This is a genomic window from Streptomyces sp. NPDC049040, from assembly GCF_043197715.1.
In the GTDB taxonomy this organism is placed as follows: domain Bacteria; phylum Actinomycetota; class Actinomycetes; order Streptomycetales; family Streptomycetaceae; genus Actinacidiphila.
In genome coordinates this window covers 113,751-170,254 of sequence record NZ_JBICTO010000008.1, presented here as the reverse complement: position 1 = coordinate 170,254, position 56,504 = coordinate 113,751, and the positions used below count along the sequence as shown (strand labels likewise).

Genomic DNA, 56,504 nt, shown 5'->3' with positions numbered 1-56,504 from the left:
CCGAAACCCGACGCCCGCGCCCGCCATGGGAAGGGATCGCCTGATCATCCTAGCCACGCCGTAGGCACCACAAGAGCCTTATGGTGAGGGAGTTGTGACATGTGGTCAGACGGACGTGCCACCGCGTCCGGCCGGCCGGCGCGGCGCTCACCCCCGGCGGATGGTGCGTCAGAAGCGGGCGAGGAGTCCTTCGAGCAGCGCGCGCAGGCCGTCCGGGTAGGTGTCCTGCGCCGTCAGCGCCGCCCAGCGGTCCCCGGCGTGCGCGAGCCGCGGCAGCTCGACCGGGTCGAGCCCGGCGAAGACCTGCTCCCGGTAGGTCGGGCGGTCGTCGGCGGCGGGGCGGCGGGGCGGCGGGCACCCGACGACCGGATCAGGATCTCGCCCGCGGTGTGGCACCAGATCGAGCGGTAGCCGCGCACCGACGCGTCCGGGGTCAGACCGCACTCGACCAGCCGTCGACGATCCGCTCGACGAACCACAGCGCCGCCTCGGACATCAGGTCGTCAGCGACCGGCACGTCCACGATCCAGGGGCAGGCGGCGAGCCTTCCCGCCCTTCACCGCGGGCGTGGTCGCGGGCAGCCTCGCCGCCACCCGTGTCACCGTGGCCCGCTCGCCCCGCGCATCCTTGCTGCCCGGCGGGCTGCTCGCCGCGGCGGGGCCGGCCTGGTTCTCCCGCATCAGCGCCGACGGCGGCTTCCTCGCCGACGCGCTCGGCCCTTCCCTGGTCACCAGCGTGGGTGTCGGCCTCGTCCTCGCCCCGGTCGCCGCGGCCGGCACCACGGACATCGTGCCCGGCGAGGCGGGCATGGCCTCGGGCCTGCTCAACAGCTCACGCAAGCTCGGCGGCTGCGTCGGCCTCGCCGTCCTTGCGACCGTCGCCGCCCACCGCACGCGCTCGGGCCTTCCCTGGTCACCAGCGTGGGTGTCGGCCTCGTCCTCGCCCCGGTCGCCCCGGTCGCCGCGGCCGGCACCACGGGCATCGTGCCCGGCGAGGCGGGCATGGCCTCCGGCCTGCTCAACAGCTCACGCCAGCTCGGCGGCTGCGTCGGCCTCGCCGTCCTTGCGACCGTCGCCGCCCACCGCACGGGGACACCCGGCACCCCGGCGGCACTCGACTCGGGCTACGCCCTGAGCCTGTCCGTCGCCGCGGGCCTGTTCCTGCTCGCGGCGGTCGTCGCGGCCGCCGTACTCCCCCGCGGCACCGCTCCCGCGGGGCCGAGGGCCGGGGCCGGGGCTACGGCTGCGGCTGCGGCTGGGGGCACGGGGGCGGCCGCGGGGGCGCCGAGTGCGGCCACTGCGGAGGCGTACGCGTCCGAGCGGCCGCCGGTGTAGGAGGTCGGGATTTCGGGAGGTCGGGGGCGGAGGGAACCCCCGGGACCGGCCCGCGGGAGGGCGGGCTCGGGGCGGGCTGAGCGCCCCGGCGGTTCGGGGCTGGGCGGCGGGGTGCGGGGGGGGCGGGTAGGTAGGTGGGTGGCGGGGTGCGGGGGCGGCCAGGCGGGTGGGGGGTTACGCGCCGGCCTGCGCCTCGGCGTCGACCGCGTCCGCGAAGCCGGGGTTGCTGAGCAGGATCCCGCCGTCCACCGGCAGCGTCACCCCGGTGATCCAGGCCGCGTCGGCCGACGCGAGGAAGGTCACGGCGGCCGCGATGTCGGCGGGCTCACCGAGCCGGCCCAGCGGGTAGAGCGGTTCCGCCGCGGCCAGCGTGGCCTCCCGGCCTTCCCACACCGGCGTGCGGATGGTGCCGGGGGCGACGAGGTTGACCCGCACCCCGATGGGCGCGGCGTGCACGGCCAGCGTGCGGGTCAGCGACATCAGGCCCGCCTTGGCCGCGCTGTAGGAGTGGTTGCCGAAGTAGGAGATGCCGTTGACCGAGCCGATGTTGACCACCGCGCCCCGCCGCCCGGGAGCGGCGGCCAGGTGCGGCAGCGCGGCCCGGGTGCAGCGCACCGCCCCGATCAGGCTGACGTCGAGGTCGAGCCGCCACTCGTCGTCGTCCTCGTCGGCGAAGTCTGGCCGGTGGTCGCCGCACCGGTAGGCGTTGTTGACCAGCACGTCGAGCGTCCCGAAGGTGTCCACCGCCCGCGCCACGGCGGCGTCCACCGACCTACGGTCGGCGACGTCGCACACGCATGCCTCGGCCCTGCCACCCGCCTCGCGGATCGACCCGGCGGTCCTCTCGGCCCCTTCCGGGTCGATGTCGGCGATCAGCACCCCGGCACCCTCGGCGGCGAACCGCCGTGCGGTGGCCTCCCCGATACCGCGCGCAGAACCCGTGACGATCACACCGAAGTCTCCGAAGCGTCCTCGCATCGGGTCAGCGTATGCACTCCCTGAGCGCCCTGACCAGGGCCTGGGCACGGGGATCCGCGGTGACGTTGCGCTGCATGCCGTTGGTGACATAGCCGAACCCGGTGGCCGTGCCGGGATCGGCGAAGGCCAGGCTGCCGCCGCGGCCCGGGTGCCCGAACGAGCCAGGGGCCAGCAGTGGCGAGGCCGGGCCGTGCAGCATGTATCCGAGACCGAAGAGGGTGTTGACCACCAGCACCCGGTCGGGCCCGTCGGACTCCTTCGTCCTTGCGGCGGTCACCGTGGCCGGCGCGAACAGCCGCGGGCCGCCCTCCGGCTCGCCGACCAGCGCCGCGTAGAAGCGCGCGAGCGACCGGGCGGTGGCGATACCGCCGGACGCCGCCAACTGCCCCGCCCGGTACGCCGGGTCGTTCTCGTCCGGCAGCGGGGTGATCGCGGCGAAGGCCCGCCGGGTGAGCGATTGCGGGTCTGCGTAGGCGTCGTGGACCGACTGCTTGGCGCGGGTGCGCAGGCCGCCGGACACCCCGGGCTCGGGGACGGTGGTCTCGCCGATCCTGCCGACCTGTCCCACCCGGTCGGCGGGCAGTCCTATCCACAGGTCGAGGCCGAGCGGCCGGGTGATCTCCTCGGCCACGAAGCGCCCTATCGTCCGCCCCGAGGCGCGCAGCACCAGCTCACCGGCCATCCAGCCGAAGGTGTGCGCGTGATAGCCGTGCGCCGAGCCCGGTGGGAAGAAGGGCTGCTGCGCTGCCACCGCCCGCGGCCCGCTCACCCCGTCGAGTGCCTGCTCCGGGCTGAGCGGCACGTCCAGCGCGGGCACCCCGGCCCGGTGGGCGAGCACGTCGCGTACCGTCACCCGCTCCTTGCCGCCTGCCTTGAACTCCGGCCAGTACGCCCCCACCGGGGCGTCCAGGTCCAGTTGGCCGCGCTGGTGGAGCAGCAGCAGGCAGGCCGCCGCCACCCCCTTCGTCGCCGACCGCACGGTCTGCGCGGTGTCCTCGAGCCACGGGCCGCCCCCGTCCGGCGCCGCCGTACCGCCCCACAGGTCGACGACCTTCCGCCCGTGCCGGTAGACCGCGACCGCCGCGCCCCGGTCCCCGCGCCGCGCGAAATTCCCCTCGAAGGCGGCGCGGACCGGCTCGTACCCCGGCTCCACCGCCCCGTGCACTGCGGTGACGTCCATGAACCCCCGCCCCCTTCCCTTCGTCCCGGCCCCGTGACCTTTCCACCCCAATGGTGCACGAAGGGTCCGACAGCCGGACACGCGCCCGCACCCACGCCCGGTTGGGGGCGCGGGTGCGGGAGTGCGGTCGGCGTGCGGCGGGCCCGTGACGGGACCGCGGTCCTGGTCGAGGTGACCCAGGCGCGGCCCCGTACGGGCCCGGTGGGGGGATCCGCTATCGAGGTGCTACGAAAGCGGCGGGTATGCGTTGGCGATCAGCTGGTGGAACTGGGCCGAGAACCAGGTACCTGCCAGCGGCGAGTCCGGCAGGGCGCCGGTCGGGTTGTTGCCGTTGCGTGCGTTGCCCGCGTAGTTCGGGTCGCACATCCCGTCGAAGCCCTTGCCCTGGTCGTTGGCGATCGCCTTGCTCGAACCGTCGGACTCACCCGGCGGCTTGACCCAGACGTAGGCGTCGATGTTGGTCGCAGGCGCTGCGGTCGGCCGTGCACCGATACCGGCACCCGACTGGTTGCACCAGTTGCCCGCGTGGATGCGGCGGTCGATACGCCCGCCGTTCACGTAGGTGTCCACGGTGCTCGTGGCACCGGGGCCGGTGGGACGCGAGGAGCCGCCCCAGCCGTTGCGGCTGGTGTCGATCAGCATGCCGAGGCTGGAGCTGAAGCCGAGCGAGACCAGCTTGTCCCGCAGGCCCTGCGCGTAGGACTGCTCGTCCACGTAGTAGTTCCAGTCGATCCACTTGGACTGGCGCACCGAGGTGCCGTTGACGTTGTCCGTGATCTTGACGTAGGGCTCGACGGTCGCACCGTAGTTCGCGGTGTTGACGATGAAGCCCTGGACGTCCGCGACGCTGGCACCGTTGGTCGTGGCGACCTTGTAGAACTCCGACGCCGCCGGGCCGAGGTTGGTGTCCCAGCCGAGCCAGGCGTGGTGGCCGGCGTCGATGTAGTTGTAGGTGTTGCCCAGCGCGCCCAGCTTCGCGAGTGCGTAGCTGACGCCCTTCTCGTAGTTGCCGTTGGCCTTCATCGTCGCGCACGCGTCGGTGGAACCGGCGGTGCCGCCCGCGTTGGTGGTGAGGTTGGGCAGCGAGTCGGGCTCGATGATGTTGACGATCCGCAGACCGGAGTAGGCGGAGCTGCCCTCGAGAGCGGCGATCGGGTCGATGTAGTCGGTCTGGTAGCGGCCGATCTCCGTCGGGCCGAGCTCACCGTTGGAGGCGAGGGCGGCGCAGTCGCGACCCGGCAGGTCGTAGATGACCAGTTCGATGGTCAGCGGCTGACCGGCCGCCTGCTGCACGGCTGCGTCCAGGTGGGCCTTGAGACCCATGCCGCCGTTCACGCCGTTGATCGCGGCGATCCGGTCCAGCCACACGGCGGTGGACTGGTTGGCGATCTTCTGGCCACCGTCACCCGAGGCCAGTGCGGACCACTCGGAGTTGACGTAGCCCTTCGCCCCGACGTACGGGTTGTCGACCTTCTGGCCGGGAGGCGGAGTGGTGCCGCCCGTCGAGCCACCGGTGGTGGAACCGCCGGTCGTCGAACCGCCCGTGGTCGAGCCACCCGTGGTCGAACCGCCGGTCGTGGAACCACCCGTGGTCGAGCCACCGGTCGTCGAACCGCCGGTCGTCGAACCACCCGTGGTCGAGCCACCCGTGGTCGAACCGCCGGTGGAGCCGGTGCCACCGCACGCGACACCGTTCAGGGTGAACGCCGTCGGCGAGGTGTTGGTGCCGCTGTACGACCCGTTGAAGCCGAAGGTCGCCGTCCCGCCGGTCGCCACCGCGCCGTTGTAGGACAGGTTGGCCGCGCTGACGGCCTTGCCCGACTGGGTGACGGTGGCATTCCAGCTCTGGGTGATCTGCTGGTTGCCGGCGAAGTTCCAGCCGAGCTTCCAGCTGGTGAGCGCCGGGCCGGTGTTGGTGATCGTCACCTGCGTGGTGAAGCCGGTGTCCCACTGGCTCACGTTGTAGGCGACCGAGCAGCCGGCCGTGGCCGCCGAGGCGGACGTGGTGGTGAGTGCAGCGGCCACGCCGCCTGACGCGACGACCATCAGACCTGCGGCCAGTGCCGCGGTTCTGCGTCGGACTATCGGGACTGCCATGTGCGAACAACCTCCATTGGGGGGATGGGCCTTCGAAAGGGCTTCGAGAGGTCATGGGAGGTGGTGCGGTGATTCATTGTTCGGTTACACGCTCTTAACGTGGGAGCGCTCCCATAGTGCGGAGCCGTCCTGCTCCTGTCAATGCTTGAAACACGACAAGGCATCGCGGCCCAGGGCCGGTTGCCCCGGGTCTGCGCCGTCCCCGCAGGTCACGCCCGTACGCCCGCCGCCGGGCGCTCCGGCCAACCGCCCCCTCCCCGCGCGGTGCCGCGCCCCGACTTCGCGCCCCGAAGAAGACCCGGGGCGTCCCGGGGCGCACCGGGGGGCCGCCGGGGCGGCGGCGGACCGGCCGGCGCCGCGCCGGCTACGCGGTGGCCGCCGCGGCGGCCCTGCCCGCCACCCGGCCGGAGAATATGCACCCGCCGAGGAACGTCCCTTCCAGCGACCGGTATCCGTGCATCCCGCCCCCGCCGAAGCCCGCCGCCTCACCGGCCGCATAGAGCCCGCCCAGCGGCTCGCCGCGCCCGGCCGCCGAGGCCGCACCGATGCCGTCCGCACCGGGCGCCGGCGGCGGCGCGAGGACCCGCCCGTCGAGATCCGTCTCCAGCCCGCCCAGCGACTTCCGGGTCAGAATGTTCAGCCTGACGGCGATCAGCGGTCCGGCCTTCGGGTCGAGCAGCCGGTGCGGAGACGCCGTACGGATCAGCTTGTCCCCGATATAGTTCCGTGCCCCGCGAATGGCGGTGACCTGGAGATCCTTCGTGTACGTATTCGCGATCTCCCGGTCCCTCGCCTCGATTTCCCGCCGCAGCGCGCCTTCTTCGATCAGATCCTCTCCGGTAAGCGCGTTCATGCCCCGCACGAGGGCGCCGAGTTCGCCCTCAACGACGAAGTCCACGCCGTTCCGCTTGAACGCCTCGACGGGGCCGGGGGCGCCCGGCAAAGCCCGTTTGAGTACCTCGCGCACGCTCCGCCCCGTCAGGTCGGGATTCTGCTCGGACCCGGAAAGGGCGAACTCCTTCTCGATGATCTTCTGGGTGAGGACGAACCATGTGTATTCATGCCCGGTGCGCATGATGTGTTCGAGCGTGCCAAGCGTGTCGAAGCCGGGAAAATACGGCACGGGCAGCCGCTTTCCCGTCGCGTCCAGCCACAGCGACGAGGGGCCTGGGAGAATACGGATTCCGTGCCTGGCCCAGATCGGGTTCCAGTTCTCGATGCCCTCGGTGTAGTGCCACATGCGGTCGCCGTTGATGCCGGAGGCGCCCGCCGATTCCGCGACGCCGAGCATCAGGCCGTCGACATGCGCGGGCACCCCGGAGAGCAGCTTCTTCGGCGGTGTCCCCAGCCGTTCCGGCCAGGCCGCGCGCACCAGGTCGTGATTGCCGCCGATGCCGCCGCTGGTGACGACGACGGCCTGCGCCCCGAGGGCGAATTCGCCCGAGACCTCCCGCGAACTGGCCGTGCCGCGCGCCGCGTCGCTGGCCACGAGCACCTCACCCGTCACCCCGTCGACAGCGCCCCCGGACATGCTCAGACCGGTCACCCGGTGCCGGAAGCGCAGCTCCACCTGCCCTCGGGCGACGGCCTCCCGCACCCGGCGTGCGAAGGGCTCGACCACACCGGGGCCCGTCCCCCAGGTGATGTGGAAGCGCGGCACGGAATTGCCAGGCCCGGTGGCCAGGAATCCGCCGCGCTCGGCCCAGCCGACCACGGGGAAGAGCCGCAGCCCCTGCTCGCGCAGCCACGCCCGCTTCTCGCCGGACGCGAAGTCGACATAGGCCTCCGCCCAGCGCCGCGGCCAGTGGTCCTCGGGCCGGTCGAAACCGGCTGTTCCCCACCAGTCCTGCAGTGCCAGCTCGGTACTGTCCTTGATCCGCATCCGGCGCTGCTCCGGCGAATCCACGAAGAACAGGCCGCCGAACGACCAGAACGCCTGCCCGCCGAGCGACGCCTCCGGTTCCTGCTCGACCAGGACCACCTTCCGCCCGGCATCCGCCAGCTCGGCGGTGGCCACGAGCCCCGCGAGACCCGCACCCACCACCACGACGTCCGCGTCCAGCGCCATCCGCCCGCCTCCAGCTCAACACGCCCACGTACCACGACCTACTCGGTGGTAATGCACGTTACGCGAGCCACCCCCACCAGGTCAGCGCCCCCGCACGACTCCTTCGCCGACTCCTTCGCCGACTCCTTCATCGGGTCCTCCGTCGGCTCCTTGGCCGACTCCTTCGCCGACTCGTGCATCGGGTCCTCAGCCGGCTCCTCGGCCGGCCCCGTGCGGGCGCGGGGCCCAGGACGTGCGGCTCACCCGGCGGTCAGCCGCCACCGGACCTCTCCGTCGTGCCACTCGTCCGTGGCGGCCAGGCCCGCCCCCGCGGCCACGGCGGCCGACGCCAGGTGGTCGGGATGGATGTGCGCGACCACCGTCGTCACCCCCCGGCTGCCGAGCAGGCCGACCAGTCCACGCGCGGCCTCGGTCGCGATCCCGCGCCCCTGCCACGCCGTCCCGACCACCCAGGCGATCTCCGCCTGCGCGCCGGCGACCGTGGCCTGCACCGTCCCGGTCAGACAATCCTCGGAACTCAGCCGCACCACCCAGTTGCACCACGACACCCCGGGCTGCCCCGACCCCGCGACCAGCCGCTCGTAGCGGGCACGCAGCCCCTCCGCGCTCTGCGGCGCGCCACCGATGAAGGCGTGCAGCCCAGGGTCGGCCAGCACCCCGGCCATCTCCTCGGCATGGTGCACGGCCAGCGGCTCCAGCGTCAGCCGCCGCGTCGTGATGACCTCCGCGTCCACTGCCCGCACCCCTGCCCTCCCGGTCGCGTCACGTCACCGCTCCCGACCCGACCGCATGCACTGCGCCGCCTGTACGGCCTCCATGGGACGGTACGCCCCGGTCGCCGCCGGCCGTGCGCCCCGGTCGTCCCGGCCGGGAGGCAGCCCACGGGCGACAGGGGTGCGCGGGTGGGGGGTGGCCGGGGTGCGCGGGTGGCGGGTGGCGGGTGGCGCGGGGGCCTCGGGGGCGCTCGGAGGTGAAAAGTTGCTGGCGGTGCGGGGGGCCCGAACCATGGGAGGGGTGAGCGACGGCGCGTACCTACGGTTCCCGCACCTGCACGGCGACATGCTCTGCTTCGCCGCGGAGGACGACATCTGGGTGGCCCCGCTGGGGCCGCCGGGCGGCTCACCAGGGCGCGCGTGGCGGGTGACGGCCGACCGTACGCGGGTCGGGCCGCCCCGGCTGTCACCGGACGGGGCGACGATCGCGTTCACGACCTGGCGGAGCCTGGACCCCGAGGTGTATCTGGTGCCGTCCGACGGCGGCACCTCGCGGCGGCTGACGTACTGGGGCAGCGCCGACACCCGGGTGTGCTCGTGGACTCCCGACGGCGATGTGCTGGCGGTCTCCTCGCACGGGCAGGCGTTCTCCTACTTCACCTGGGCGCACAGCGTGCCCGTCGAGTGCGGCCCGGGCGGGCCGCTGCCGTGGGGGCCGGTGTCGGACATCGCCATGCACGACGTCGACGGCATCGGTGACGGCAGCGGCAGCGGTGACGGCGACGCGGGCGGGGGCGGGGGCGGCGAGCGGCGCACCCTGCTGCTGACCGGGACGCCGCCGCACGAGCCGCACGCCTGGAAGCGCTACCGCGGCGGTGCGATGGGCCGCCTGTGGCTGCACGGTGAGCGGCTGGTGCCGGACATCGGTGGACACCTGGCGTCGCCGATGTTCGTCGGCGGCCGGATCGCCTTCCTGTCCGACCACGAGGGCATCGGCAACCTCTACTCCTGCCTGCCCGACGGCACCGACCTGCGCCGCCACACCGACCACGCCGACTTCTACGCCCGCAATGCCGCCACCGACGGCGAGCGGGTCGTCTACCAGTGCGCGGGCGACCTGTGGCTGATCGAGGACCTGGTCGCGCCCGGCGCCGTCCCGCGCCGCCTGGACATGCGCCTCGGCGGCGCCCGCAGCGGCCGCCGCCCGTACCAGGTGCCGGCCGCCGCGAACCTCGACAGCCTGGCCATCGACACGACCGGCCGCGCCAGCGCGGTGTGCGTGCGCGGCAGCCTGTACTGGCTCACCCACCGCGACGGCCCTGCCCGCGCCATCGCCGACGCCGCCGGCTCCCGGGTCCGGCTGCCCGAGATGCTGGGCGACACCGGGCTGGTCGGCTACGTCACCGACATCGAGGGCGAGGACGGCATCGAGGTGGCGCACCTGCCGGGCCGCGCCTCCCGCGCGCTGCGGCGCGGACCCGAGTCGGCCGCCGACGTGACCGACGTGGCCGTGGCGATGGATGCCGGCATGGCCGCCGCCGCGAACGCAGCGGATGCCGCGGGCGAGGCGGGAGCGGCGGACGAGGCGGGCGAGGCGGACGGGGCCGGCGGTTCGGACCCGGCCGGCGGTTCGTCGGAAGGCACGTCGGCCGACACGGTGCCGGTGGGCGCGGAACGGTCGCGTACCGCGGCGGGCGATGATCGTATTCCGCCGGGCGATCATCGTATTGCGACGGGCGACGGTCACCCTTCGGTGGGCGTTCATCGCACCGGCAGGACCGGTTCCACCCGCGTGGCCTACGTCGACGGTGTCCTGACCCCCGACGTCGGCGACGCCGACACCGGCCCGCCGCCCGGCGACACCTCGGACGCGGTCACCCGTCTGGCCGTGGGCCGGCTCGGCCGCGTCCTGGAACTGGTGTCGTCACCCGACGGCGGCATCCTGGCGGTGGCCTCGCACGACGGCCGCCTGCTGCTTGTGGCCACCGGCGCGGCCGACGTGAGCGGGGACGGCGGTGCGTCCCGCTACGACGACTCCGACACCGACATCGGCGCCGGCGATCAGCAGCCGCCCGGGACGGTGGTCGAGCTGATCCGCTCCACCAACGGCCCGGTCCGCGACCTCGCCTTCTCCCCCGACTCGGCATGGCTGACCTGGTCTCACCCGGGAGTCGGCCGCTCTCTGCGCTCCGTGAAGATCGCCCGCCTTTCCGACCAGACGATCATCGACGTCACCAACGGCCGCTTCGAGGACGAGCAGCCGGTCTTCACCCGCGACGGCCGCTATCTGGCGTTCCTGTCGTGGCGGGGTTTCGACCCGGTGTACGACGTACATACCGGCGACCTGTCCTTCCCGCTGGGCTGCCGCCCGTATCTCGTGCCGCTGAACTCGGCGACACCGTCACCCTTCGCCCTGCCCGTCGACGGCGGCCCGGTCGGCAGCTCCACCGGCAGCGGCCTCGACCCGGGCGAGAGCGGCGGCGACAGCGACGGCCCGGTCGTCGTCGAGGCGGAAGGGCTGCCCAGCCGGGTGACGCCCTTCCCCGTGCCCGCGTCCAAGTACTCCTCGCTCGAACCGGTACAGGGCGGCCTTGTCTGGATGCGCTGGCCGATCTCCGGCGCCCTGGGCGAGACCTTCGTCAACCCCACCGACCCCTCCGCCCGTCCCAGCCTGGAGTTCTTCAGCCTCGGCAAGTCCAAGAGGACGGAATTGGTCCACCACATGGACTGGTACGCCGTCAGCGGCGACGGCCGGCGGCTCGCGGTCTACGACGAGGGCGAAGTGGCGGTATTGCCGTCGTCCGAGCGCGGAGACGACGAGACCACCGTCTATGTCGACATGCGCCGCATCCTCCACGAGGTCGATCCGGGCGCGGAATGGCAGCAGGCCTACGCCGAGGCGGGCCGCCTGACCCGCGACTACTTCTGGGCGCCGGACATGTGCGGCGTGGACTGGCCGGGGATCCTCGACCAGTACCGCCCCCTGGTGGAGCGCGTCGCCACCCCCGACGAGTTCGCCGACCTGCTCCGCGAGGTGCTGGGCGAGCTCGGCACCTCCCACGCCTACGTCGCCGCCGCGCGCCGCAATGAGGGACCGCCGCACTACCAGCGCCCCATCGGCCTGCTCGGCGCCGACTTCCAGCACAACAAGGACGGCACCTGGACGGTGATCCGCATCCTGCCGGGCGAGTCGTCCGACTCCAAGGCCCGTTCGCCGCTGGCGGGCACCGGCATCCGCGAGGGCGCCTGCCTCACCCATGTCGACGGCCGTCCCGTCGACCCCCACGCGGGCCCGTTCCCGCTGCTCGCGGGCGCCGGCGGCACCACCGTCGAGCTGACCTTCCGGCCGCCCGGTGGCCGCGGCGCGCCCCGCCGTATCGCCGTCGTCCCGCTCATCGACGACCGCCCGCTGCGCTACCAGCACTGGGTCGCCAGGCGCCGCAAGGTCGTACGCCGGCTCAGCGGCGGCCGGTGCGGTTATCTGCACATCCCCGACCTGGGCGGTTCCGGCTGGGCGCAGTTCAACCGCGACCTGCGCAAGGAGGTCGCCTACGACGCCCTGCTGGTCGATGTCCGCGGCAATGCGGGCGGCAACATCAGCGAACTCGTCATCGAGAAGCTCACCCGCACCGTCCTCGGCTGGGACCTCACGCGCGACGCCCAGCCCGTCTCGTACGCGGGCAACGCACCGCGCGGCCCGGTCGTCGCCATCGCCGACGAAGCCACCTCCTCCGACGGCGACATGATCACCGCGGCCTTCAAACTCCTCGGCCTCGGCCCGGTGGTGGGCCTGCGCACCTGGGGAGGCGTCGTCGGCATGACCGGCCGCCACCGCCTCGGCGACGGCACGGTGATCACCGTGCCGATGAACGCCGCCTGGTTCGACGCCTACGGCTGGTCGGTGGAGAACCGGGGCGTGGCCCCCGACATCGAGTGCCTCCGCACACCGCTGGACTGGGCTGAGGGCAGGCATGGGCAACTGGACGTCGCGGTGCGCACCGCTCTCGAACTGCTCTCCCAGCACCCGCCTGCCAGCCCTCCCGACCTGTCGGGCCGCCCGGACCGCGCCCGCCCCCCGCTGCCCCCGCGCCCGCCTGCCACGCCGAGCTGACGCCCGCGCGGACCCCGGCCGGCCGCACGCGCGGCCGGCATGGCAGCCTCCCCGCAATGGACACTCACAGCAGCGGTGGCGGCCGGGCGGCGTGGCCGCGGTCGGAGGCGGAGGCGCTGACCGAGCAGGAGCGGCTGCGCGCGCTCGCCGACCTGACCTCGCCGGGCCCGGCGCCGGGCGACGTACGGCTGGTGGCGGGCGTGGACGTCTCGTACGCGGCGGAAGGCGACGCCCTCGTAGCGGCAGCCGTGGTGCTGGACGCGGGGACGCTGGAGCCGGTGGAGGTCGCGGTGGTGGAGGGGACGGTGGCATTCCCCTACGTGCCGGGGCTGCTGGCCTTCCGCGAACTGCCCCCGGTCATGGCTGCGCTGGAGAAGCTCACGCACACGCCCGACCTGCTGGTGTGCGACGGTTACGGCATCGCCCACCCGCGCCGGGCGGGCCTGGCAGTGCACTTGGGGGTGCTGACCGGGCTGCCGTGCTTCGGCGTGGCGAAGACGCCCTTCGTCTTCGGCCACCGGGAGGTCGGCGAAGAGCGCGGCGACGGCGCGCCGTTGACGTCGGACGAGGGTGAGGTGGTGGGCCGGGCGCTGCGCACCAAGGCGGGGGTCAAGCCGGTGTTCGTCTCGGTGGGGCACGCGATCGGCCTGGACAACGCCTGCGCCCACACCCTGCGGCTCGCTCCCCGGTACCGGCTGCCGGAGACGACCCGCCAGGCCGACCGCATCAGCCGCGAGCGCCTGCGCGCCGTGCTCGGCCGGGGGCGCTGAACTCTGCGTCGAGCCGCCTGCCTTCGGCCCGCAGCCCTGCCGTGCCCGCCAGGATCCGTCACCCTGACGGCCCAGTCGTGCCCGGCCAAGCGAGAAGGGGCGCCCCTCGGGGCACCCCTTCCCTGCGTCACGGTATTCGCGCGACTATCGCAAGGCGCGACGTCAGCTCCAGTCGTCCTGGGCGTCGTCGTGGGAGTCGTCGCCCATACGCCGACGAGCCTGCTCCTGGCCACGCTGGGCCTGCTCGTCGTGGCGACCTCCGGAGCGCTCCGAAGTCTCCCGTCCGGCGCGCTGCATGCCCTCGTCGGCCTGCTCGGAGCCCTGACGGCGGGCTCCCTTGGCCTTCTCGGCGTACTCGCTCGCCTTGTTCCTGATGTCGTCCATACCGCCCATGATTACTCCTCCTGGAGTGTGTGGGGATGCGGCCTCGATCAGACTTACACGGGGGGACAACCACCGCATCCCGGGGCAATCAACTGCCAATCACCCCAGGTCAGCGGCCCTTTGTGGTCACGGAACGTGATGACGGGCCTTGCGGGCCGACTCGTCGGCAGCCCCTCCCCGCCCGACCAGGCCGCGGCGCGCACCCGCGTTGCGGGCCAGCGCGGGGGCCGCGCGCCGCATTTCGCGCCGCCCCAGCGCCCCGCCGATGACCGACGGCAGCGCGCCCCGTACCGACTGCATGCCGCGCAGCCACCACTGCGCATAGACGTGCGGCGAACGCCGGGCGATACCGGCCACGATGCGTTCCACGGCCGGCTCCAGCGGATACGTGCGGTTGGCCGGCCAGGGCAGCCGGGCACGCAACTCCCGCAGGACGTCGTCCTCGTCGGCACCCCGCACCATGTCGGTGTCGGTCCAGCTGAGGTAACCGACGCCGACCGCCACCCCCTGGTGGCCGACTTCCGCGCGCAGGCTGTGCGCGAAGGCCTCGACCCCTGACTTGCTCGCGCAGTACGCCGCCATCATGGGCGCGGGCGTCAGCGCGGCGAGCGAGGCGATCTGGAGCAGGTAGCCGCGGGACCGGACGAGCGCCGGCAGGAAGGCGCGCGCGGTGGCGATGCTCCCCAGCAGGTTGACCTGGATGACGCGGTCGAAGGCGTCGGGGTCGGAGTCCAGGAAGGGACCGCCGGTCGCCACACCGGCGTTGGCCACGACGACGTCGATCCGCCCGAAGTGCGCCAGCACTTCACCGGCGACCCGCGCCATGGCGTCCCGGTCGGTGACGTCCGCGGTCCAGCAGGCGGCGTCGCCGCCCAGCGAGGCGGTGACCCGGGCGAGTTCGTCCGGCTCGAGTCCGACCAGCGCCAGCCGGGCGCCCTGCGCGGCGAGTTTGCGGGCCAGCAGTTCGCCGACACCGCGGGCGGCGCCGGTCACCACCACGACCCTGCCGTGTATCGATGATCGGCTCATGCGCTCTTCTCCTCCGCCACGTGGTCACCCTGTCCCGCGCCGCCGGCGCCCTGCGCCTCGACCTCGGACGGCGGCACCGCGTGGGCCGCGACCAGCTCCCGCAGGACGGACGCCACCGCCTCCGGGTCCTCGATCGGCGTCATATGGCCGATCCCGGGCAGTTCGGTCAGGCCGACGCAGTGCGGGAGCACCTCCACCATGCCGCGGGCGTGCACCCCGGGTGTGAGCTTGTCGTGGCTGCCGACCAGGACCGCGGTGGGCGCCTCGATCGCGGCGATCTCCGCGTCCAGGTCGAGGACGGCCAGCACCCGGCCCCATGCGGCACGGTGACGGGCCTTGCAGGCGTGCACGATCCGCGCGGTGAAGGCCGCCTGCTCCCTTGTCGGGGCGGCTCCCAGGACGCCGTAGGCGAAGGCCGCCCGCGACAGCGGGGTGATCGGGCCGAGGGGCAGCCGCGAGGTCAGCAACTGCCGGTGGAAGGCCCGCCGCAGCCGGCGCGAGGAGAAGCGGGGCGGCAGCACCTGGCTCGAACCGAGCAGCCGCCCGCTGCCGGTGCTGGCCAGCAGGACCGCGGCCGTCCGGCTCCGTACCGCAGCCCGCCCGGACGCCGCCATGATCGTCATACCGCCCATGGAGTGCCCGGCCAGCACGGCCCGTTCGCCGTCCGGCAGCACGGCTTCCAGTACGGCTTCCAGATCATCGGCCAGTACGCCGGTTCCGTAACCCTTGCGGGTGAGCGGCGCCGAACTGCGGCCGTGGCCGCGCTGGTCGTAGGCGATCACCCGGAAATCGGATGAGAGCAGCCGGATCACCGGCGCCCAGAAGAGGACCGAGCAGGTCCAGCCGTGCGCGAGGACGACCGTCGGCCCCTCGGTGCGGCCGAATTCCTCGACGTGGATACGGGTCCCGTCGGCCGACACCACGTGCAGCGTCCGGCGCGGCGGGACCAGCTCGTAAGGGGGCGTCATGACGCGACCTCCGTGCGGATCGTACGACTGTCGCCTTCGGGTGCCGCGTCACCCGCGGCGGGCGCGATCAGATCGTATTCCGAGACTTTCAACTGACGTGTCGCCCGCCGGAATTCGGCGGTGGTGCCCGGCCATGCCGTCGTGTTGCGCCCGTTCGCGTCCAGATACCAGCTCTTGCAGCCGCCGGTGTTCCAGACGGTGCGGGCGGCGCGGCGCTGCATCTCCTGGTTCCACACGGCCACTGCCGCGGGCTTGGCGTCCAGCGCCGCGGCGCCGGTGCGCTCCAGGGTGCGCAGGTAGTCGGCCACGTAGTTGAGCGATGATTCGATCATCAGGATCATCGAGCTGTTCCCCAGGCCGGTGTTGGGGCCGATGATGAGCAGCAGGTTCGGGAAGCCGTCGACCGTGCAGCCCCGCAGCGCCGCCATCCCGTCCTTCCAGTGCTCGCCGAGGGTGCGCCCGTCGGCGCCGATCACGCGGTCGCCGATCGGCATGTCGGTGACGCGGAAGCCGGTCCCGAAGACGATCGCGTCGACCTCGCGCTCGGTGCCGTCGGCGGTGACCACACAGGAGCCCCGCACCTCGGAGAGGGCGGCGGTGACGACCTCGGTGTTGGGCTGCGCGAGGGCCGGGTAGTAGGTGTTGGACAGCAGGATCCGCTTGCAGCCGATGGTGTAGTCGGGGGTCAGCCGGGCCCGCAGCGCCGGATCCTTGACGGACCGGCGCAGATGGGTGCGGGCGATGCGCTCCGCGGCCTTCATCAGCCGGGGGCGCTTGACGAAGGCGCCGACCTGGAATTCCCTGATCATCCACAGCAGCCCGCGCCGGGCCTTGGCGGTGCTCGGCACCTTGCCGTGCAGCCAGCGCTCCGCACCGCTGACCGGGCGGTCGACCCGCGGCATCACCCACGGCGGGGTGCGCTGGATGACGGTCAGACTGCCGACCTCGGGCTGGATGGACGGCACGATCTGGATCGCCGAGGCGCCGGTGCCGACCATGGCGACGCGCTTTCCCCTGAGGTCGAAGTCGTGGTCCCAGCGCGAGGAGTGGAAGACCCGCCCGGGGAAGTCCTCGATCCCGGGGATGTCGGGGATCTTCGGGTCGGACAGCGGACCGGTCGCCGACACCAGGACGTCGGCGGTCAGCTCGCCGGCCGCCGTCGTCACCTCCCAGCGCCGCGTGGCCCCGTCCCAGCGCGCCCGCAGGACCTCCGCACCGAAACGCAGGTGCGGGCGCAGGCCGAAGGTGTCGGTGATGCGCTCCAGGTAGGCCCGGATGTGCTCCTGCCCGGAGAAGGCGCGCGGCCAGTCCGGGTTGGGGGCGAAGGAGAACGAGTAGAGGTGGGAGGGCACATCGCAGGCGCAGCCCGGGTAGCTGTTGTCGCGCCAGGTGCCGCCGACGGCGTCGGCCCGCTCCAGGACGACGAAATCCGTGATGCCCTCCCGCCGCAGCCGCACGGCGGCTCCCAGACCGCCGAATCCGGACCCGATCACCGCCACCCGCACGTGTTCGCGGTCGTCGCCCATGGCACCGCCTTTCCTTCCGTCGGCCGTCCGCGGCCGGGGCCGCTGCCGGCCTCACCCTCGCGGTCACCGTGCCATTGATTACTGGCACCGTCGGCGACTCTAGGGCACGGCGGGTTACCTGCGGTAGGGGGTGGGCCGAAAAACGCGTGCCCTGTCCGCGCTCCGTCCGTGCGCGGGCCGCGCCTGCCGTGCCCGGGGCACGCGCGGCGCGCGGGCGGGAAATGTGCGCCGCCCGCGCCGCCGGTGCCGGCGGAGGCCGGGTAAGGAGCGCCGCACCAGGATGAAGCCACTTACCCCAGCACATAGGCTGGGCGGGTGAACGACCGCGGCGACGAGACGAGCACAGCGGACCACGCCGGCGCACGCTCCGGCGGACAAACCGGCGCACGCGAATACCGCGTCGAGGAGCTGGCGGAAGCCGCCGGCATACCCGTCAGGACACTGCGCTTCTACCGCGAGCGGCGGCTGCTGCCGCCACCTCGCCGTGACGGCCGGATCGCCTGGTATTCCGCGAGCCACCTCGCCAGGCTGCAGACGATCGCCGCCCTGCTGGAGCGCGGGCACACCCTCGGCGGCATCGCAGAGCTGATCACCGCGTGGGAGAACGGCCGCACGTTGGACGGAGTCGCCGAACTCCTCGGCCTCGGCGGCACCCTCGCCGCCCCTTGGTCCGACGAGACCCCCGTCGTCCTGACCCCGCAGGAATTGGCCGACTACTTCGGCGACGACGCCAGCCCTGAGAACCTGACCGCCGCCTTGGAGATCGGCTACCTCTCCGTGGCCGGCGAGAGCGCGCTGCACACCAGCCGCCGTCTGCTCGACGTTTCGGCCGCTCTCGTACGCGAAGGCGTGCCCCTGGCCGCGGTCCTCGCCGCCGGCCGCGAGGTGCGCAACCATGTCGACGCCATTGCCGAACTGTTCACCCAGGTCGTCAAGACCCACGTACTCGGCCCGCTGGACGACGTGCCCCCCGAGCAGGCCCAGCACATCTCCGACGCGATGCAGCGCCTCCGCCCGCTGGCAAAGGACATCGTCGACGCCGAGATGTCGCTCGCCATGGAGCGCCGGGTGCGCGTGGAGATCGACCAGTGGCTGCGCCGCCACGAGGCGGCCGCGGAATCCGGGGCGGGCGGTCCTGACCCGAAACCGTCCGACGCGCCACAGGAGCCGCGGCCGCCCGGCGGGGGATGACACCCGCGTACCGCGAGCGCCGCGCCGCACGACCTGCAAGAGTGGAAATCAGCGACTCCCTGGGAGGTGTCCCCCGTGCAACAGCCCCACGACGCCAGTGCGGAGCAGGCCATACTCGGCCGCATCAGCAAGATGGTCGACGACGAGAAGGCGCTGCGCGACCTGCTCGCCGAGGCCCCTGAAGGCGGGGACGAACGCGAGCGCCTGACCGCCCTGGAACACGAACTCGACCAGTGCTGGGATCTGCTGCGGCAGCGCCGCGCCCTCACCGAGGCCGGTGAGGACCCCGGCGGCGCCCGTGTCCGCCCCTCCTCGACGGTGGAGGGCTACCGGTCGTGACGCATCCCGGCGCAAGGGACGACGCCGCGGCGGTCACCGTCACCGACGCACCGCAGGACCACCGCTACGAGGCAAGGGTCGGCGACGAGCCGGCCGGCAAAGCGGTCTACATGCGCACGCCCGGCGTGATCGCTTTCATCCACACCGAGGTAGACGACGCGTACGAGGGCCGCGGCGTCGGCTCGGCACTGGCGCGTGCCGCCATGGACGACGCCCGCGCCCGGGGACTGCGGGTACTGGCGATCTGCCCCTTCATCGCCGGGTGGCTCGCCAGGCGCCCGGAATACGACGATCTGCACTACGTACCGGAGAGCAGCGTCTCCGACTGAGGTCAGGCCGCCCCGGCCGGATCCGGGCCGGGACCGCCACTCCACCTCGATGTCGTTTTCTCGCCAGACCACGACGGTGACGAGGAGCGATGCTGGTGGGGTGCATACGGACTTCGACGCCTGCGTACGCGCCGTCCAATCGAAGGACGCCCGATTCGACGGGTGGTTCTTCACGGCGGTGCTGACCACCCGCATCTACTGCCGGCCGAGCTGCCCGGTCGTGCCCCCGAAGGTCAGGAACATGACCTTCTACCCGAGCGCCGCCGCCGCGCAGCAGGCCGGTTTCCGCGCCTGCAAGAGGTGCCGGCCCGACGCCAGCCCCGGCTCGCCGCAGTGGAACGAGCGCGCCGACCTCGTCGCCCGCGCCATGCGGCTGATCGCCGACGGCGTGGTCGACCGCGACGGGGTGCCGGGGCTCGCAGGACGGCTCGGCTACAGCGCCCGCCAGGTGGAGCGCCAGCTGCTCGCCGAGCTGGGCGCGGGACCGCTCGCCCTGGCCCGCGCGCAGCGTGCGCAGACCGCGCGGCTGCTCATCGAGACCACCACCATGCCGATGGGCGAGATCGCCTTCGCGGCCGGCTTCGCCAGCATCCGCACCTTCAACGACACCGTCCGCGAGGTCTTCGCGCTCGCACCGGGCGAACTGCGCGCCAGGGTCGCCAAGGGCCGCCCCGCGGCCACGGCGGGTTCCCTCGCGCTGCGACTGCCCTTCCGCCGCCCGCTCACCCCGGACAACCTGTTCGGGCACCTCGCGGCGACGGCCGTCCCCGGCGTCGAGGAGTGGCGGGCCGGCGCCTACCGCCGCACCCTGCGGCTTCCGCACGGCGCGGGCATCGTCGCCCTGCGCCCGGAACACGACCACATCGGCTGCCGGCTGTGGCTCACCGACTGGCGCGACCTCGCGCAGGCGATCAGCCGCTGCCGCCGGCTCCTCGACCTGGACGCCGACCCGCTGGCGGTGGACGCCCTGCTCTCCGCCGACCCGGTGCTCGCGCCCTTGGTCGCCAAGTCACCCGGCCGGAGGGTGCCGCGGGTCACGGACGGGCCGGAGTTCGCGGTCCGCGCGGTGCTCGGGCAGCAGATCTCGACAGCCGCGGCCCGCACGCACGCAGGGCGGCTGGTCGCCGCGTACGGCGAAGCCGTCGACGACCCCGCCGGCGGCCTCACCCACCTCTTCCCGTCCCCGGCCGCCCTCGCCGGCCACGACCCGGCGGCACTGGCCATGCCGCAGAGCCGCAGGGACACGCTGGCGGCGCTGCTGGGCGCCCTGGACAGCGGCGGGCTGGACCTGGACGTCGGCAGCGACTGGCAGCGCGCACGCGAGCAGCTGGCCGCGCTGCCGGGCTTCGGGCCCTGGACGGTCGAGTCGATCGCGATGCGGGCGCTCGGCGACCCCGACGCCTTCCTGCCGACCGACCTGGGTGTCCGTCACGCCGCCCGCGACCTCGGCCTGCCGGCCACACCGGCGGCGCTCACCCGGCATGCCGCGGCCTGGCAGCCGTGGCGGGCCTACGCGACGCAGTACCTGTGGGCGACGGGCGATCATCCGATCAACGTCCTGCCCACCGACCACCCTCGACCGGAAGGCGCTTCACGATGACGACGACGGCTCGCACGAGCACCGCGGCGGCCCTCAGTCCCTCCGCCCATGCGATCACCGACAGCCCGCTCGGGCCGCTCACGCTGGTCACCCGTGAGGGTGGGCTCGCGGGCGTCTACATGACGCAGCAGCGGCACCTCCCGTCGCGGGAGACCTTCGGACCGCAGGTCGCCGTCACCGAGATCCCGGTCCTCGCGCGGGCGGCCGAGCAGCTGACGGCGTACTTCGCCGGAGAGGTCACCGCCTTCGACATCGACTTGTCGACATCTGGGACACCGTTCCAGTGCCGGGTCTGGGCGGCCCTGCGCGACATCCCATACGGGGAGACCGTCTCCTACGGCGAGCTCGCCTCGGCTCTGGGCCGGCCCACCGCGTCCCGCGCGGTCGGCCTCGCCAACGGCAAGAATCCGCACAGCATCATCGTGCCGTGCCACCGGGTGGTCGGAGCCGACGGCAGCATGACCGGCTACGGCGGCGGCGTGGAGCGCAAGCGCTGGCTGCTGAGCTTCGAGAACGGCGCGCACCAGCCGGTCCTGAGCTGACCACGACGGAACGGGGCGTCAACCCGACGACCCGCATGTCACCCCTGCGTCCCGGCGGCGCACCGCCGGTGGCCCGCGCGCAAGGCGCGTCCCACCGGCGGTGCAGTCACCCGCACGGGTGAGGTGCAGGTCAGATCACCGCGGGCTCGCGTTCCTCCTCAGTGGACGGCGGCGACTGCACGGCGAGGTTCTTGCGCAGCTGCTCGCCTTCCACGTCGACATTCGGCAGTACTCGGTCCAGGCGCCGAGGCAGCCACCACGCGGCTCGCCCGAGCAGCGCCAGCACCGCCGGCACGATCGTCATACGGACGATGAACGCGTCGAACGCCACCGCGATGGCCAGGCCGAATCCCATCATCTTGATCATCGCTTCGGACGATCCGATGAATCCGGCGAAGACGCTGATCATGATGACCGCGGCCGCCGACACCACCCGTGCACCGTGGGTGAATCCCGTGACGACCGCCTGGCGTGGCGTCTCGCCGTGGACGTAGGCCTCACGCATCCGGGTGACCAGGAAGACCTCGTAGTCCATGGCGAGGCCGAACACCACGCCGATCAGGAAGATCGGCATCATGCTCATGATCGGCCCGGTCTGCTCGACCCCGATCAGGCCGGACAGCCAGCCCCACTGGAAGACCGCCACCACCGCGCCGAGCGCGGCCAGCACCGACAGCAGGAAGCCGAGCGCCGCCTTGAGCGGCACGAGCACCGAGCGGAACACGATCATCAGCAGCAGGAAGGCCAGCCCGACGACCAGCGCCAGATAGGGCAGCAGCGCGTCGTTCAGCCGCTGCGAGACATCGATGTTCATCGCGGTGGTGCCGGTCACCAGCACCTCGGCGCCGGTGGTCCTGGTGAACTCACCCGAATGGCCCCGGATGACGTGCACCAGGTCCTCGGTCTGCGCGCTGCTCGGCTTGGACACCGGCACAACGCTCAGCGTCGCGGCGTCACCCTTGGGGTTGAACGCCGGCTCCGTCACCGTCTTGACGTCGGCGAATCCGGAGATCGTCTTCTTGACCTCCTGCGCCGCCGCCTTGGGGCTGTCGCTGTGCGCGCCGTCGACCACGATCATGAGCGGCCCGTTGAAGCCCGCCCCGAAGCCGTCGGACAGCATGTCGTAGGCCTTGCGCTGGGTGGTGCTGACCGGCTGCGAGCCGTCGTCCGGGAGACCGAGCTGCATGCTGCTCATCGGAACGGCCGCCAGGCCGAGCGCGACCACTCCGGCCAGCAGGAACGGAACTCGCCGCCGCACCACCAGCCGCGCCCACCGCGTCCCCATGTTGGGCTTGCCGTCGGCGGCGGCGCGGCCCTTGCGGACCTTGCGGGTGAGCACCTTGGGGCCGGCGAAGCCGAGCAGCGCCGGTATCAGGGTCAGGGCGATCAGCACTGCGAGCGCCACCGTGCCCGCCGCCGCCAGGCCCATCTTGCTGAGCATCGGGATGTTGACGACCGACAGGCCGGCCAGTGCGATGAGCACGGTGAGTCCCGCGAAGACGACTGCCGACCCGGCCGTACCGACCGCTCGGCCCGCCGCGTCCTCGCCGTCGCGGCCCTCCATGAGTTCGTGCCGGTGCCGCGAGACGATGAAGAGCGCGTAGTCGATGCCGACCGCCAGTCCGATCATCGACGCGAGCGTGGACGACGTACTGGACAGACCGAGCGTGGTGGCCAGCGCGGTGATCGACGCGATGCCGACACCGACGCCCATGATCGCGGTCAGCAGCGGCAACCCTGCGGCCACCAGCGAACTGAACGTGATCAAAAGGACGACCGCCGCAATACCGACGCCTATGACCTCACTGTTGCCGGTCGACGGCGACGCCTCCAGCGCGGTGCCGCCCGCCTCCACGGTCAGCCCCGCGTCCCTGCCGTGCTGGGCAGCCGCCTCGATCGCCGCGTGCGTGGCATCGGTGATCTCGGCGGACTTCGCCTCGTAGGTGACCGTCGTATAAGCGGTGGTGCCATCCTTGCTGACCGCGTTCGCGGTGTAGGGGTCAGCGGCGGTCGCCTTCTGCGGGGTGTGTCCCAGCTCGGTGACGACCTTCTCCACAGCCGCCTTGTTCGGCCCTGCGGTGATCTTCTGGCCGCCGGGCGCCTTGAACACCATGCGCGCGCTCGCACCGTCGGCATTGGTGCCGGGGAAGCGCTCGTGCAGCAGGTCGAAGGCCTTCTGCGCCTCGGTGCCGGGCACCGTGAAGTTGTCAGCCGGGGCGGAGGGCGCGGTCGCGGCCCCGACACCGGCGAGGGCGAGCAGCGCCACCCAGACGAGGACGACGTATCGCCGTCGCCGGAAGGCGAACCGGCCCAGTTTGTAGAGGAATGTGGCCATGGAGGCAGAGGCTCCCGTCGGGAAGGGTTCGGAAATGGGCGTGTGGAACCAGCCCGACGACGAGAGCGGCGTGTCAGGTGGGGCGGGTCGGAGGGGTGATCGGAGGGCGGGCGATGCCGTGTTCTGGCATGCCTAACCGGCGCGAGGGGGTGCTTACACGCTGATCGGCTTTCTTGACGTGTCCTACGACAGACCGAGGGCGGGGACCACCACGGCGTCGATGTATCTGTGGCTGTACTCGGGATCGGCGTCGATGCCCTCGATGATGGGACGCGCCAGTGCGCCACCGAACAGCATGTGCGGGATGAAGTCCCGCGCCGGGTTGTCGGCCGCCAGCTCGCCGCGGTCCACGGCGCGCTGCACCAGGACGCGGAAGCTGTCCAGTTCCGGTTCGATCAGCAGTTCGCGCAGGGCGCGGAAGAGATCCTCGTTCCGGAAGGCCGCGTGCGCCAGGCCGCGCATGAGCTCCTGGTCGCGCTTGGTCTCGTCCTCGTCGTGGCACCGCACGAGCTCGTGCAGGTCGCCGGCGATCGACCCGGTGTCGATGTCCGAGGGCGACACCGGCTTGGAGTGCCGCAGTGCGGTGGCGACCAGCTCCGGCTTGCCCTTCCACTGGCGGTAGAGGGTGGCCTTGCTCGACCGCGTACGGGCGGCGACCGCGTCCATGGTCAATGCCTCGTAGCCGACCTCACGAAGCAGGGCGACGACCGCCTCGTAGAGTTCCCGTTCGCGCTCGGGGGTCAGGCGGGTACGACGTGCCGCGGATGCCTGGGCCGTCATGTCCTGTCCTCCGAATCCACTGGTGGCGGGCCATAGCGTACGGCCTCGTCCTGTGATGCGGTGACGCCGCCGGGTGCGCCGTCCGACTCCATCATCGAAACGATGTCGTACACCTAGAGCGTAGACGACCCGCGATCGAAACGCCACCGTTTCGATCGTGGGTCGTATCACGCACCCTCAGGGGAACTCCGCCTCACACCCCGTATCCGCCGCTCTGCACATCGCGCAGCCGCGAGGTGGCGCCCGCCTCCCGCGACAGCGCCCTCCGGCCGCCGCCTCAGGCCGGCAGCGCGAGGGTGTGGCCGGTCCTCTCGACCTTGGCCCGCAGATAGCGGACATTGGCATCGGAGACGTGCACACCCGTCGGCACCTGCTCGACCACCCGGATACCGAGCCCCGCCAACTGCCGCGCCTTGTCGGGATTGTTACTCAGCAGCCGTATCCCGTTCACACCCAGAGCCGTCAGCATCTGCGCCGCCGCGGTGTAGTCGCGCTCGTCCTCACCCCGCCCGAGCGCGCGGTTTGCCTCGTACGTGTCCAGGCCGTCGTCCTGCAGCGCGTAGGCGTCGAGTTTCGCGTACAGGCCGATGCCGCGGCCCTCCTGGCGCAGATAGAGAAGGTAGCCCCCGTGTTCGCCGATGCGCTCCAGGGCTTCGCGCAACTGCGGGCCGCAGTCGCAGCGCTGCGAGCCGAAGACGTCACCGGTCAGACACTCGGAATGGGGCCGGACCAGCGGCACCGCCACGTTCTCGTAGTCGCCGATCCCCAGCGCCAGATGCTCCTTGCCGTCGGCAAGGCCGGTGAACGTGAAGACATCCACGGTGGTCTCCCACCCGTCGGGGAAGCGCAACGGGACACGCACTTTCGTACGGATGCCAGCGGCGGGAGGCACTACGGACACCGCTGCGGGCACCTGACTTGCGTCTGCCGACATATGGACTCCCTCGTAAGATCTTGAAAACTCAAGCTCTTACCCGCACCGGAATATTTCCCGATCATCCTGTGGCGCACGTCACACCATCGGGCGACCATCGGGCCAACACCCGCCGTACAGACCGCGATCCTAGGACCATCCGCTCGTAAGACCCCCTGCCGACGAACGGTCCGCACAGCTCAGGCATCCTGACCCAGTGAGGGAAACCGTCGGCTGCGGCAGGGACCGGGCGAGGGTGTGCACGCGGTACTGACCGGGTTCCTGCCCATCTGGACCATCACCGCCCTCGGCTGGCTCGGCGGCCGCCACCACCTCCTCGGCGAGGGCGCACAGCACGTACTGGGCAGGTTCGCCTTCACGTTCGCCATGCCATCGCTGCTGTTCCTGACCATGTCCACGTCGCATGTCGCCGATCTGGCCACCGCAGGCGTCGGCGTCTTCGCGGCGAGTCTCGTCGCCGTCTTCTTGGTGGGACTCGCGCTGAGCCGCTGGGTGTTCCACCGCAGGCAGGCCGACCAGGCCATCGGCGCGATGTCCGCGGGCTACGTCAACTCCGCGAATCTCGGCATCCCGGTCGCCGTGCACGTCTTGCACGACACGGCGTTCGTCATCGCCGCCGCGCTCTTCCAGATGCTGTTCGTCACCCCGTTGATCCTGGTGCTGATCGATCTCGACACCCACCGCGGTGCAGGCGACCTGTGGGCGCGCATGCTGCGGCTGCCGTTCCGCAATCCCGTCATCGCCGCGTCGGCGGCCGGCCTGGTGGTCGCCGCCCTCGGCAAGGGTGACCGGCTGCCCGGCGAGTTGACGTCGACCCTGCACCTGCTCGGCGGCGCCGCCGTACCGACGGCGCTCTTCGCCCTCGGCATGTCGCTCAACGCCCGCACCCGCCCGTCACCGGCCGGCCGCACCGAGCGCCGCGTCCTGGTCACCCTGAAAGTCGCGGTACAGCCACTGGTGGCCTACGTTCTCGCGCGCTACGGCGTCGGCCTCCACGGCCATGCGCTCTTCGCCGTGGTCATGTGTGCCGGACTGCCCACCGCGCAGAACGCGTTCATCTACGCCTCCGAGTACGGCCTGGACACCGACCTCCCCCGTGACACCGTGCTGCTGTCCACGCTGCTGTCCATGGCGTCGCTGTCGCTGATCGCTTATCTCCTGGCCTGATCGTCGGACGAGCCGCCCAGGACCTGGTAAGTCAGATAGGCGAACTGGCCGTCCTGCTCGACCCCGGTCAGTCGAATCCGCCCACCGGTCAGCCGGCGGGGCAGCACCGGCGCTCCCCCGCCGAGCGTCACCGGTGCGACACCCAGCACGATGTCGTCCAGCAGCCCGTGATCGGCGAACGTCCCGACCAGTTCCCCGCCTCCCACCAGCCACACGTTGCGCCAGCCGGCCGCGGTCACCATCTCCTCGTGCACCGGGCGGACGTCACCGTGCACGAACCGGATGTCGGCGCCTGGTACGACCGGCAGTTCGTGATGCGTGAACACCCAGCAGGGCCGCTGCCCGTACCAGCGCAGCCACTCCTTTGGCCTTTCCACCACCCGCTCATGGGAGAGCACCCACTTGTAGGTCGTCGCGCCCATAACGAAGGCGCCGACACCGTCCATGAACCCCTCGAACCGGTCCCCGGGCTCCGCCTGCACCTCGAAGAGCCAGTCGAGGGAGTCGGAGTCGTCCGCGATGTAGCCGTCCATGGTCGTCGCCGTGTAGTACTGCGTCCTGGTCATGGCACCAGGCTGTCACCGATTCGCCGCGGTGCCGCCCCGGCGGCCGCCCTACGCGTCCGTGACGCCTCGCCTGAGGAGTTCCTCCTCGACCGCCCGCAGCTTTCCGCGCCAGTCACGGGCGGCCTTGGGGCTGCGGCCCATGCCCCGCCCCGCGGCGCGACGCGCCCTCTCGGCGGCAATGCACCGACGCTCGTGAAGCTGCTCGACGGTGAGCCCAGGGAGGTCGGCCAGCCAGTTGTCGTAGAGCTTCCACCTACTCACGGCTCCACAATGCCGTGCGCGGCGATGGGCCGCCCGGCATTTTCGTTCGGGCGGCACCAGGGGCTTCAGGCCGCGCCGGCCGCAGCATGATTCCCGGAACGACGAAATCCCGACCGATCGTCTGATCAGTCGGGATCTCATCGTGTTGTGGACCTGAGGGGATTCGAACCCCTGACCCCCTCGATGCGAACGAGGTGCGCTACCGGACTGCGCCACAGGCCCTTGCAACGAAGGAAACTCTAGCATCCCGGCACGGGTGGTCGTGAACGCGATATCGGCTGGCGGGAAGGCTACTCGTTGGCCGCACGGGGCCGGTCGGGGTCGGCGTACTGGTCGAAGAGCGGCGTGCGGGTGGTACGCGGGCGCGGGCGGCCGGTGGGGGCCGCCGAAGGCGCTGCGGGCTCAGCCGACGGCGTCGTGCCCGAGCGTGCGGAGCTCCAGGTGTCGGGCGCGCCCAGGTCGACACCGCCCGCCGTGCGCGGAGCGACCGGGGCCGTGACGTAGGTGGGCAGCGGCACGGGCACGGGGTCCCAGCCGTCGTCGCCCGACTGCTGGGCGCGCTGCTGGTCCACCCATTCGGCGTGGTCCGTCTGCTCGACCAGCGCCCGGCGGTCGGCCGTACGCGGCGAAGGCGCCGGGATCGCCGGAGCCGGAGGCGCGGCTTCCTCGGCCGCGGCCGGAAGCTCGGCGCGCGCACGCTCAGGGCGGGCGGCACGGTCGGGTCGGGCACGCAGCCGCCGTGCCGCCTCGACGGCGTGTCGCTGGTCAAGGCGCACCTCGTAGCGGCGGCGCTCCTGGCGGCGCATCTGACCGATGTAGACGGTCAGCAGCGCGGCCGGGATCGCGGGCGCCCAGAGCAGCGCGACCCCGCCCACGGCAGCAGCGACGGCGCCGACGGTGAACGCCACGAAGAGCAGCGTGGTCGTACGGCGCCTCCGGGCCAGCACCTTGGCGCGGGGGTCAGGCCTGGCCGCACCGGGTGCTGCCGCACGGTCCCGACCGGGTGCGGGGCGCACCTCGGTCGCGGGCACGGCAAGGCCGCGGACGTCCACGACGTCCGCGGGGTCGAGGTCGTCCTCGACGTCGTCGCTACCGGGCTCGACGTTCTCACCTCGCGCTTTGGCGACGCGCCGCTCCATCGCCGCCCGCCCGGACAGGAGCCGGATGGCGGTACTGAAGCGTTCCGTCGGACGCGCTTCGTTGAGCTCGTCCTGCCTACGGAGCCACATCGGCACCAGGTAGGCAGCCCAGGCCCCGACGATGACTGCGTAGATGAGGCCACTACTGCTCACGCGCTACACCGTAGGGGGAATCGAGACACGCCATACGGAATTTCGCCCGGTGTGTCGCACGATCTGGCTGATAAGCCGAGATTTTTTTGCGATAGGCTTCATTTTCGAACAATTGTCTTATTTCTGGGATGCGCTCGGCTTCGCCTGGTGCCAGCGGTTGAGCAGCCCCTCCGGCACTTCCTCCGCCGTCAGCGCGTAGACGAGGTGGTCGCGCCAGCCGCCGTCGATATGGAGATAGCGCGGGCGGAGTCCTTCCTCGCGGAAGCCCAGCTTTTCCGCCACCCGGCGGCTGGGCCCGTTCTCGGGGCGAATGCAGACCTCCACGCGGTGCAGTCCGACCCGGCGGAAGCAGTGGTCGACGGCGAGGGCGACGGACGTCGGCATCACCCCGCGGCCCGCCACGGCCTCGTCCACCCAGTAACCGACGTGCGCGGAGCACATCGACCCCCAGGTGATGCCCGCGACGGTGAGCTGGCCCGCCAGGCGGCCCTGGTAGTCGATGACGAACGGCAGCATGCGGCCGGCGCTCGCCTCGCTGCGCAGATGGCGCACCATTTGTCGATATGTCGGCCGCTGCGCGATGTGACCGGGCGGGGCCGGCGGCACGGTGGCCTCCCATGGACGCAGCCAGTCGCGGTTGCGCCGGTTGACCTCACGCCACGCACGCTGGTCGCGCATTCTGATCGGGCGGAGGGTGATGTCACCGTCCACCAGTTCCGTCGGCCAGGACCCGTTCAGCTCGGTCTCCCAGGGACTGAGGATTCAGAAGATGCGGAAGTCGGATGATCGCCGCCCCGGATCTGGTCGACTGCGTGCGCCAGGAGAGGGGTGAGCACGGTCAACCCGTCCTTGACGCCACCGGTGGACCCGGGAAGGTTCACCACCAGGGTGCGGCCCGCGACCCCCGCGACGCCACGGGACAGCACCGCGGTCGGCACCTTCTCGCGACCGGCAGCCCGGATCGCCTCGGCGATGCCGGGGATCTCGTAGTCGAGCACCTGGCGGGTCACCTCGGGAGTGCGGTCCGTCGGCGAGATCCCGGTACCCCCCGTGGTGACCACCACGTCGTAGCCGGCGTCGGCCGCCGCGCGCAGCGCCCGCCCGACCGGTTCGCCGTCACGGACGACCTGCGGCCCGTCGACCGTGAAACCGAGGGACCGGAGTGCGGCGACGATCAGCGGGCCGCCACGGTCCTCGTACTCGCCCGCGGCCGCACGGTTCGACGCGGTCACGGCGAGCGCCCGCACCGCGGCTGGACCATCCGTCATGGCCGGTGCCAGTCGCCGGACTTGCCGCCGGTCTTGTCCTCGACCCGTACATCGGTGATGACCGCCGCCTTGTCCACGGCCTTCACCATGTCGACAACGGTCAGCGCCGCGACGCTGACGGCCGTCAGCGCCTCCATCTCCACGCCGGTGCGGTCGGTCGTCCTCACCGTGGCGGTGATCTCCACCGCATCGTCCGCGACCGCCAGGTCGACGGTGACGCCCGAGAGGGCCAGCGGGTGGCACAGCGGAATCAGCTCAGGGGTGCGCTTGGCGCCCATGATGCCCGCGATTCGCGCCGTGGCGATGGCGTCGCCCTTGGGCATGCCGACGCCCCGCAGCAACTCCACGACGTCGGGGCTGACCAGGACGCGTCCGCTCGCACGGGCAGTACGGGCGGTCACCTCCTTGGCGGAGACGTCGACCATACGGGCCGCCCCTGCCTCGTCGAGGTGGGTGAGGTGATGCTGCGCGCTGCTCATCGTTCTCCCGGTACGGTCTCTAGGGCAGACACCGTACCGGCAGCCGCGCCTCTGCGCCCCGGGGCCCCGCGCGCACCCGCGCAGGGGGCTAGTCCAGCACCACCACGTCGACTTCGCTGCCGGCCTCGAGCGAGGTCACCGCCTCGGGGACGACGATCAGGGCGTTGGCCTGCGCGAGTGCCGCGACCAGGTGCGATCCCGCGCCGCCGACCGGGGTGACGGTGCCCGAGGTCCGGTCGTAGCGGCCGCGCAGGAACTGGCGGCGCCCCTCAGGCGACCTCTCGATCGCGGTCACGCACGCGACGCGTACGACATCCCGGTGCACGGATCCGGCACCCATCAGCGTACGGATGGCAGGGCGCACGAAAAGCTCGAACGAGACATAGGCACTGACCGGGTTCCCTGGCAGGGCCAGCAGCGGGATGCGGTCAGGGCCGATCCTGCCGAAGCCCTGGGGCTTGCCCGGCTGCATGGCCAGCTTGCGGAATTCGACGTGCCCTGTCGCACCACTCGAACCCTCCTCGCCGTCGTCCATCGAGCCGCCGAGCGAAGACAACGCCTCCTTCACCACGTCGTAGGCCCCGACGCTGACACCGCCGGTGGTGACGATGATGTCGGCACGGACCATCTGGTCCTCGATGGCGGCGCGCAGCGTCTCGACCTCGTCGACGACCGCGCCGACCCGGTAGGCGATGGCTCCGGCGTCGCGAGCGGCCGCGGTGAGCACGAAACTGTTGGAGTCGTGGATGCGGCCGGGGCCGAGTTCCTCGCCCGGCTGCACAAGCTCGCTGCCGGTGGACAGCACGACGACCCGGGGACGGGGCCTGACGGTGACGCTGGCGCGGCCGATGGCGGCCAGCAGGCCGATCTGCGGTGCGCCGAGCACGGTGCCCGCCGCGAGGGCCAGCTCGCCCGCCGCGACGTCGCTGCCGCGGGCCCGTACGAACTGCCCTTCCTTGGCCCCCTGGTGCACCCGCACCTCGCCGCCGGCGCCGGCCGGGGCCAGGCTGTGCGCGGCCATGGTGGTGGCCGGTCCGCCGCCGGTGCCGCCGTCGGTCCACTCCACGGGTACGACGGCCTCCGCGCCGGGCGGCAGCGGGGCGCCTGTCATGATCCTGGCGGCTTGTCCGGGGCCGACCTCGGGCAGCGCGTCACTGCCCGCCGCCACGTCGCCGATCACTTCCAGGACGGCGGGGTGTTCGAGGGTCGCGGCCTCGGTGTCGGCGACGCGTACCGCGTAGCCGTCCATGGAACTGTTCTCGAACGGCGGCAGGGCCACCGGCACGGTGACGTCCTCGACCAGCACGCACCCCTGGGCGTCGAGCAGCTGCAGCTCGATCGCCTCCAGCGGGCTCAGCCGGCCCAGGATGCTGTCCAGGTGCTCGGTGACGGACCACAGCCGGTCGTCGCCATGGCTCACGCCTGCATCTCCTCGGTGACATACGAACGCAGCCAGGCCCTGAAGTCGGGCCCGAGGTCGTCCCGTTCACATGCCAGTCGGACAATCGCACGGAGGTAGTCGCCGCGATCGCCGGTGTCGTAGCGGCGCCCGGTGAAGACGACACCGTGCACCGGTCCGCCGGTGTCGTCGAGGTGCGAGAGATCCCGCAGCGCGTCGGTCAGCTGGATCTCGTCATTGCGGCCCGGAACGACCTTCCTGATGGCGTCGAAGACGGCAGGATCCAGGACATACCGGCCGATGATCGCATAGTTGGACGGCGCCTGGTCGAGGTCGGGCTTCTCGACCAGATCGGTGACCCGTACGACGTCGCTGTCCGTGGTCGGCACTATGGCGGCGGCGCCATAGAGGTGGATCTGCTCGGGTGCGACCTCCATGAGCGCGATCACGCTGCCGCCGTACTGCGCCTGCACGTCGATCATGCGGGCGAGCAGCCGGTCGCGCGGGTCGATCAGATCGTCGCCGAGCAGCACGGCGAACGGCTGGTCCCCGACGTGCGGTTCCGCGCAGAGCACCGCGTGGCCCAGCCCCTTGGGGTCACCCTGGCGTACGTAGTGCATGGTGGCGAGGTCACTCGACTCACGCACCCTCGCGAGCCGCGACTGGTCACCCTTGCGGGTGAGCGTCTCCTCCAACTCGTAGTTGCGGTCGAAGTGGTCCTCCAGGGGACGCTTGTTACGACCGGTGATCATGAGCACATCGGACAAGTGAGCCGACACGGCTTCCTCGACAACGTACTGAATCGCCGGTTTGTCCACCACAGGGAGCATTTCCTTGGGCGTCGCCTTGGTCGCCGGCAGGAAGCGGGTGCCGAGACCGGCTGCAGGGATGACAGCCTTGCTGATCCGGGTACGTGTGTGCGTCATGCGCTACACCATAGCGTTCGCGTATGTGCGGAAGATGGCATACCGACTCATCACAGCTGGTATACAGCGGTCGTGGATGGTATGAGCGGGATTCGGGCGCGAAAAGCAAAGCTGCGGACACAGATCCTGCGCACCAGGGGCGAGTTGACCCCCGAGGAGCGCGAGTCCGCGGCACTGGCATTGACGAAGAGGGTACGCGGCCTGCCGGAGTGCAGTGGCGAGGGAAGCGTCGCCGCCTACGCTTCGATGGGCACGGAGCCTGGCACAGGTCCACTGATCGAGGCGATGCGGAGCGCGGGGACCCGCGTCCTGCTGCCCGTCCTGCTGCCCGACAACGACCTCGACTGGGCTGAATACCTCGGCCCAGACACACTGGTCCGCACCGAGCGCGGCCTCTTCGAGCCGACAGGCCCCCGGCTGGGGCCTGATGCCGTGACCGGCGTCCGGCTGATCCTGCTGCCGGGTCTCGCGGTGGACGCACAGGGCGTACGGCTGGGCCGCGGCGGCGGTTCGTACGACCGCGTCCTCGACCGCGTCCGGCAGGCCGGTACGCGCCCGGCGCTCGTCGTCGTCCTCTACGCGCACGAGGTGGTCGCGTCGGTTCCGAACGAACCGCACGACCACCTCGTGGACGCCGCGCTCACCCCCGAGGGGTTGCACCGCGTCAGCGCTTGACGTTTTCCGACGCCATGTCCGTCGTCAGGGGGCCGGGCGGGTCGTCACCCGCTCTGGCTGTCGGATCACGGGGTGAGCGTCAGCTTCGCCTTGGCTGCTCTGTTCACCTGGTCATCGGTGAAGTACCAGGGCAGCAGCTCGTTGTGGGCCCATTTGTCCGTCTGGTCGGTGTAGTGGGCGTTGTACGCGTGACCTGACGCGCCGGTGAGGTTGATCCAGCGGGACTTGTCGAAGTCCTGGAGGTTGACGATCATCCGCATCGAGGGCACCCAGACCACGTCGTATCCGCCCGCCGCGTTCCAGCCCGTCGCGTCCACGGCCGCCTCGCCGCCGCTGAGCTGCCACGGGCCGCGGTTGAGCAGCCACTTGAGGACGCCGGGGCCGTCCGTGCCGAGGGTCTGGTTCTTCAGGTCGAGCTTGTGCAGCCGGCCCCAGCTCCAGGTGTTTATGTCCTTGCCCAGGTCCGCGGTGAGTTCGTAGCGGGCGTCCTTCATGGCCTGCTCGAGCAGCTGGTCGCGGGTGCTGTGGTGGGCGGCGTTGGTGTCGGTGCCGAAGAAGGCAGTGGTGGACATCGTCCACCAGGCGTTGTCCTGGTTGGGGAGGATGTTGCGCACCACCTCGAACCAGCGGTCGCCACCGTCCGGCTGCGCCTCGGCGGGGTCGCGCTCACCGCACTCCTGCACGGTGACGATGCCCTTGCCGTCGAGATTGTCGACAGGGCCGGTCTGGCCGACGGGGGGCACCCGCAGGCACTGGCCCTCGGGACGCAGCTCCTTGGGCAGCTTGTTGCCGAAGGCGAGCTTGAGAACGTTGCGCCACACCGCGTTGAAATACGCCGCGGCGGCGGAGTCGGCGTCCTGGTTGTAGTCCCAGCCCTCCAGCAGCTTCTGTGCGTTGCGCACATAGCTGTTCTTGTCGTCGGAGATGTCGACTTTCAGGAGGTAGGGGACCAGCAGCTTGGCGATCTCGCTGCTGTCGTCGCCCTGCATCGACTGCATGTCGTCCATCGAGACCTTGCCGCCGTCCTTGATCTTGGACGCGATGAGGTCGTTGATGCGCTGGCTGCGGGTGCCGTATCCCCAGTCCTGAGTGAGCAGGAACGGGTACTTGCCCTGGTCGATGACCGCCTGGTTCGCCGTGACGATGTATCCGCGCTTGGGGTTGTACTCGTACGGCATGGACGCGAACGGGATGTACCTGCCGGTCCACGTGTACTGCGAGTCCCAGCCGGGCACGGGGTACGTGCCGTCGTCGCCGTCGGGGCGGATCGGCACCTGCCCGGGCGCCTGGTAGCCGATGTTGTTCTTGGTGTCGGCGTAGATCAGGTTCTGCGACGGCACCGCGAAGTCGGCGGCCGCGGACCGGAACTTGCCGAAGTCGGTCGCCCTGTCGAGTTCGAAGACGGCATCCATCGTCTTCGAAGGGGTGAGCGCCGTCCACTTGAGGGCGACCGCGTATCCGGCGTTGACACCGCCTGGCGCGTCCGTCACGGGTGCGGTCTGTCCCACGGTACGGATCTCGTCGCTGCGGTCAGAGATCAGCGGACCGTTGTTGGTCTCCCGCACGGTGATCACGCGGTCCTTGCCGCCGGCGACCTTGATGATCTCCTTGCGGGTCGTGAACGCCTTCTGCTTGCCGTCGTAGAGGTAGGTGTTCGCGGTCACCTTCTCCAGGTACAGATCGGTGACGTCCGCGCCGAGGTTGGTCATGCCCCAGGCGATGTCCTGGTTGTGGCCTATCACGACGCCGGGCATGCCGGAGAAGGTGTAGCCGGCCACGTCGTACGGGCAGGCACTGCTCACCGTCCGGCAGTGCAGACCCATCTGATACCAGAGCGACGGCAATTGCGGCGCCAGGTGCGGATCGTTCGCGAGCAGAGGCTTGCCGGTGGTGGTGTACGCACCGGACACCACCCACGAGTTGGATCCAATACCGCTGCCACTGGGGCCGAGCATCGCCGGCATCTGGTCGATGATCTGCGAGATTCCGGCGAGCTGGCTGTCGACGGTATTGCCGAGCCCCTGCGGGCCTGACGAGTCCGCGGGTGTGTAGTCACCGGTGGTCGGGTCCACGGAGCCCGCGTCGACGATCGGCTGATTCCGGTCGTAGGGGTAGGCGGGGTAGAGCTGCTTGATCTGCGCCTGGCTGAGCCGGCTCGTCATCAGCGCGCGGTCGATCTCGTCCTGCATGTTGCCGCGCAGATCCCACGCCATGGCCTTCAGCCAGGCCACCGAGTCGACGGGGGTCCACGGCTCCGGCTTGTAGCTGTTGCTCAGTTTCAGAGCGGCGTACTCGACGGAGAGGCCGGCGCCGCTGTGGTCGCCGAGGTACGCGTTGACGCCGTCGCTGTACGCCTTCAGGTACTGCTTGGTGGTGGCGTCGAGCTTGGTGTTGTACTCCTCCTGGGCGATCCCGTGCCAGTTCAGGGTCCGCAGGAAAGCGTCCGTCTCGACCTGGCCCTTGCCGAACATCTCCGACAGGCGCCCGGACGTGAGGTGGCGGCGTACGTCCATCTCGTAGAAGCGGTCCTGCGCCTGGACGTACCCCTGGGCCCGGAAGAGGTCCTGTGGGGTGTCTGCGTAGATCTGCGGGACACCGTAGGCGTCGCGCTCGACGTCGACCCGCCCGGTCAGGCCGTCGAGCTTGAGTGAACCTGTCGTCTGCGGGAACGAGGCGCGCACCGTGCTGACGCTCCAGTACGACCCGAAGCCGGCACCCGCCACGAGCAGCAGCACGATCGTGATCACGATGAAGCGTACGCGGCGGGACTTCTTCCGTGCGGGCATCGCTGTCCTTCGAGGGGCAGGGCGGACCAGATGATCAAGGTGCTCTTTGTGCAAGGGCAACCATAGGCGCATGCCTTGTGCGCGCCGGACGCGGAGTCGGCCCAGCGGAAGGTGGACCATGCAACGTCAAGAGAGGGTAAAATATTAGACTAGGCAACAAAGTTGAAAGGACCGGGCCCCTGACAGTCCACCACCTGAATGAGATCCTGCTGGTCGGCGCGGCAGTACTGCTCGTGGCCGTCGTCGCCGTCCGCCTGGCATCGAAGAGCGGATTGCCGACACTGCTCATCTACCTCGGCATCGGCGTCGCCATCGGACAGGACGGCCCGTTCGGCTTCACCTTCGATGACGTCGAACTGACCCAAGTGTTGGGCTATGCCGCACTTGTGGTGATTCTGGCCGAGGGTGGACTCGGTACGAAATGGCATGAAATCAAACCCGTCATGCCCATCGCTGCAGCTTTGTCGACATTCGGCGTCCTGGTGAGCGTGTTCGTGACCGCGGGTGCGGCACATTTCGCGGTGGGACTCGACTGGAGGCAGTCGCTGATCATCGGCGCGGTGGTGTCCTCCACCGACGCCGCCGCAGTCTTCTCGGTGCTGCGCAATGTGCCGCTGCCCAAGCGGGTGACCGGTGTTCTCGAGGCCGAGTCCGGATTCAACGACGCGCCCGTCGTGATCATGGTGGTCGCCTTCTCCGCGACCGGGCCGATCGATTCCTGGTACTACCTGCTCGGCAAAATCCTCCTCGAGTTGACCATCGGCGCAGCGATCGGCCTCGCGGTGGGGTGGATCGGCGCCTACGGCCTCAAGCACGTCGCCCTGCCGGCCTCCGGCCTCTACCCGATCGCCGTGATGGCCATCGCTGTCGCCGCCTACGCGGCCGGTGCCATGGCGCACGGCTCGGGCTTCCTGGCCGTCTACATCGCCTCGCTCGTACTCGGCAACGCGAAGCTGCCGCACCGCCCGGCAACCCGCGGTTTCGCCGAAGGGCTGGGCTGGATCGCCCAGATCGGCCTGTTCGTCCTGCTCGGCCTGCTGGTGACACCCCACGAGCTGGGTGACGACGTCGTGCCCGCACTGATCATCGGCTTGTTCCTGACCGTGCTCGCGAGGCCTGCGGAAGTCGTGCTCTGCCTGCTGCCGTTCCGTATCCCCTGGCGCGAGCAGGCGCTGATGTCGTGGGCGGGCCTGCGCGGCGCGGTGCCGATCGTGCTGGCCACCATCCCGATGGTGGCCGGGGTGGGCGACAGTCGCAGGATCTTCAATATCGTCTTCGTACTGGTGATCTTCTACACGCTCGTGCAGGGTCCGACGCTGCCCTGGCTGGCACGGCGGCTGCACCTCGATGCGAGCAGCGGCCCGGCAGACCTGGGTATCGAGTCGGCGCCGCTGGAGCGTCTGCGCGGTCACCTGCTCTCCGTCGCCATTCCCGAGGGGTCGCGTATGCATGGTGTCGAGGTGAACGAGCTGCGGCTCCCCACCGGCGCCGCCGTCACCCTCGTCGTCCGCGACGGTGCCAGCTTCGTCCCCCAGCCGTCGACGACGCTGCGGCGGGGCGACGAACTGCTCGTCGTCGCCACCGACCCGGTACGGGACGCCGCAGAGGAGCGCTTGCTGGCGGTCGGACGTGGTGGAAAGCTCGCAGGCTGGCTCGGGCAACGCGGCGGGCAGCGCCAGACGTGACGGGCGACCTGACCACGACACGGCCGCTGCACGGGCACGTACCATGGGGTCGGTATTTGTCGAGTACAACCTCTGTCTGATGCAGGGCCGGCGCGGACCACCGCGCTGAGCGGACGGCTCTCGGCGCGACAGGGCGGCTTCCGGCCGCGGCCGCGCTACCAGGCAGCAGAAAGACCAGGCTGTGGCATCCACGGTGCCCACCTCTTCCTCCCCATCGCCGTCCTCCAAGCAGGACACCGCCCGGACGCCCGGCTACCGGCAACTGCTGCGCACCCCGGGGGCGTGGGCGTTCGTCCTTCCGGGCTTCGCCGCGCGGCAGCCCTTCGCCATGCTCACGATCAGCATGGTGCTGCTCATCCGGCACACCACCGGCTCCTACGGGACGGCGGGTGCCGTCGCGGCGGTGACGGGTGTGGCCATGGCGGTGTGTGCGCCGCGCGGCGGCCGGCTCGCCGACCGGTTCGGGCAGCGCTCTGTCCTGGTGCCCGGCATCGCGCTGCACGCCGCGTCCGTGGTCGCTCTGGTGACGGTGGCACTGTTGCACGCGCCCGCCTGGGCGCTGTTCACAGCCGCGGTGCCGACGGGAGCGACCGTGCCGCAGATCGGGCCGATGGTGCGCTCCCGCTGGGCCGTCGCCCTGGACCGCCCGGCGGGCCGGCCTTCGCCGCTCGTACAGACCGCGGCGGCGTTCGAGTCGGTGACCGACGAGTTCACCTTCGTCATCGGACCGGTTCTGGCCACGGCCCTGTGCACGGGAGTGCATCCGGCTGCCGGGCTCATCACCGAGGCGACGCTGACACTTGTGGGAGGAAGTCTTTTCGCGGCGCAACGAAAGACAGCCCCCGCGCCGCACCGTATGGCGGCAGCCACGGATCCACGTCGCGGCTCGGCATTGTCCTTGCCGGGAGTACGCGCACTGGTGGTCGCTTTCCTCGGCATAGGCGCCGTTTTCGGCGGCATGCAGGTATCGATCACCGCCTTCACACAGGAAGCCGGTCACGCGGGCCTCAACGGCGTGGTCTACGGAACCTTCGCTGCGGGCAACATGCTGGCGGGCGTGGCCTACGGCGCCGTCACATGGCGGCGCAGTCCCCGCCGACGGCTGCTGGCCGCGTACGCGGCCCTGACGCTCGCCTGCGTCCCGTTGTGGGCCGTGCAGAGTCTGCCGGTACTCGGCGGTCTCGTCCTGCTGGTCGGGCTGTGCATAGCGCCGGCGCTGATCACCGGCTACACCCTGGTCGACGCGCTGGTGCCTGCAGCAACGAGGACGGAAGCGTTCACCTGGCTCACGGGAGCTGTCGCGCTCGGCCAGGCGGCAGCGGTCACCGTCGCGGGCCTGCTGGCCGACCACGCAGGCCCTCCTGCCGGTTTCACGGTGCCCCTGACCGGCACAGCAGTGGCCCTCGCGGTGCTCGCGGGGCTGCGCCGACACCTGGCGGCAGCACCGAGGGGCGTGGTGGCCGCAGGTGTGATCGGTCACCGTCGGGCAGTCGCAGTGGACTGAGACACGGAAATGCTGCACTATGGACCGTCGTTAGCACTCAATGAGTGAGAGTGCCAGGAGGAGCTAGTGCCGACGTACCAGTACCAGTGCACCGAATGCGGCGAGGGCCTTGAGGCGGTGCAGAAGTTCAGTGACGATGCGCTGACCGTGTGCCCCAACTGCAGCGGGCGGCTGCGCAAGGTGTTCTCCGCCGTCGGCGTGGTCTTCAAGGGCTCCGGCTTCTACCGGACCGACAGCCGCGGCTCCTCGTCCAGCAGCGCGCCTGCCGCCAAGAGCGGTGGTACCGGCACGGACAGCAAGCCGAGCGAGAGCTCCTCGTCGAAGCCGGCCCCGTCCGGATCCTCCTCGAGTTCATCCGGCTCCTCGTCCACGTCGAGCAGCTCGTCGGCCGCCTGAAGTTTCGGGCCCCAGGCCTGCACCAATCGCGTGATCTTACGAACCTCCGTCGTTTCGATGACGGAGGTTCGTCGCGTCCGCCGCCCGGCTTAGGGTGATCGTCATGGCGCAGAGCAGCGATATGACACAGGAGCGCGCCGAGATCGGCGTGATCGGCGGATCCGGTTTCTACTCATTTCTCGACGATGTGACGGAAGTCATCGTCGAGACCCCCTATGGACCTCCCAGTGACTCGCTCTTCATCGGAGCAGTGGGCGGTCGGCGGGTGGCGTTCCTGCCGCGGCATGGTCGTGATCACCGTCTGCCACCGCACAAGATCAACTACCGGGCCAATCTGTGGGCTCTGCGCACAGTCGGCGTACGCCAGGTCCTCGGTCCGTGCGCGGTGGGCGGACTGCGCGCCGAGTACGGTCCCGGCACCCTGCTCGTGCCCGACCAGCTCGTGGACCGCACGAAATCGAGGGCTCAGTCGTACTTCGACGGGGAGGCCAGGGCGGACGGCCTGGTCCCGAACGTCGTGCACGTCACTTTCGCCGACCCGTACTGCCCTGTGGGTCGGAAGTCCGCCGTGGAGACCGTCCGGACAAGCGGATGGGACGCGGTCGACGGGGGGACCCTCGTCGTGGTGGAGGGACCCCGTTTCTCCACCCGTGCGGAATCGCTCTGGCACGCCGCCCAGGGCTGGTCGGTAGTCGGTATGACAGGCCACCCGGAGGCGGTCCTCGCACGGGAACTGGGCCTCTGCTACACCTCGCTGACACTGGTCACCGACCTGGATGCAGGCGCGGACACCGGCGAGGGCGTGTCGCATGAGGAAGTACTCGAGGTGTTCGCGGCCAACGTCGGGCGGATGCGGGACGTTCTCTTCGAGGTCGTCGGCGCCCTTCCCGGAAACGACGACCGCGCGTGCCTGTGCGTCGATGCGCTGGGCGGACAGGACCCGGGCATCCCGCTGCCGTAGTCGGCCGTGACCGCCATCGACGCCGGGACGGCAAGGAGGCTTGGAAGCCGCCGTCGCCCCTGCGCGCTGCGGTTTTCCACAGGCTCGAAGTTATCCACAGGGCCCGACGGTCCCGTTGTGGATGTGCGCGATGGTGAGGGATGTCGACCGAGTGTGCGGTCGGCTCCCCTCACACCCGGCGGTGATTCCCATGCGCACGTCCACAACGGCTCCGGCTCCGGCTTCAGCGCGCTTCGACATCTCCCTGTTCTCCCAACCGACGGCTCCTCCGCCAGAACCTCCACAGTCCGCGGGTCGTTCCGCTCCCGAGCCGTATGCCCCGCCGGGGTGCGCGGTGCCGGTCTTCCCTCCGATCAGGGCCGGTGGACGAGGCGGGCTGCGCCTGATGCCCCGGTCCCTGCGGCTCAGGCACAGGCCTGCGGCGCTCGCCCTCGGCTTGGCGGTGTGCGCCGGCGCCCTGGCGGTGGCGGGGGCGCACGGATCGCCGCCCCACACGTCCGCGGTGGTTCGCAGTCGGGCACCGATCTCATCAGCTGACCGTCGCGCCCCTCACACGGGGGACGCGATCGTCAGGGCGCCGGTGCGGATCACCGACGCGGCCGCAGTGGGGCTGCTGCGGCCCGGTGATCGGGTGGACGTGCTTGCGGGGGCGCGAGTGGTCGCCTCCGCGGTGCCGGTGATCTCCGTTCCGGAGCAACCCGACGAGTCGGCCGCCCCTGCCGGACCACAGGGGAGCGACCTGCCGTCCGCCACCGCGGACGCAGGCTCATCGGGCGGGGCGCTGGTTGTCCTGGCCGTGTCCCGGCGTACCGCTGCCGCGCTGTCCGGCGCTGCCGTCTCCTCCCCACTGGCGGTGGCACTGTGCTGAGGCAGCCCCTCGTGCAGGGCGCCGGGACAGCGCGGTCCCGGATCGCCTTCTACGGCGCCACCTTCCATACCGCCAGGCCTGCCTCGGGGCGGAGGCCCATCGGTGGGCTGTACGGGGAGCCCGCAGGCAGCCTTCACGGGATTCGTCATGCGGAAAGGCGTGATCGACCTGGCGGTCATGGCCGTCATCGGGGCCGGGCCCAGTCGGGTCGTGAATTCCGTCGCCAACCGGACCTGCAATCCGCCAATCGGTGCCTTCGGTATGAAGGACGGCGCTGGGTGATCGTCCTGTCCCCCGGGTTCGTGCGCGCTGAACGACAGGGGCGAGGCCGCCGACTGTCTCCACAGCCTGTGGGTATCGGCCCTGAGCGCCACGCTGACCTTCCTGACCGCCCTCGCAGACAGGTGTCAGGTGAGGGCGTTCCCGGCGGCCGGACATCCGGCGCACCGGGCCATCCGCTGTCATCCGACAACGGACGTCATGGGGCCGGTGACGAAGGACGGCGGGCTGACGCGGCTCCGCCGTATGCGCGACGCCCTGTTGAGTCCCCGGCCGGGCGGGTGGGTCTGGGCGCGGGTGTCGACCGGCTTCAGAGGTGGTGCGGCGGCTTCTGGCTGAGGAAGCGCGTGAAGTCGTCGTCCGCCGAGCCGGACGGCGGGTCGCCCCAGCCGCGGTCGGTGTCGTCGACGGAGGGGCGGTCGAGTGGGTCGTCGAAGACCAGCCCTGCGGCTGCGGACGCCCCACGGGGTGACCGCACGGCGCCGGAGGGCGCCTCCGACGTGTCGGCGGAGGGGCCTACGGCAGTCTCCGTTCGCGACTCTGAACCGCTGCCCGGCACGGGACGGGGGGACCCGCCCGTGGCTGGGGCGTGCTCGGAGTCTTCGGCGCTGCTCATGCCACCAGCCTACGGCGCTGCGCCGCGTCGCCGTTCTGCGGCGGCACCCAAGCGAGTGGGGGGAGAGACTCCAAGTGTCCGTTTGAAGCAGTCCGACGGATATACCTGGCCTCATGCGCGCACCAGAACCGAAACCCCAGGCCGGCCGCCTTCCCGCTCCGACGGAGGAGGCGGACGTCGACCGAAGCGACCTCGCGTACCGCCGTTGGTTGAGCGAGGCGGTGGGAAAGGTCCAGGCGGACGCGAACCGGTCCGCCGATACCCATTTGCTGTCAGTGCCGCTTCCGGTGGACTGGGGCATCGACCTCTATCTGAAGGACGAATCGACGCATCCGACGGGGTCGCTGAAGCACCGCCTGGCGCGCTCTCTGTTCCTGTACGCCCTGTGCAACGGCTGGATCCGCCCGGGACGGCCGGTGATCGAGGCGTCCAGCGGGTCGACGGCAGTGTCGGAGGCCTACTTCGCCCGGCTGATCGGTGTCCCCTTTGTGGCCGTGATGGCCCGCGGGACGGTAAGAGCGAAGGTGGACCTGATCGAATTCCACGGCGGCCGGTGCCATCTGGTGGACGACCCGGGCGAGGTGTACGGGGCGGCGACCCGGCTGGCCGCGGAGACCGGCGGCCACTACATGGACCAGTTCACGTACGCGGAGAGGGCGACGGACTGGCGCGGCAACAACAACATCGCCGAGTCGATCTTCCGGCAGCTGGCATCGGAGCGTCATCCGGTGCCGACCTGGATCGTGGCGACCGCGGGGACCGGGGGCACGTCGGCGACCCTCGCCCGGTATGTGCGCTATGCGCAGGCGACCACCGGCATCTGCGTAGCGGATCCGGAGAACTCGGCGTTCTTTCCGAGCTGGCGGGACAACGACCCGACGATCACCACCGGTACCGGCTCCCGGATCGAAGGGATCGGCCGGCAGCGCGTGGAGCCGAGTTTCGTGCCAGGCGCGATCGACCGCATGATGCGGGTCCCGGACGCGGCGTCGATCGCAGCCGTCCGGGTTCTTGAACGACTGCTCGGCCGCCGCGCGGGTGCGTCGACCGGTACGGGCCTGTGGGCGGCGTTCCGCATCATCGCGGAGATGCGCACCCGCGGTGAGTTCGGCAGCGTGGTGGGGTTGCTGTGCGACCCGGGCGAGCGCTATCTGGAGAAGTACTACGCGGACGGCTGGCTCGCCGCTCAGGGCATCGACATCGGGCCCTACGCGGAGCGGATCGAACACTTTCTGGCGACTGGTTCGCTCGAGCCGGTGAGCTCGCCCCACGCTGGCTGAGCCCCGAGGTGTGTCTCCTTCGTGGAGGTTGGCGTGTCCCCGCAGACGGCCCCGCCCGGCTGATCATACGATCACCAGTACGAACGTCGCGTCATCAGCGACTACGTGACGGGGAATCACGGGGAACACAAACGGGGAAGCAGGACAGGCGATGACCGATGCCCGGACGCGTGACCGGACGGGCGGCGGCAGCGTGTCGTCGCACGCTCATGCCGTGCTGCTCTCATGGGGGCCGACGGTGCTCTTCGGCATGCTCCTGCCGTGGATCACGTATCACCAGCTCACGGGGCACGATGTGCAAAGGGTGCCGGCACTCGTGCTGGTATCGGCATGGCCTGCGTTGGAGATCGGACTCTACTTCGCGCTGCACCACCGGGTGGACGAGTTCGGGACGCTGATCCTGGTCGCTCTGCTGCTGGCCGCCGCCATGGCAGTCGCCGGAAACCACTGGGCGGGCGGGCGCGCGGACGCGGCCCTCACCGGGCTGGCCGGAGCGGCCTTTGCCGTGAGTCCGGCCTTCGGGCGGCCGTTGACCTACTGGTTCGGCCGCCGGTTCGCGACCGACGGGTCGGTGGAGGGGGCGGCATGGTGGAGCGGACTGTGGGTGCGGGACGCCCGCTTCAAAGTTCTGCTGCACAAATTGGCCGCGGTGTGGGGTGCCGTCTGGGTCGTCGAGGCAGGTGCGGTGGCGGTGTTCACGCCACGGCTGCACGGAGCCGGGGTGGACGCGCTGTCGCTTGCCGCGCCCGTGGTGGTGACGGTGGCCCTTGCGGCCTACACGACGCGGGTGGGACGCGCGTATGCCGCAGCTGGTCAGATGCCGGACGCACCGAGCAGCGTGCCGACCGCGTAGGTCACGGCCATGGCGATCGCGCCGCCGGCCACGTTGCGGATGACGGCCGGACGGACAGGCGCGTTGCCCAGTCGCGCGCTGATCAAGCCGCAGGCGCTCAGGGCGGCCAGGACCGACACCACGGTGACCCCCAGTCGCCAGTCGGCTGGCGGGAGCACGATCGCCAGCAGGGGCAGCAGTGCGCCGACGGTGAAAGAGACGAAGCTGGCCCAGGCTGCGTGCCAGGGGTTCGCGAGCTCGTCCGGGTCGATGCCGAGTTCGACGCGGGCGTGGGCACCGAGGGCGTCGCGGGCCGTCAGTTGCTCGGCGACCTCGCGGGCGAGCTCGTGGGTGATGCCGAGGTCCTGGAGGAGGCCGGTGAGCTCGTCGAGTTCGGCCTGCGGAGTGGTGGCCAGCTCCTCCCGTTCCAGGGCGAGGGCGGCCTGTTCCGAGTCACGCTGCGTACTCACCGAGACGTACTCGCCCGCGGCCATGGACAGTGATCCCGCCATCAGACCCGCAAGCCCCGCGGTCAGGAGCGCCGACCGCGAGTCGGTGGCCCCCGCGACGCCTACGACCAGGCCGGCCGTGGAGACGATGCCGTCGTTGGCGCCGAGTACCGCGGCGCGCAGCCAGTTCAGCCGGGTGCTCAGGCCATCGTGGTGCGGCTCGTCCGGGTGCGGCCCTGCGCCGTCCCGTCCCTCGGCCGCGACGCTGTCGTCAGTCATGCCACGAAGGGTCTCACCCCCACCGCCATGCCAGGTCGAGCGGCACCCTCGCTGTCTGCGGCACACCGGCGTGGTGCGGACAGGCCGAACCCCGGCGCGGGGGGATGCACCGGGGTCCGGGTCTGTGGGGCCGGTCCGCCACGCGGGCCAGCGTTCTATGGATATATCAGGCTGCCTCGTAATCCAAACCGGTCGCGCGGGCCATCCGCTTGAGGTCGGCGAGTGCGTGCTTCTCGATCTGGCGGATGCGCTCCCTGGTGAGGCCGTGTTCCTTGCCGACCTCGGTCAAAGTGCGCTCCCTGCCGTCCACGATCCCATAGCGCGCACGGATGATCGAGGCGGTGCGGTCGTCGAGTCGGTCGATCAGCCCGTCAAGCTCCTCACGGCGCAGCATGACGAGCACCGAGTCCTCGGGGGACGGCGCAGCACCGTCTTCGACCAGGTCACCGAACTCGGTCTCGCCTTCGGCGTCCACCGACATATTCAGCGACACTGGATCACGTGCCCAGTCCAGGACGTCCGAAACGCGCTCCGGAGTCGAGGCCAGTTCGGTGGCGATCTCGGCGGGCTCGGCGTCGCGGCCGTGCTCCCGGTTGAACTCCCGCTGCACGCGACGGATGCGGCCCAGCTCCTCCACCAGGTGCACAGGCAGCCTGATGGTGCGGGACTGGTCGGCGATCGAGCGGGTGATGGCCTGCCTGATCCACCAGGTCGCGTAGGTGGAGAATTTGAAGCCCTTGGCGTAGTCGAACTTCTCGACGGCGCGGACGAGGCCCGCGTTCCCCTCCTGGATCAGGTCGAGCAGCGGCAGGCCGCTGCGGGGGTAGCGGCGGGCCACGGCGACGACGAGTCGCAGGTTGGAACGGATGAAGACGTCCTTGGCGCTCTCACCCGCGGCCACCAGGGCCTCGAGCTCTTCGCGCCTGCTGTCGCCGCCCGCACCCGAGGGCAACTCGGGGTCGGCGGCGAGGATACGCTCGGCGTACACGCCTGCTTCGATGTCCCGGGACAGCTCGACCTCGCGGGCGGCGTCGAGCAGCGGCGTGCGCGCGATCTCGTCCAGGTACATGCCGACGAGGTCGCGGTCGGCTACTTCCCCGCCTGCGGCGCGAACGCTGCTGGTCCCGCCTGCGTGACGACGGGCGACGGCACGGGTTGCCATGCGTGCTCCCTTTACGAAGGTGCGGTCGGACTCGGTCGGACCGGGTGCGGTCACAGCCGTTGCCGTGGAGTTCCCTGCGCAGCCGTTGTGGTGGCTGCCGTGGCTCTTCGGCTCTGCTGTGCGCTTGCCCCATCCGATCGGGATAACGACTGGAATCCGGACACAATTCCCATGTCGTCACCTATTTTTTATGATCATGCAGTACCCTGTCCGACCGCATTGAAAGGTCATGTCATGTTGCAGCGAACGGACGTCCAGGTCAGAGCAGGTGCGGAAGGGGATCTGGCGGCGCTCACCGACATTTACAACCACTACATCCGTGAGACGCCGATCACTTTCGATGTCAGCCCCCTCACACCCGACGAGCGGCGGCCTTGGTTGCTCTCCCACCCGGAAGACGGCCCACACCGCCTGTTGGTTGCCCGGGCGCCGGGCGACGGGGGAATCCTGGGTTACGCGACGAGCAGTCCGTTCCGCCCCAAGGCGGCGTATGCGACCTCGGTGGAGACCAGCATCTATCTCGCCCCGGAGGCGGGCGGGCGCGGGATCGGCACCCTGCTGTACGCGGCGCTCTTCGATGCACTGGCCGGCGAGGACGTGCACCGCGCGTACGCGGGCGTGACGCTGCCGAACGAGGCGTCGATACGTATCCACCGGCGTTTCGGTTTCGAGCAGATCGGGGTGTACGAGGAGGTCGGCCGGAAGTTCGGCACCTACCACGATGTGGCCTGGCTGGAGAAGCGGCTGAGCTGAGCCGAGCCGACGTGAGAGGTACAGGCGGCGGGCCGCGACCTCCAGAGATCTTTGAAGATTCAATCAGATGTCGCTACCGTCGTCCCGTACGCTTGAAAATTCAAGGAGGGCGCCATGACCGCAGCCGCAACCGAGCGCATGCCCGCGCTCTACCTCTCGCACGGCGCCCCGCCACTCGCGGACGACCCGGTGTGGCCGGGCCAGCTCGCCGCGTGGGCGGCCGCGCTGCCGCGGCCCACCGCCGTACTGGTCATCTCGGCGCACTGGGAGGACGCCCCGCTGGCGATCGGCGCGACGACCACCGTGCCGCTGGTCTACGACTTCTGGGGATTCCCCGAGCACTACTACCGGGTGACCTATCCGGCGCCGGGCGCGCCGGAGCTGGCCGAGGACGTGCGCAAACTGCTGCGCCGCGCCGGCAGCCCGGTGCAGGACATCCCGGACCGCGGGCTGGACCACGGTGCGTACGTGCCGCTGGTGGAGATGTTCCCCGGTGCGGACATCCCGGTCCTGCAGATCTCCATGCCGACCCTGGACCCGGCGGGGCTGCTGGACATCGGGCGCCGTCTCGCGCCGCTGCGGGACCAGGGCGTGCTGATCGTCGGCAGCGGCTTCTTCACCCACAATCTCGCCGCCCTGCGCCACGCAGGCCCGCAGCCGCCCACCTGGTCGGCGGAATTCGACGACTGGGGGCAGCGGGCACTCGACGCGCAGGACGTCGACACCCTGCTGGGTTTCGAGCACACCTCGCCCGCAGGTCGGCTCGCCCACCCGCGGACCGAGCACTTCGCCCCGCTGTTCGTTACGCTCGGCGCCGCCGAGTCCGATCTCGGCAGCCAGCGCAGCATCATCGACGGATTCTGGATGGGGCTGGCTAAACGCTCCGTCCAACTCGGCTGAAGAGGAAGACACCCCACCCCATGCCCCTGCAGAAACGACGCATCGCGATCGGCGTGGCCGTCCTGGCCGGCGCTGTGACCCTGGCCGCGTGCGGCTCGGACAGCAAGAAGGACACGGCCGCCACCCCGAGCGCCGCCGGTGGCGGCGACAACAAGCCGGTCGCCTCCTCGGTGAACTGGCCCGCGCCCGCCGACGCCACCGCACAGGTGAAGGCGGCCGGGCTGCCGATGCTCGGCCAGGAGGGCCAGGTGCTGCACATCCACAGCCACCTGGACGTGTTCGTGGACGGCAAGGCGGTGACCGTGCCGGCCGAGATCGGTATCGACGTCCCCAAGCAGCAGATCAGCCCGCTGCACACGCATGACACGTCGGGCGTCGTGCACATCGAGTCGCCGGTGCAGGCCGAATTCACCCTCGGGCAGTTCATGACCGAGTGGAACGTGCCGATCGGCAACGGCCTGCTCGGCACCTTCAAGGCGGGCGGCGGCAAGGAGCTGCACGTCTACGTCAACGGCAAGGAGCAGACCGGCGACCCCGCGTCGATCAAGCTGGGCGCCCACGAGGAGATCGCGGTCGTCTACGGCGCACCGGCCGACAAGGTGCAGGTGCCGTCGACGTACGCGTGGCCGGAAGGCTTGTAGGACGAGCAGTCCGCGAGGTCACCGCTGCGCGCGGCGCTGTCTGCGTACGACCCGTCGGTCATACGACAGACGGCAGGTCCCCGTCGCTTCCGTTCGAGAGGAAGCGGCGGGGACCTGCCGTTGATAGGACGACCAGGCTGTCAGTACGACCCGATGGTCAGTGTGCGATGACCGGAACGGCGAAGTCGTCGGCCGACTTGTCGCCATCGACGCGCTCCGGACCACGCTGCACGCCGGCGTCGACCAGGGTGAAGGCGATCACCGAGGAGAGCGCCAGGATCGCTGTCGCCCAGTAGATGGCGGTGGAGTAGCCGTGCACCGCCGCCTGGTTGATGAACAGCTGCTGCTTGAGGTCCGCCTTCGAGTTGAGGTGCGAGGCCACCCATGTGGCGGAGGCGCTGGTGGCCAGCGTGTTCAGCAGCGCGGTGCCGATGGAACCGCCGACCTGCTGCGAGGTGTTGACCATGGCGGAGGCGACACCGGCGTCCTCCGGCCGCACACCGTGCGTGGCCAGGCTCATCGCCGGCATGAAGGCCGTGCCCATGCCGAGGCCCATCAGGATCAGGCCGGGGAGCAGCACCGTCGCGTAGGACGAGTCCACCTTGATCTGCGCCAGGATGAGCATGCCGACGGCGGCGACCATGAAGCCGGGAGCCATCAGCAGTCGCGGGCGGACCCGCAGCATCAGCCGGGTGCCGATCTGGGTGGAACCGACGATCATGCCGCCGACCATGGGCAGGAAGGCGAAGCCGGACTTGATGGCCGAGTAGCCCATGACCTGCTGGAGGTAGTAGGTCAGGAACAGGAACAGGCCGAACATGCCGATGACTGCCAGGCCCAGCGACAGGTAGACGCCGCCGCGGTTGCGGTCGGTCACCACGCGCAGGGGAAGCAGCGGGGCGCTGACGCGGCTCTCGACGAGCACGAAGGACGCGAGCAGGACCGCGGAGGCCACGAACAGCCCGAGGGTGCCGCCGGCCGTCCAGCCGTCGCTGTCGGCGCGGGTGAAGCCGTACACGAGGGCGACCAGACCGGCGCTGGCCAGGATCACGCCCGGCACGTCGAGGCGGTTGCGGTTGCGGCCCTGCGCCGGCTCGTGGACGACCGTGATGGCGCCGATGACGGCGACCACGGCGAAGAGGATGTTCACGAAGAGCGCCCAGCGCCAGTTGAGGGCCTGGGTGAGCACGCCGCCGAGGATCAGGCCGACCGCGGCGCCGGCGCCGGCGATGGCGCCGTAGATGCCGAACGCCTTGGCGCGCTCCTTGGCGTCGGTGAAGGTCACCGCGAGCAGTGACAGGGCGGCGGGCGCCAGAAGGGCTCCGAACACGCCCTGGAGGGCGCGGGCGCCCAGCAGCATGGAGGTGTTCACCGCGGCGCCGCCGATGGCGGAGGCGGCGGCGAAGCCGAGGAGGCCGACGATGAAGGTGTTCTTGCGTCCCCACAGGTCGGACACCCGGCCGCCGAACAGCAGCAGGCCGCCGAAGGCAAGGGTGTAGGCCGTGATGACCCACTGCTTGTTGGCGTCGGAGATCCCCAGGTCGGCCTGGGCGGACGGCAGCGCGATGTTCACGACGGTCGCGTCGAGCACGACCATCAGCTGGGCTATCGCGATGAATATCAGCGCTGTCCAGCGCTTCGGATCAGGCTGAAGTGTTTCAGGCATTACTGGTCTCACTAGGGATGCGGAGTGACAGGGCGTGGGGACGTGTGTGGGCGCGAGTTGTCCGGCGCCGTACTGCGGCGGTGGATCGGGGTCGGGGATCCTTGCCGGCCTTCGGGTTCGGGTCCGGCTCTGCTCAGGCAGGACGAGCGGCTGACTCGGGCTGCGCAGGTCCACGGACACGGCGAACCTGGCTACGCTATAACCCGACTGATGGGTATTGCGAACGGTTTATCTCTGGCGGGCTTGCAGTTCCTCCAGGGTCGCGGCATCCCCCACGAGCACCGAGTGCCCGGGGGCACGCAGACCGTCGAGGAACAGTTGCAGGTGGCGATGGACGAAACGGTCGAAGCCAGCGCAACAGGTGCCCGGCAGCGGCCGGGCGAGCTGCGTCACGGCGACCATCAGGTCACCGACGGCGATGTCGGTGCGCAGTTGGCCCGCGCGCTGGGCGCGTTCCATGATGGCGCTGATCGATCGTTGCATCTGTTCGACCTGGCTCGCGACCGCGGGGTCCTGGCGGTCGAAAACGTCGGAGAGCAGGGGGCACAGGGCGCCGATGCGCTCGTCCGCCGCCTCGAAGACGAAACGGCAGAGCGCGGCGAACGCGTCCGGCTCCTGCGCCAGTGCGTCCTCGGCTCGTTTCACTGTACGGGCGATCACTGACAACGTGACCTGACGGATCAGGTCCGTACGGTCGGTGAAGTGCCGGTAGAGGGTGGCATTGCCGACGCCCGCCCTGCGTGCCACTTCGTCGAGGGGGACGTCGGGGCCGAGTTCGACGATCGCCTCGCGGGCCGCGGCGATGATGCGCTCCCGGTTCCTGGTGGCGTCCGCGCGCAGTCGTACGGCTCGCGGCGGGGTGGCGGTTGCCATCTCGAGCGGCACGGGCGGACTCCTTGCGGTCTCGTCGGGCGGGCTGGGCGTGACGGGCAAACGGAAAATCGCTCCCCGTTTGCGAGTCACACGGAAAACGGAGCCCAGGTCCCCGGATATTTCCCATCGGCCACGTGACCTGCGCCACATATCGCCGGGCCGTCCTTCGCGGACCGGCGGGAGGAACCGCACCACTTTATTGAAGCTTCAAGAAGTGCACGTACCATGAACGTCATGACATGGCTGACCGAAGACGAGCAGGCCACATGGCGCGCGTTCGTGCACGCGACCACGCTGCTCGAAGATCATCTCGACCGTCAGCTGCAACGCGACGCCGGTATGCCGCACATGTACTACGCCCTGCTCAGCACGCTCTCCGAGACGCCCGGCCGCAAGATGCGGATGACCGAACTCGCCGAGCAGGCCAAGATCACCCGGTCCCGGCTCTCGCACGCCGTCGCACGGCTCGAGGGCAACGGCTGGGTACGGCGGGAGAACTGCCCCACCGACCGGCGCGGCCAGGTGTGCGTGCTGACCGACGCGGGCTACTCGGAGTTGGTGCGCACCGCGCCAGGCCATGTCGCCGCCGTCCGCGCCGCGATCTTCGACCGGCTCACTCCCGAGCAGATCCGCCGGCTCGGCGAGATCTCCCGCATCATCGCCGAGGGCCTGCACCAGCCGGACGGCGCGGACGTGCCCTGGCTGCGCTGAACATTGCGCGGCGCAGTCAACGCGGCGCCTCGGAAGTCACCTGCGGGGTCGAGCGTCCGATACGCGGTCGGCGGTCATGGCGCCAGCGGCTGTACGCGCCCCGAGCGTGCCAGCCACCGCCCTCCGTGCCGGCTCACCTCGATGGGCCGGCCGAAGCACTGCGTCATCCACTCACCGGTGAGCACCTGCTCGGCGGGTCCCGAGGTCAGGACGCGGCCCTCCTTGAGCAGCAGCACATGGCCGATCGCCGGTGACAGCTCCTCCAGGTGGTGCGTGACGGTGATGGTGGCCAGGCCCGACCTGGTCGTCGCGAGCCGGTGCAGGGCGTCGATCAGGTCCTCGCGCGAGGGCAGGTCGAGCGCGTTGAAGGGCTCGTCGAGCAACAGCAGCGACGGGTCGGCCATGAGTGCCCGCGCCACCAGGATGCGGGCACGCTGACCGCCTGAGCAGACGCCGTACGCGCGCTCGGCGAGGTCCTTGATCTCGAGTTCCGCCAGCAGCGCGGTCGCCCTGTCGCGCACCTCGCGGTCGTACTTCCGCCACAGCGGCTGCACGGTGCCGGTGTGGCCGGTCAGGACGACGGTGTGGGCCGTGGCGTCGAGCGGCACCTTCTGCGCCGAGGAGACCAGGCCGATGCGGGCGCGCAGTTCACGCATGTCGACCCGGCCCAGGCGGTGGCCCAGGACGTCGACCGTGCCGGTGGTCGGGTGCATGAGGGCGCCGATGAGCCGCAGGACGGTGGTTTTCCCCGCGCCGTTCGCACCGAGCAGTGCCCAATGCTGGCCCGCGCACACGGTCCAGTGGATGTCGTCGAGGATGACCTGGTCCGTGGTGTGGCGGCGCACACTGACGGCGTCCAGTACGGCGACCGCGCTGGGCGTGGCACCTGTCGCGTTGGCTGTCATGAACGAACGGTAGCTGTATCCACCAACTTTATGCCGCCGCTTTCCGCCATGTGGATACGCCACCCGCGCCGCCTCCGGTCACGGGGCGGCCGTCGGCGGGCTCTCGTCCGCTGCGGGCTTGGCGATACGCGGAGGTCCCGGCCGGAAGAGCAGGAAGGTGACCACGAATCCGAAGGCGAAGAATCCGGCCGACCACCAGTAGGCGACGGAATAGCTGTGCAATTGGGCCTGGGAGACCGCGGCGGGTGTGGGCCGCCGGCCGGACAGGTAGCTCGCCGCCGCGCTGGTGGCGAGGGTGTTGAGCAGCGAGGTGCCGACGGATCCGCCCACCTGCTGGCTGGTGTTCACCATGGCCGAGGCGACACCGGCGTCGCGCGGCCTGATTCCGGCGGTGGCGAGGTTCATCGCCGTGGCGAAGATCAGGCCCAGACCCAGGCCCAGCAGGAGCAGCGGCGGCATGACGTGCCCCACGTAGGTGCTGTTGCGGTCCAGTGCGGTCATCCACGCCATGGCGCCTCCGGCCAGCAGCATGCCCGTGGGCACGATCGGCTTGGCGCCGAATTTCGGCACCAGCACATTGGTCGTCGTCACCGAGGTGATCACCAGCAGCGCCACCATGGGCAGGAAGGCGAGTCCCGTCTTGATCGGCGAGTACAGCAGCGTGCGCTGCATGTAGAAGGTGAGGAAGAGGAAGACGCCGAACATTCCCGCGCCGGAAAGGAACATCGCGATGTACGACGCCGCGCGGTCCCGGTCGGCGACCACTCGCATCGGCAGCAGCGGGTGCCGGGCGCGCAGCTGCCAGGAGACGAAGGACACCAGCAGAACCGCTCCGGTGAGCAGGAAACCCCACGTGCTGGGGGCGCTCCACTCGGTGCGTTCGGCGTTGGAGAAGCCGTAGACGATGCAGAACAGGCCGCCGGAGACGAGGAGCGTGCCGGGGATGTCGAGGTGCGTGCGGCCGGGCGGGGCGCCTGGGCGCAGCAGCCGCATGCCGCCGAGGAAGGCCGCCACGGCGAAGAGCAGATTGACGTACAGGCACCAACGCCAGTCCAGGTACTCGGTGAGGATGCCGCCGAGCAGCAGCCCGACCGCGGCGCCCGCGCCGGCGATGGCGCCGTAGATCCCGAAGGCCTTGGCGCGCTCTCCTGAGTCGGTGAAGGTCGTGGTCAGCAAGGAGAGGGCGGCAGGCGCGAGCACCGCGCCGAAGGCGCCCTGAAGGGCGCGGGCCATCACCAGGATCTCGAAATTGGGCGCCGCACCGCCGATCGCCGACGCCGCGGCGAAGCCGACAAGGCCGATCAGGAAGATCCGCTTGCGGCCGACGAGGTCGGCGAGCCGGCCGCCGAACAGCAGCAGCGACCCGAAGGCCAGTGCGTAGGCGGTGATGACCCACTGGCGGTCGCCGTCGCTGAATCCCAGGGCTTGCTGGGCGGACGGCAGGGCGATGTTCACGATCGTCGCGTCCAGTACGACCATCAGCTGAGCCAGGCCGATCACACAGAGCACCCACCAGCGCTTGGCAGGTGGGTCGTCGAAGTCGCCCTGTCCGTACGGGGGGCCGGGTGCGCCGGCCCGTCCGGAGGCCGACGTCTCGGAGGAGCTTCGGGCCATGGCGTGGATCTCCTTTGCGCTTGCGCGCCTCCCCCCGGAATTTCCACGCTAGGTGCAGCCCGGTGACCCCGCCACGCGGGCACTGCCGCCCCGCGCCGGGGCGGCAGTGCCGGGCGCGGTGGGGGCAGGAATCCACCGCGACCGCCATCGGACGACCGTCCCTGGTGGCGATGACGGCCACGGAGTGTGGTGCTGCACCTGCACAACGATCACTAACCGCGGGGTCGAATCGGCTAACCCACCCTCACCCGTTCGGCGTGACCCGATGTGCGGACCACCGCCGGAAGGTGTAGTCCGCGGCCACCCGTGAGGGTGAGTGCCGCCGACACCCGTACGCAGCAGTTGCGCGCGCGAGGAAGGCCGCGGGGTCGTTGGCTGGCCTGGAGGGAGTGGCCGCCGTGGCCCGGCGCCGGTGAGGGGGTGCGCATATGGCGACAAGCGCAGACGGGCCGACCGGAGACGCCGCCGAGCCGGGTGACGAGCCGCTCGACACCGAGGAGCGCGCCGAGTTGCTTGCGCTGCGCAAACGTTTCCCGGCGCAACGGTGGTGGCGGGCCGCCTTGTCCGCGCTGCTCATCACACTGGCCGCGGTGCTCGTCCCGCTCAGCGCCGTCGCCGTGTGGGTCGCCGACGAGATGGCGGACACCGACCGCTACGTGGCGACGGTCGCCCCGCTCGCCCGTCATCCCGACGTCAGGGACGCCGTGACCGATCGGGTGACCGATGCCGCGATGGCGAAGATCGACCTGGACTCGCTGCTGTCCAACGTGACACCGCGCGACCGGCCGGAGTTGGAGAAGGCTCTCGGGGCCCTGCGCGGGCCGATCACCGGCGGGATCAGGGACTTCGTCCGGCAGACGGTGGCCGCCTTCGTGGCCAGTGACGCTTTCGCGACGCTCTGGGAGCAGCTGAACCGCCAGGCGCACGCGGCCTTCACCGGTGCGCTGACCGGGGACAGCGACACCGCGGTGCGGGTGGAGGGCGACACCGTCGTACTGAACCTGGCACCGGTCGTCGCGCAGGTGAAGCAGCGGCTGCTGGACCGCGGCCTGAGCGTCGCGTCGCTCATCCCGGAGGTGCGGACCGACTTCGTCCTGCTGCAGTCGAAGGACGTCCGGCAGGTGAGGACCGGTTTCCGGCTGCTGCAGATCGCCGGGAACTGGCTGCCGGTCGTCACCGTGGTCCTGGCCGCAGGCGGCGTGCTGCTCGCCGCGCGACGGCGGCGCGCCCTGGTGGCGGCGGCGCTGGGTGTCGCGGCGGGTGCGGCGGCGCTCGGGATCGGGTTGGCGATCTTCCGCGTCGTCTATCTGAACCATCTGCCCGCGGCCGTCGACGAGGCGGCCGCCGGTGCGGTCTACGACCAGATCGTACGTTTTCTGGTGGTGACCGTACGGATGCTCATCGCACTGGGGATCGTGGTCGCCGCCGGGGCGTGGCTCAGCGGCAGCGGGCGGTGGGCGGTGCGGGTCACGACCGCGTGGGAGACGGCGATCGCCTCGGTGCGGCTGGCCGTCGGGATCAGGACGACCGGGCCGGTCGGACCGTGGGTGCACCGCTACCGCCACCTGCTGCGGGGGGTGGTCGTGGCGGGTGCGGCCCTGGCACTGCTGCTGTGGTCCTACCCGACCGGACTGGTCGTCGTCTTGATCGCGGTCGTGGCGGTCGCCGCCCTGGCGGTCGTCGAATTCCTCGACGACCGGGGTCAACCGGGCGCCGCGAGGGTGAGTTCCGGGTAGCGGCGTCCCCGCGGCTCACTCCTTCGGGGTCAGCGCGGCGAGCTGCCGGTCGAACGGGATGAAGGTTTCGTCAGCCGCCCGGCTGGACACCGGGCGGGCGGTGATCTGGGCGGCGAGTTCGGCGGCCGCGCGGTCGATCCGCTGCGCCAGGCCGTCGTCCCCCGCGGTGCCCCAGTCCTCGGTGGCCGCGTACACCGCGGTCGGCATGACGACCGCCCGCAGGTAGCTGAAAAGCGGCCGCATGGCGTGTTCCAGGACCAGGGAGTGGCGGGCGGTACCGCCGGTGGCGGCGATCAGGACCGGGGCTCCGGCAAAAGCATCCTTGTCGACAATGTCGAAGAAGGACTTGAACAGGCCGCTGTAGGAG

General features: G+C 70.9%; 52 protein-coding genes, 1 tRNA gene and 1 pseudogene (1 of these 54 only partly in view). 23 read left to right on the top strand and 31 right to left on the bottom strand.

Annotated elements, in window-relative coordinates; all coding sequences use genetic code 11:
- Positions 1-168 precede the first annotated feature (168 nt).
- A pseudogene (locus ACGFMP_RS21955) lies at positions 169-544 on the bottom strand (TetR/AcrR family transcriptional regulator C-terminal domain-containing protein); the annotation flags it as partial.
- A 376-nt stretch (positions 545-920) separates the two neighbouring features.
- Here ACGFMP_RS21955 and ACGFMP_RS21950 point away from each other — a divergent pair.
- Positions 921-1,334: a hypothetical protein gene (locus ACGFMP_RS21950; protein WP_393674471.1), complete on the top strand. Its 414-nt coding sequence runs from the start codon at positions 921-923 to the stop codon at positions 1,332-1,334.
- A gap of 174 nt (positions 1,335-1,508) precedes the next feature.
- Here the strand turns inward: ACGFMP_RS21950 and ACGFMP_RS21945 are convergent, their stop codons facing one another.
- The 5 genes from ACGFMP_RS21945 to ACGFMP_RS21925 all read right to left on the bottom strand — a co-directional run bounded on the left by ACGFMP_RS21945 (position 1,509) and on the right by ACGFMP_RS21925 (position 8,400).
- Positions 1,509-2,312 (bottom strand): SDR family NAD(P)-dependent oxidoreductase, encoded by an 804-nt coding sequence (locus ACGFMP_RS21945; protein ID WP_393674470.1) that lies wholly within the window; start codon positions 2,310-2,312, stop codon positions 1,509-1,511.
- Positions 2,313-2,316: 4 nt separating this feature from the next.
- On the bottom strand, positions 2,317-3,492 hold the full coding sequence (locus ACGFMP_RS21940; RefSeq protein WP_393674469.1) for a serine hydrolase domain-containing protein: 1,176 nt from the start codon (positions 3,490-3,492) through the stop codon (positions 2,317-2,319).
- Between the two features lie 225 nt (positions 3,493-3,717).
- Positions 3,718-5,589, bottom strand: coding sequence for a glycoside hydrolase family 6 protein (locus ACGFMP_RS21935; protein WP_393674468.1), 1,872 nt, complete (start codon positions 5,587-5,589; stop codon positions 3,718-3,720).
- 364 nt (positions 5,590-5,953) lie between these two features.
- Positions 5,954-7,657, bottom strand: a complete 1,704-nt coding sequence (locus tag ACGFMP_RS21930; protein WP_393674467.1) for an FAD-binding dehydrogenase — start codon at positions 7,655-7,657, stop codon at positions 5,954-5,956.
- Between the two features lie 239 nt (positions 7,658-7,896).
- On the bottom strand, positions 7,897-8,400 hold the full coding sequence (locus tag ACGFMP_RS21925; protein ID WP_393674465.1) for a GNAT family N-acetyltransferase: 504 nt from the start codon (positions 8,398-8,400) through the stop codon (positions 7,897-7,899).
- 262 nt (positions 8,401-8,662) lie between these two features.
- Here ACGFMP_RS21925 and ACGFMP_RS21920 point away from each other — a divergent pair, with 262 nt between their 5' ends.
- Entirely contained in the window at positions 8,663-12,481 is a 3,819-nt protein-coding gene (locus ACGFMP_RS21920) for a S41 family peptidase (protein ID WP_393674463.1), read from the top strand.
- A gap of 56 nt (positions 12,482-12,537) precedes the next feature.
- The gene (locus ACGFMP_RS21915; protein ID WP_393674461.1) at positions 12,538-13,251 is read left to right on the top strand and encodes an endonuclease V; all 714 of its coding nucleotides are present in this window, start codon (positions 12,538-12,540) and stop codon (positions 13,249-13,251) included.
- Positions 13,252-13,413: 162 nt separating this feature from the next.
- Here ACGFMP_RS21915 and ACGFMP_RS21910 read toward each other — a convergent pair whose 3' ends face one another.
- The 4 genes from ACGFMP_RS21910 to ACGFMP_RS21895 all read right to left on the bottom strand — a co-directional run bounded on the left by ACGFMP_RS21910 (position 13,414) and on the right by ACGFMP_RS21895 (position 17,158).
- Complete coding sequence (locus ACGFMP_RS21910) at positions 13,414-13,644, bottom strand: Rv0909 family putative TA system antitoxin (protein WP_393674459.1); 231 nt, start codon at positions 13,642-13,644, stop codon at positions 13,414-13,416.
- Between the two features lie 117 nt (positions 13,645-13,761).
- On the bottom strand, positions 13,762-14,664 hold the full coding sequence (locus ACGFMP_RS21905; RefSeq protein WP_393674458.1) for an SDR family oxidoreductase: 903 nt from the start codon (positions 14,662-14,664) through the stop codon (positions 13,762-13,764).
- The gene (locus ACGFMP_RS21900) at positions 14,661-15,632 is read right to left on the bottom strand and encodes an alpha/beta fold hydrolase (protein WP_393674457.1); all 972 of its coding nucleotides are present in this window, start codon (positions 15,630-15,632) and stop codon (positions 14,661-14,663) included. Before ACGFMP_RS21900 ends, ACGFMP_RS21905 begins: the two co-directional genes overlap by 4 nt.
- On the bottom strand, positions 15,629-17,158 hold the full coding sequence (locus ACGFMP_RS21895; protein ID WP_393674455.1) for a flavin-containing monooxygenase: 1,530 nt from the start codon (positions 17,156-17,158) through the stop codon (positions 15,629-15,631). Before ACGFMP_RS21895 ends, ACGFMP_RS21900 begins: the two co-directional genes overlap by 4 nt.
- Positions 17,159-17,473: 315 nt before the next feature.
- On the opposite strand from ACGFMP_RS21895, the gene ACGFMP_RS21890 reads away from it, so the two are divergent.
- The 5 genes from ACGFMP_RS21890 (at position 17,474) to ACGFMP_RS21870 (ending at position 21,159) form a co-directional block, all read left to right on the top strand.
- Positions 17,474-18,349, top strand: coding sequence for a MerR family transcriptional regulator (locus ACGFMP_RS21890; RefSeq protein ID WP_393674454.1), 876 nt, complete (start codon positions 17,474-17,476; stop codon positions 18,347-18,349).
- 75 nt (positions 18,350-18,424) lie between these two features.
- A complete protein-coding gene (locus ACGFMP_RS21885; RefSeq protein WP_393674453.1) occupies positions 18,425-18,688 on the top strand; it encodes a DUF2630 family protein in 264 nt (87 codons plus the stop codon).
- The gene (locus ACGFMP_RS21880; RefSeq protein WP_393674452.1) at positions 18,685-19,017 is read left to right on the top strand and encodes a GNAT family N-acetyltransferase; all 333 of its coding nucleotides are present in this window, start codon (positions 18,685-18,687) and stop codon (positions 19,015-19,017) included. The genes ACGFMP_RS21885 and ACGFMP_RS21880 overlap by 4 nt, the downstream gene beginning before the upstream one ends.
- Before the next feature lie 100 nt (positions 19,018-19,117).
- The gene (locus tag ACGFMP_RS21875) at positions 19,118-20,617 is read left to right on the top strand and encodes an AlkA N-terminal domain-containing protein (RefSeq protein WP_393674451.1); all 1,500 of its coding nucleotides are present in this window, start codon (positions 19,118-19,120) and stop codon (positions 20,615-20,617) included.
- A complete protein-coding gene (locus ACGFMP_RS21870; RefSeq protein WP_393674450.1) occupies positions 20,614-21,159 on the top strand; it encodes a methylated-DNA--[protein]-cysteine S-methyltransferase in 546 nt (181 codons plus the stop codon). The genes ACGFMP_RS21875 and ACGFMP_RS21870 overlap by 4 nt, the downstream gene beginning before the upstream one ends.
- A 130-nt stretch (positions 21,160-21,289) precedes the next feature.
- Here ACGFMP_RS21870 and ACGFMP_RS21865 read toward each other — a convergent pair whose 3' ends face one another.
- The 3 genes from ACGFMP_RS21865 to ribA all read right to left on the bottom strand — a co-directional run bounded on the left by ACGFMP_RS21865 (position 21,290) and on the right by ribA (position 25,208).
- On the bottom strand, positions 21,290-23,494 hold the full coding sequence (locus ACGFMP_RS21865) for an MMPL family transporter (RefSeq protein WP_393674448.1): 2,205 nt from the start codon (positions 23,492-23,494) through the stop codon (positions 21,290-21,292).
- Between the two features lie 183 nt (positions 23,495-23,677).
- Positions 23,678-24,274 carry a TetR/AcrR family transcriptional regulator gene (locus ACGFMP_RS21860; protein WP_393674447.1) on the bottom strand — a complete coding sequence of 199 codons (597 nt, stop codon included), beginning with the start codon at positions 24,272-24,274 and terminating at the stop codon, positions 23,678-23,680.
- 277 nt (positions 24,275-24,551) lie between these two features.
- Complete coding sequence (gene ribA / locus ACGFMP_RS21855; RefSeq protein ID WP_393674446.1) at positions 24,552-25,208, bottom strand: GTP cyclohydrolase II; 657 nt, start codon at positions 25,206-25,208, stop codon at positions 24,552-24,554.
- Between the two features lie 237 nt (positions 25,209-25,445).
- Here ribA and ACGFMP_RS21850 point away from each other — a divergent pair, with 237 nt between their 5' ends.
- Positions 25,446-26,375, top strand: a complete 930-nt coding sequence (locus ACGFMP_RS21850; RefSeq protein WP_393674445.1) for an AEC family transporter — start codon at positions 25,446-25,448, stop codon at positions 26,373-26,375.
- Here the strand turns inward: ACGFMP_RS21850 and ACGFMP_RS21845 are convergent.
- The 9 genes from ACGFMP_RS21845 to galU form a co-directional block, all read right to left on the bottom strand.
- A complete protein-coding gene (locus ACGFMP_RS21845; protein WP_393674444.1) occupies positions 26,360-26,941 on the bottom strand; it encodes a dihydrofolate reductase family protein in 582 nt (193 codons plus the stop codon). The genes ACGFMP_RS21850 and ACGFMP_RS21845 overlap by 16 nt on opposite strands.
- A 48-nt stretch (positions 26,942-26,989) precedes the next feature.
- A complete protein-coding gene (locus tag ACGFMP_RS21840) occupies positions 26,990-27,202 on the bottom strand; it encodes a hypothetical protein (protein WP_393674443.1) in 213 nt (70 codons plus the stop codon).
- Positions 27,203-27,350: 148 nt separating this feature from the next.
- A tRNA-Ala gene (locus tag ACGFMP_RS21835) sits at positions 27,351-27,424 on the bottom strand.
- A 68-nt stretch (positions 27,425-27,492) separates the two neighbouring features.
- Positions 27,493-28,494 (bottom strand): hypothetical protein, encoded by a 1,002-nt coding sequence (locus ACGFMP_RS21830; protein ID WP_393674442.1) that lies wholly within the window; start codon positions 28,492-28,494, stop codon positions 27,493-27,495.
- Between the two features lie 117 nt (positions 28,495-28,611).
- The gene (locus tag ACGFMP_RS21825; RefSeq protein ID WP_393674641.1) at positions 28,612-29,232 is read right to left on the bottom strand and encodes a GNAT family N-acetyltransferase; all 621 of its coding nucleotides are present in this window, start codon (positions 29,230-29,232) and stop codon (positions 28,612-28,614) included.
- Positions 29,229-29,762, bottom strand: coding sequence for a molybdenum cofactor biosynthesis protein B (locus tag ACGFMP_RS21820; RefSeq protein ID WP_393674441.1), 534 nt, complete (start codon positions 29,760-29,762; stop codon positions 29,229-29,231). Before ACGFMP_RS21820 ends, ACGFMP_RS21825 begins: the two co-directional genes overlap by 4 nt.
- A complete protein-coding gene (moaC, locus tag ACGFMP_RS21815) occupies positions 29,759-30,241 on the bottom strand; it encodes a cyclic pyranopterin monophosphate synthase MoaC (RefSeq protein ID WP_393674440.1) in 483 nt (160 codons plus the stop codon). The genes ACGFMP_RS21820 and moaC overlap by 4 nt, the downstream gene beginning before the upstream one ends.
- Positions 30,242-30,329: 88 nt before the next feature.
- Positions 30,330-31,661 (bottom strand): gephyrin-like molybdotransferase Glp, encoded by a 1,332-nt coding sequence (gene glp, locus ACGFMP_RS21810; protein ID WP_393674439.1) that lies wholly within the window; start codon positions 31,659-31,661, stop codon positions 30,330-30,332.
- Positions 31,658-32,566 carry a UTP--glucose-1-phosphate uridylyltransferase GalU gene (gene galU / locus ACGFMP_RS21805; protein ID WP_393674438.1) on the bottom strand — a complete coding sequence of 303 codons (909 nt, stop codon included), beginning with the start codon at positions 32,564-32,566 and terminating at the stop codon, positions 31,658-31,660. Before galU ends, glp begins: the two co-directional genes overlap by 4 nt.
- An 81-nt stretch (positions 32,567-32,647) precedes the next feature.
- Here galU and ACGFMP_RS21800 point away from each other — a divergent pair, with 81 nt between their 5' ends.
- Positions 32,648-33,241, top strand: coding sequence for a 5-formyltetrahydrofolate cyclo-ligase (locus ACGFMP_RS21800; protein ID WP_393674437.1), 594 nt, complete (start codon positions 32,648-32,650; stop codon positions 33,239-33,241).
- Positions 33,242-33,306: 65 nt separating this feature from the next.
- On the opposite strand, the gene ACGFMP_RS21795 is transcribed toward ACGFMP_RS21800, so the two are convergent.
- A complete protein-coding gene (locus ACGFMP_RS21795; RefSeq protein ID WP_393674436.1) occupies positions 33,307-36,027 on the bottom strand; it encodes a penicillin acylase family protein in 2,721 nt (906 codons plus the stop codon).
- Positions 36,028-36,170: 143 nt separating this feature from the next.
- Between ACGFMP_RS21795 and ACGFMP_RS21790 the strand changes: the two genes are divergently transcribed.
- The 6 genes from ACGFMP_RS21790 to ACGFMP_RS21765 all read left to right on the top strand — a co-directional run bounded on the left by ACGFMP_RS21790 (position 36,171) and on the right by ACGFMP_RS21765 (position 41,723).
- Complete coding sequence (locus ACGFMP_RS21790) at positions 36,171-37,712, top strand: potassium/proton antiporter (protein WP_393674639.1); 1,542 nt, start codon at positions 36,171-36,173, stop codon at positions 37,710-37,712.
- Positions 37,713-37,905: 193 nt separating this feature from the next.
- On the top strand, positions 37,906-39,216 hold the full coding sequence (locus tag ACGFMP_RS21785) for an MFS transporter (RefSeq protein WP_393674637.1): 1,311 nt from the start codon (positions 37,906-37,908) through the stop codon (positions 39,214-39,216).
- A gap of 66 nt (positions 39,217-39,282) precedes the next feature.
- A complete protein-coding gene (locus ACGFMP_RS21780; RefSeq protein ID WP_393674435.1) occupies positions 39,283-39,612 on the top strand; it encodes an FmdB family zinc ribbon protein in 330 nt (109 codons plus the stop codon).
- A gap of 103 nt (positions 39,613-39,715) precedes the next feature.
- Positions 39,716-40,573 carry an S-methyl-5'-thioadenosine phosphorylase gene (locus tag ACGFMP_RS21775; protein WP_393674434.1) on the top strand — a complete coding sequence of 286 codons (858 nt, stop codon included), beginning with the start codon at positions 39,716-39,718 and terminating at the stop codon, positions 40,571-40,573.
- Between the two features lie 580 nt (positions 40,574-41,153).
- Positions 41,154-41,441, top strand: a complete 288-nt coding sequence (locus ACGFMP_RS21770; RefSeq protein WP_393674433.1) for a hypothetical protein — start codon at positions 41,154-41,156, stop codon at positions 41,439-41,441.
- Between the two features lie 102 nt (positions 41,442-41,543).
- Positions 41,544-41,723, top strand: coding sequence for an MscL family protein (locus ACGFMP_RS21765; RefSeq protein ID WP_393674432.1), 180 nt, complete (start codon positions 41,544-41,546; stop codon positions 41,721-41,723).
- 307 nt (positions 41,724-42,030) lie between these two features.
- On the opposite strand, the gene ACGFMP_RS21760 is transcribed toward ACGFMP_RS21765, so the two are convergent.
- Entirely contained in the window at positions 42,031-42,198 is a 168-nt protein-coding gene (locus tag ACGFMP_RS21760; protein ID WP_393674431.1) for a hypothetical protein, read from the bottom strand.
- Positions 42,199-42,449: 251 nt separating this feature from the next.
- Between ACGFMP_RS21760 and ACGFMP_RS21755 the strand changes: the two genes are divergently transcribed.
- Together ACGFMP_RS21755 and ACGFMP_RS21750 are read left to right on the top strand one after the other, a co-directional pair.
- A complete protein-coding gene (locus ACGFMP_RS21755; RefSeq protein WP_393674430.1) occupies positions 42,450-43,616 on the top strand; it encodes a PLP-dependent cysteine synthase family protein in 1,167 nt (388 codons plus the stop codon).
- A gap of 151 nt (positions 43,617-43,767) precedes the next feature.
- Positions 43,768-44,469, top strand: coding sequence for a VC0807 family protein (locus ACGFMP_RS21750; protein ID WP_393674429.1), 702 nt, complete (start codon positions 43,768-43,770; stop codon positions 44,467-44,469).
- Here the strand turns inward: ACGFMP_RS21750 and ACGFMP_RS21745 are convergent.
- Both ACGFMP_RS21745 and ACGFMP_RS21740 read right to left on the bottom strand, forming a co-directional pair.
- A complete protein-coding gene (locus ACGFMP_RS21745) occupies positions 44,430-45,176 on the bottom strand; it encodes a VIT family protein (protein ID WP_393674428.1) in 747 nt (248 codons plus the stop codon). The genes ACGFMP_RS21750 and ACGFMP_RS21745 overlap by 40 nt on opposite strands.
- Before the next feature lie 166 nt (positions 45,177-45,342).
- Positions 45,343-46,338 carry an RNA polymerase sigma factor RpoD/SigA gene (locus ACGFMP_RS21740; protein ID WP_393674427.1) on the bottom strand — a complete coding sequence of 332 codons (996 nt, stop codon included), beginning with the start codon at positions 46,336-46,338 and terminating at the stop codon, positions 45,343-45,345.
- A gap of 234 nt (positions 46,339-46,572) precedes the next feature.
- On the opposite strand from ACGFMP_RS21740, the gene ACGFMP_RS21735 reads away from it, so the two are divergent.
- From ACGFMP_RS21735 to ACGFMP_RS21725, 3 genes are all read left to right on the top strand, one after another.
- Positions 46,573-47,091, top strand: coding sequence for a GNAT family N-acetyltransferase (locus ACGFMP_RS21735; protein ID WP_393674426.1), 519 nt, complete (start codon positions 46,573-46,575; stop codon positions 47,089-47,091).
- 114 nt (positions 47,092-47,205) lie between these two features.
- On the top strand, positions 47,206-47,991 hold the full coding sequence (locus ACGFMP_RS21730; protein ID WP_393674425.1) for a dioxygenase: 786 nt from the start codon (positions 47,206-47,208) through the stop codon (positions 47,989-47,991).
- 20 nt (positions 47,992-48,011) lie between these two features.
- The gene (locus ACGFMP_RS21725) at positions 48,012-48,632 is read left to right on the top strand and encodes a hypothetical protein (protein ID WP_393674424.1); all 621 of its coding nucleotides are present in this window, start codon (positions 48,012-48,014) and stop codon (positions 48,630-48,632) included.
- A 157-nt stretch (positions 48,633-48,789) separates the two neighbouring features.
- On the opposite strand, the gene ACGFMP_RS21720 is transcribed toward ACGFMP_RS21725, so the two are convergent.
- The gene (locus ACGFMP_RS21720) at positions 48,790-50,298 is read right to left on the bottom strand and encodes an MFS transporter (protein ID WP_393674423.1); all 1,509 of its coding nucleotides are present in this window, start codon (positions 50,296-50,298) and stop codon (positions 48,790-48,792) included.
- A gap of 228 nt (positions 50,299-50,526) precedes the next feature.
- Complete coding sequence (locus ACGFMP_RS21715; RefSeq protein WP_393674635.1) at positions 50,527-51,171, bottom strand: TetR/AcrR family transcriptional regulator; 645 nt, start codon at positions 51,169-51,171, stop codon at positions 50,527-50,529.
- A gap of 234 nt (positions 51,172-51,405) precedes the next feature.
- Between ACGFMP_RS21715 and ACGFMP_RS21710 the strand changes: the two genes are divergently transcribed.
- Positions 51,406-51,882 carry a MarR family winged helix-turn-helix transcriptional regulator gene (locus ACGFMP_RS21710; protein WP_393674422.1) on the top strand — a complete coding sequence of 159 codons (477 nt, stop codon included), beginning with the start codon at positions 51,406-51,408 and terminating at the stop codon, positions 51,880-51,882.
- Between the two features lie 74 nt (positions 51,883-51,956).
- Here the strand turns inward: ACGFMP_RS21710 and ACGFMP_RS21705 are convergent, their stop codons facing one another.
- Together ACGFMP_RS21705 and ACGFMP_RS21700 are read right to left on the bottom strand one after the other, a co-directional pair.
- Complete coding sequence (locus ACGFMP_RS21705) at positions 51,957-52,787, bottom strand: ABC transporter ATP-binding protein (protein WP_393674420.1); 831 nt, start codon at positions 52,785-52,787, stop codon at positions 51,957-51,959.
- A gap of 78 nt (positions 52,788-52,865) precedes the next feature.
- Entirely contained in the window at positions 52,866-54,401 is a 1,536-nt protein-coding gene (locus ACGFMP_RS21700) for an MFS transporter (RefSeq protein ID WP_393674418.1), read from the bottom strand.
- Positions 54,402-54,829: 428 nt separating this feature from the next.
- On the opposite strand from ACGFMP_RS21700, the gene ACGFMP_RS21695 reads away from it, so the two are divergent.
- Positions 54,830-56,137, top strand: coding sequence for a hypothetical protein (locus ACGFMP_RS21695; RefSeq protein WP_393674417.1), 1,308 nt, complete (start codon positions 54,830-54,832; stop codon positions 56,135-56,137).
- Between the two features lie 15 nt (positions 56,138-56,152).
- Here the strand turns inward: ACGFMP_RS21695 and ACGFMP_RS21690 are convergent, their stop codons facing one another.
- A protein-coding gene (locus ACGFMP_RS21690; protein WP_393674416.1) for an FMN reductase crosses the window boundary here: on the bottom strand, positions 56,153-56,504 show its 3' portion. Its footprint extends 332 nt past the window's final position; the window shows 352 of its 684 coding nt (coding positions 333-684); its start codon lies off the right edge, out of view; the stop codon is at positions 56,153-56,155.

Bases quoted from the DNA above. Each gene is read 5' to 3' on its own strand.
- ACGFMP_RS21930 (WP_393674467.1), bottom strand. From the start codon at position 7,657: ATGGCGCTGGACGCGGACGTCGTGGTGGTGGGTGCGGGTCTCGCGGGG.
- galU (WP_393674438.1), bottom strand. From the start codon at position 32,566: ATGACGCACACACGTACCCGGATCAGCAAGGCTGTCATCCCTGCAGCC.
- ACGFMP_RS21735 (WP_393674426.1), top strand. From the start codon at position 46,573: ATGTTGCAGCGAACGGACGTCCAGGTCAGAGCAGGTGCGGAAGGGGAT.
- ACGFMP_RS21845 (WP_393674444.1), bottom strand. From the start codon at position 26,941: ATGACCAGGACGCAGTACTACACGGCGACGACCATGGACGGCTACATC.
- ACGFMP_RS21800 (WP_393674437.1), top strand. From the start codon at position 32,648: ATGAGCGGGATTCGGGCGCGAAAAGCAAAGCTGCGGACACAGATCCTG.
- ACGFMP_RS21910 (WP_393674459.1), bottom strand. From the start codon at position 13,644: ATGGGCGGTATGGACGACATCAGGAACAAGGCGAGCGAGTACGCCGAG.
- ACGFMP_RS21755 (WP_393674430.1), top strand. From the start codon at position 42,450: ATGCGCGCACCAGAACCGAAACCCCAGGCCGGCCGCCTTCCCGCTCCG.
- ACGFMP_RS21945 (WP_393674470.1), bottom strand. From the start codon at position 2,312: ATGCGAGGACGCTTCGGAGACTTCGGTGTGATCGTCACGGGTTCTGCG.
- ACGFMP_RS21705 (WP_393674420.1), bottom strand. From the start codon at position 52,787: ATGACAGCCAACGCGACAGGTGCCACGCCCAGCGCGGTCGCCGTACTG.
- ACGFMP_RS21900 (WP_393674457.1), bottom strand. From the start codon at position 15,632: ATGACGCCCCCTTACGAGCTGGTCCCGCCGCGCCGGACGCTGCACGTG.
- ACGFMP_RS21775 (WP_393674434.1), top strand. From the start codon at position 39,716: ATGGCGCAGAGCAGCGATATGACACAGGAGCGCGCCGAGATCGGCGTG.
- ACGFMP_RS21870 (WP_393674450.1), top strand. From the start codon at position 20,614: ATGACGACGACGGCTCGCACGAGCACCGCGGCGGCCCTCAGTCCCTCC.
- ACGFMP_RS21915 (WP_393674461.1), top strand. From the start codon at position 12,538: ATGGACACTCACAGCAGCGGTGGCGGCCGGGCGGCGTGGCCGCGGTCG.
- ACGFMP_RS21940 (WP_393674469.1), bottom strand. From the start codon at position 3,492: ATGGACGTCACCGCAGTGCACGGGGCGGTGGAGCCGGGGTACGAGCCG.
- ACGFMP_RS21745 (WP_393674428.1), bottom strand. From the start codon at position 45,176: ATGACTGACGACAGCGTCGCGGCCGAGGGACGGGACGGCGCAGGGCCG.
- ACGFMP_RS21905 (WP_393674458.1), bottom strand. From the start codon at position 14,664: ATGAGCCGATCATCGATACACGGCAGGGTCGTGGTGGTGACCGGCGCC.
- ACGFMP_RS21720 (WP_393674423.1), bottom strand. From the start codon at position 50,298: ATGCCTGAAACACTTCAGCCTGATCCGAAGCGCTGGACAGCGCTGATA.
- ACGFMP_RS21820 (WP_393674441.1), bottom strand. From the start codon at position 29,762: ATGACGGATGGTCCAGCCGCGGTGCGGGCGCTCGCCGTGACCGCGTCG.
- ACGFMP_RS21750 (WP_393674429.1), top strand. From the start codon at position 43,768: ATGACCGATGCCCGGACGCGTGACCGGACGGGCGGCGGCAGCGTGTCG.
- ACGFMP_RS21715 (WP_393674635.1), bottom strand. From the start codon at position 51,171: ATGGCAACCGCCACCCCGCCGCGAGCCGTACGACTGCGCGCGGACGCC.
- ACGFMP_RS21860 (WP_393674447.1), bottom strand. From the start codon at position 24,274: ATGACGGCCCAGGCATCCGCGGCACGTCGTACCCGCCTGACCCCCGAG.
- ACGFMP_RS21795 (WP_393674436.1), bottom strand. From the start codon at position 36,027: ATGCCCGCACGGAAGAAGTCCCGCCGCGTACGCTTCATCGTGATCACG.
- ACGFMP_RS21710 (WP_393674422.1), top strand. From the start codon at position 51,406: ATGACATGGCTGACCGAAGACGAGCAGGCCACATGGCGCGCGTTCGTG.
- ribA (WP_393674446.1), bottom strand. From the start codon at position 25,208: ATGTCGGCAGACGCAAGTCAGGTGCCCGCAGCGGTGTCCGTAGTGCCT.
- ACGFMP_RS21695 (WP_393674417.1), top strand. From the start codon at position 54,830: ATGGCGACAAGCGCAGACGGGCCGACCGGAGACGCCGCCGAGCCGGGT.
- moaC (WP_393674440.1), bottom strand. From the start codon at position 30,241: ATGAGCAGCGCGCAGCATCACCTCACCCACCTCGACGAGGCAGGGGCG.
- ACGFMP_RS21700 (WP_393674418.1), bottom strand. From the start codon at position 54,401: ATGGCCCGAAGCTCCTCCGAGACGTCGGCCTCCGGACGGGCCGGCGCA.
- ACGFMP_RS21725 (WP_393674424.1), top strand. From the start codon at position 48,012: ATGCCCCTGCAGAAACGACGCATCGCGATCGGCGTGGCCGTCCTGGCC.
- ACGFMP_RS21920 (WP_393674463.1), top strand. From the start codon at position 8,663: ATGGGAGGGGTGAGCGACGGCGCGTACCTACGGTTCCCGCACCTGCAC.
- ACGFMP_RS21730 (WP_393674425.1), top strand. From the start codon at position 47,206: ATGACCGCAGCCGCAACCGAGCGCATGCCCGCGCTCTACCTCTCGCAC.
- ACGFMP_RS21895 (WP_393674455.1), bottom strand. From the start codon at position 17,158: ATGGGCGACGACCGCGAACACGTGCGGGTGGCGGTGATCGGGTCCGGA.
- ACGFMP_RS21740 (WP_393674427.1), bottom strand. From the start codon at position 46,338: ATGGCAACCCGTGCCGTCGCCCGTCGTCACGCAGGCGGGACCAGCAGC.
- ACGFMP_RS21865 (WP_393674448.1), bottom strand. From the start codon at position 23,494: ATGGCCACATTCCTCTACAAACTGGGCCGGTTCGCCTTCCGGCGACGG.
- ACGFMP_RS21935 (WP_393674468.1), bottom strand. From the start codon at position 5,589: ATGGCAGTCCCGATAGTCCGACGCAGAACCGCGGCACTGGCCGCAGGT.